Source organism: Acidovorax sp. GW835-FHT14B10 (assembly GCF_058793725.1).
Genome location: NZ_JBXAGC010000014.1, coordinates 1 through 52,299, shown reverse-complemented (window position 1 = coordinate 52,299; position 52,299 = coordinate 1). Strand labels below are relative to the sequence as shown.

65 protein-coding genes (1 of these 65 only partly in view) are annotated in these 52,299 nt (G+C 65.7%); 37 read left to right on the top strand and 28 right to left on the bottom strand.

Annotation, left to right across the window (positions count from 1 at the left end; all coding sequences use genetic code 11):
- The 4 genes in view from AC1Q5S_RS12490 to AC1Q5S_RS12475 are tightly spaced (at most 21 nt apart) and all read right to left on the bottom strand, a layout consistent with a single transcriptional unit that may run on beyond the window.
- A protein-coding gene (locus tag AC1Q5S_RS12490; RefSeq protein WP_422203605.1) for an enoyl-CoA hydratase/isomerase family protein crosses the window boundary here: on the bottom strand, positions 1-122 show its 5' portion. It extends 661 nt beyond the left edge of the window; the window shows 122 of its 783 coding nt (coding positions 1-122); it begins with the start codon at positions 120-122; the stop codon falls past the left edge of the window.
- 21 nt (positions 123-143) lie between these two features.
- Entirely contained in the window at positions 144-1,304 is a 1,161-nt protein-coding gene (locus AC1Q5S_RS12485; protein ID WP_422203661.1) for an acyl-CoA dehydrogenase family protein, read from the bottom strand.
- Positions 1,305-1,325: 21 nt separating this feature from the next.
- On the bottom strand, positions 1,326-2,522 hold the full coding sequence (locus AC1Q5S_RS12480) for a CaiB/BaiF CoA transferase family protein (RefSeq protein ID WP_422203607.1): 1,197 nt from the start codon (positions 2,520-2,522) through the stop codon (positions 1,326-1,328).
- Between the two features lie 7 nt (positions 2,523-2,529).
- Complete coding sequence (locus AC1Q5S_RS12475) at positions 2,530-3,309, bottom strand: GntR family transcriptional regulator (RefSeq protein WP_422203609.1); 780 nt, start codon at positions 3,307-3,309, stop codon at positions 2,530-2,532.
- 258 nt (positions 3,310-3,567) lie between these two features.
- Here AC1Q5S_RS12475 and AC1Q5S_RS12470 point away from each other — a divergent pair, with 258 nt between their 5' ends.
- Entirely contained in the window at positions 3,568-4,581 is a 1,014-nt protein-coding gene (locus AC1Q5S_RS12470; RefSeq protein ID WP_422203611.1) for a Bug family tripartite tricarboxylate transporter substrate binding protein, read from the top strand.
- A gap of 15 nt (positions 4,582-4,596) precedes the next feature.
- Here the strand turns inward: AC1Q5S_RS12470 and AC1Q5S_RS12465 are convergent, their stop codons facing one another.
- From AC1Q5S_RS12465 to AC1Q5S_RS12455, 3 genes are all read right to left on the bottom strand, one after another.
- Positions 4,597-5,196, bottom strand: a complete 600-nt coding sequence (locus AC1Q5S_RS12465; RefSeq protein ID WP_422203613.1) for a GNAT family N-acetyltransferase — start codon at positions 5,194-5,196, stop codon at positions 4,597-4,599.
- Positions 5,197-5,198: 2 nt separating this feature from the next.
- Positions 5,199-5,429, bottom strand: a complete 231-nt coding sequence (locus AC1Q5S_RS12460; protein WP_303837558.1) for a hypothetical protein — start codon at positions 5,427-5,429, stop codon at positions 5,199-5,201.
- A 103-nt stretch (positions 5,430-5,532) separates the two neighbouring features.
- Entirely contained in the window at positions 5,533-6,387 is an 855-nt protein-coding gene (locus AC1Q5S_RS12455; protein WP_303837556.1) for an AAA family ATPase, read from the bottom strand.
- A 105-nt stretch (positions 6,388-6,492) separates the two neighbouring features.
- Here AC1Q5S_RS12455 and AC1Q5S_RS12450 point away from each other — a divergent pair, with 105 nt between their 5' ends.
- Positions 6,493-7,155 carry a c-type cytochrome gene (locus tag AC1Q5S_RS12450; RefSeq protein WP_303837554.1) on the top strand — a complete coding sequence of 221 codons (663 nt, stop codon included), beginning with the start codon at positions 6,493-6,495 and terminating at the stop codon, positions 7,153-7,155.
- A 514-nt stretch (positions 7,156-7,669) separates the two neighbouring features.
- Entirely contained in the window at positions 7,670-8,563 is an 894-nt protein-coding gene (locus AC1Q5S_RS12445) for a universal stress protein (protein ID WP_422203616.1), read from the top strand.
- A 17-nt stretch (positions 8,564-8,580) separates the two neighbouring features.
- On the opposite strand, the gene AC1Q5S_RS12440 is transcribed toward AC1Q5S_RS12445, so the two are convergent.
- Complete coding sequence (locus AC1Q5S_RS12440) at positions 8,581-9,015, bottom strand: DUF1841 family protein (RefSeq protein WP_422203618.1); 435 nt, start codon at positions 9,013-9,015, stop codon at positions 8,581-8,583.
- A 175-nt stretch (positions 9,016-9,190) separates the two neighbouring features.
- Between AC1Q5S_RS12440 and AC1Q5S_RS12435 the strand changes: the two genes are divergently transcribed.
- Positions 9,191-9,412 carry a hypothetical protein gene (locus tag AC1Q5S_RS12435; protein WP_303837548.1) on the top strand — a complete coding sequence of 74 codons (222 nt, stop codon included), beginning with the start codon at positions 9,191-9,193 and terminating at the stop codon, positions 9,410-9,412.
- Between the two features lie 48 nt (positions 9,413-9,460).
- On the opposite strand, the gene AC1Q5S_RS12430 is transcribed toward AC1Q5S_RS12435, so the two are convergent.
- Positions 9,461-10,258, bottom strand: a complete 798-nt coding sequence (locus tag AC1Q5S_RS12430; RefSeq protein WP_422203620.1) for an IclR family transcriptional regulator domain-containing protein — start codon at positions 10,256-10,258, stop codon at positions 9,461-9,463.
- Between the two features lie 92 nt (positions 10,259-10,350).
- Here AC1Q5S_RS12430 and AC1Q5S_RS12425 point away from each other — a divergent pair, with 92 nt between their 5' ends.
- From AC1Q5S_RS12425 to AC1Q5S_RS12400, 6 genes are all read left to right on the top strand, one after another.
- Entirely contained in the window at positions 10,351-11,052 is a 702-nt protein-coding gene (locus AC1Q5S_RS12425; RefSeq protein ID WP_303837544.1) for a 3-oxoacid CoA-transferase subunit A, read from the top strand.
- A gap of 29 nt (positions 11,053-11,081) precedes the next feature.
- Positions 11,082-11,726, top strand: coding sequence for a 3-oxoacid CoA-transferase subunit B (locus AC1Q5S_RS12420; protein ID WP_303837542.1), 645 nt, complete (start codon positions 11,082-11,084; stop codon positions 11,724-11,726).
- 29 nt (positions 11,727-11,755) lie between these two features.
- Positions 11,756-12,958, top strand: a complete 1,203-nt coding sequence (gene pcaF / locus AC1Q5S_RS12415) for a 3-oxoadipyl-CoA thiolase (protein WP_303837540.1) — start codon at positions 11,756-11,758, stop codon at positions 12,956-12,958.
- Positions 12,959-12,975: 17 nt separating this feature from the next.
- The gene (pcaD, locus tag AC1Q5S_RS12410) at positions 12,976-13,776 is read left to right on the top strand and encodes a 3-oxoadipate enol-lactonase (RefSeq protein ID WP_422203623.1); all 801 of its coding nucleotides are present in this window, start codon (positions 12,976-12,978) and stop codon (positions 13,774-13,776) included.
- A 93-nt stretch (positions 13,777-13,869) separates the two neighbouring features.
- Positions 13,870-14,610 (top strand): SDR family oxidoreductase, encoded by a 741-nt coding sequence (locus tag AC1Q5S_RS12405; protein WP_492238945.1) that lies wholly within the window; start codon positions 13,870-13,872, stop codon positions 14,608-14,610.
- 196 nt (positions 14,611-14,806) lie between these two features.
- Positions 14,807-15,817, top strand: a complete 1,011-nt coding sequence (locus AC1Q5S_RS12400; RefSeq protein ID WP_422203627.1) for a Bug family tripartite tricarboxylate transporter substrate binding protein — start codon at positions 14,807-14,809, stop codon at positions 15,815-15,817.
- Between the two features lie 100 nt (positions 15,818-15,917).
- Here the strand turns inward: AC1Q5S_RS12400 and AC1Q5S_RS12395 are convergent, their stop codons facing one another.
- Entirely contained in the window at positions 15,918-16,559 is a 642-nt protein-coding gene (locus AC1Q5S_RS12395) for a trimeric intracellular cation channel family protein (protein ID WP_303837560.1), read from the bottom strand.
- 149 nt (positions 16,560-16,708) lie between these two features.
- Between AC1Q5S_RS12395 and AC1Q5S_RS12390 the strand changes: the two genes are divergently transcribed.
- From AC1Q5S_RS12390 to AC1Q5S_RS12380, 3 genes are all read left to right on the top strand, one after another.
- Positions 16,709-17,347: a LysE family transporter gene (locus tag AC1Q5S_RS12390; RefSeq protein WP_422203630.1), complete on the top strand. Its 639-nt coding sequence runs from the start codon at positions 16,709-16,711 to the stop codon at positions 17,345-17,347.
- Between the two features lie 103 nt (positions 17,348-17,450).
- Positions 17,451-18,068 carry a nucleotide-binding protein gene (locus AC1Q5S_RS12385; RefSeq protein ID WP_303835352.1) on the top strand — a complete coding sequence of 206 codons (618 nt, stop codon included), beginning with the start codon at positions 17,451-17,453 and terminating at the stop codon, positions 18,066-18,068.
- 78 nt (positions 18,069-18,146) lie between these two features.
- A complete protein-coding gene (locus tag AC1Q5S_RS12380) occupies positions 18,147-18,611 on the top strand; it encodes a MaoC family dehydratase (protein WP_303835354.1) in 465 nt (154 codons plus the stop codon).
- 121 nt (positions 18,612-18,732) lie between these two features.
- On the opposite strand, the gene AC1Q5S_RS12375 is transcribed toward AC1Q5S_RS12380, so the two are convergent.
- Positions 18,733-19,056: a DUF4148 domain-containing protein gene (locus AC1Q5S_RS12375; RefSeq protein WP_492238944.1), complete on the bottom strand. Its 324-nt coding sequence runs from the start codon at positions 19,054-19,056 to the stop codon at positions 18,733-18,735.
- A gap of 211 nt (positions 19,057-19,267) precedes the next feature.
- Between AC1Q5S_RS12375 and AC1Q5S_RS12370 the strand changes: the two genes are divergently transcribed.
- Positions 19,268-20,221 (top strand): LysR family transcriptional regulator, encoded by a 954-nt coding sequence (locus AC1Q5S_RS12370; protein WP_422203634.1) that lies wholly within the window; start codon positions 19,268-19,270, stop codon positions 20,219-20,221.
- Here the strand turns inward: AC1Q5S_RS12370 and AC1Q5S_RS12365 are convergent.
- Both AC1Q5S_RS12365 and AC1Q5S_RS12360 read right to left on the bottom strand, forming a co-directional pair.
- Entirely contained in the window at positions 20,210-20,713 is a 504-nt protein-coding gene (locus AC1Q5S_RS12365; protein ID WP_303835359.1) for a tRNA (cytidine(34)-2'-O)-methyltransferase, read from the bottom strand. The genes AC1Q5S_RS12370 and AC1Q5S_RS12365 overlap by 12 nt on opposite strands.
- 57 nt (positions 20,714-20,770) lie before the next feature.
- A complete protein-coding gene (locus tag AC1Q5S_RS12360) occupies positions 20,771-21,493 on the bottom strand; it encodes a ComF family protein (RefSeq protein ID WP_303835361.1) in 723 nt (240 codons plus the stop codon).
- A gap of 35 nt (positions 21,494-21,528) precedes the next feature.
- Between AC1Q5S_RS12360 and AC1Q5S_RS12355 the strand changes: the two genes are divergently transcribed.
- The 8 genes from AC1Q5S_RS12355 (at position 21,529) to AC1Q5S_RS12320 (ending at position 27,786) form a co-directional block, all read left to right on the top strand.
- Positions 21,529-22,431, top strand: coding sequence for a class I SAM-dependent methyltransferase (locus AC1Q5S_RS12355; RefSeq protein WP_422203637.1), 903 nt, complete (start codon positions 21,529-21,531; stop codon positions 22,429-22,431).
- Between the two features lie 69 nt (positions 22,432-22,500).
- Positions 22,501-23,007 (top strand): DUF2244 domain-containing protein, encoded by a 507-nt coding sequence (locus AC1Q5S_RS12350; protein ID WP_422203639.1) that lies wholly within the window; start codon positions 22,501-22,503, stop codon positions 23,005-23,007.
- A 58-nt stretch (positions 23,008-23,065) separates the two neighbouring features.
- Positions 23,066-24,235: a cytochrome c oxidase subunit II gene (coxB, locus tag AC1Q5S_RS12345; protein ID WP_303835365.1), complete on the top strand. Its 1,170-nt coding sequence runs from the start codon at positions 23,066-23,068 to the stop codon at positions 24,233-24,235.
- Between the two features lie 30 nt (positions 24,236-24,265).
- Complete coding sequence (gene ctaD / locus AC1Q5S_RS12340) at positions 24,266-25,885, top strand: cytochrome c oxidase subunit I (RefSeq protein WP_026434744.1); 1,620 nt, start codon at positions 24,266-24,268, stop codon at positions 25,883-25,885.
- 11 nt (positions 25,886-25,896) lie between these two features.
- Entirely contained in the window at positions 25,897-26,007 is a 111-nt protein-coding gene (locus tag AC1Q5S_RS12335) for a cytochrome oxidase small assembly protein (RefSeq protein ID WP_208859679.1), read from the top strand.
- Positions 26,008-26,017: 10 nt separating this feature from the next.
- Complete coding sequence (locus AC1Q5S_RS12330; protein WP_303835368.1) at positions 26,018-26,635, top strand: cytochrome c oxidase assembly protein; 618 nt, start codon at positions 26,018-26,020, stop codon at positions 26,633-26,635.
- Entirely contained in the window at positions 26,632-26,850 is a 219-nt protein-coding gene (locus tag AC1Q5S_RS12325) for a DUF2970 domain-containing protein (RefSeq protein ID WP_303835370.1), read from the top strand. Before AC1Q5S_RS12330 ends, AC1Q5S_RS12325 begins: the two co-directional genes overlap by 4 nt.
- Positions 26,851-26,904: 54 nt before the next feature.
- A complete protein-coding gene (locus AC1Q5S_RS12320) occupies positions 26,905-27,786 on the top strand; it encodes a cytochrome c oxidase subunit 3 (RefSeq protein ID WP_422203643.1) in 882 nt (293 codons plus the stop codon).
- Between the two features lie 62 nt (positions 27,787-27,848).
- Here the strand turns inward: AC1Q5S_RS12320 and AC1Q5S_RS12315 are convergent, their stop codons facing one another.
- Positions 27,849-28,070, bottom strand: coding sequence for a twin transmembrane helix small protein (locus AC1Q5S_RS12315; RefSeq protein ID WP_303835375.1), 222 nt, complete (start codon positions 28,068-28,070; stop codon positions 27,849-27,851).
- Positions 28,071-28,085: 15 nt separating this feature from the next.
- Here AC1Q5S_RS12315 and AC1Q5S_RS12310 point away from each other — a divergent pair, with 15 nt between their 5' ends.
- Genes AC1Q5S_RS12310 through AC1Q5S_RS12290 form a run of 5 tightly spaced genes read left to right on the top strand, consistent with a single transcriptional unit; the run spans position 28,086 to position 32,232 of the window.
- Positions 28,086-28,856 carry an SURF1 family protein gene (locus tag AC1Q5S_RS12310; protein WP_422203645.1) on the top strand — a complete coding sequence of 257 codons (771 nt, stop codon included), beginning with the start codon at positions 28,086-28,088 and terminating at the stop codon, positions 28,854-28,856.
- Positions 28,798-29,541, top strand: coding sequence for a redox-active disulfide-containing membrane protein (locus tag AC1Q5S_RS12305; protein WP_422203647.1), 744 nt, complete (start codon positions 28,798-28,800; stop codon positions 29,539-29,541). Before AC1Q5S_RS12310 ends, AC1Q5S_RS12305 begins: the two co-directional genes overlap by 59 nt.
- Entirely contained in the window at positions 29,541-30,722 is a 1,182-nt protein-coding gene (locus AC1Q5S_RS12300) for a COX15/CtaA family protein (RefSeq protein ID WP_422203649.1), read from the top strand. Before AC1Q5S_RS12305 ends, AC1Q5S_RS12300 begins: the two co-directional genes overlap by 1 nt.
- Positions 30,719-31,615 carry a heme o synthase gene (cyoE, locus tag AC1Q5S_RS12295; protein ID WP_422203651.1) on the top strand — a complete coding sequence of 299 codons (897 nt, stop codon included), beginning with the start codon at positions 30,719-30,721 and terminating at the stop codon, positions 31,613-31,615. The genes AC1Q5S_RS12300 and cyoE overlap by 4 nt, the downstream gene beginning before the upstream one ends.
- Positions 31,616-31,668: 53 nt before the next feature.
- Positions 31,669-32,232 (top strand): SCO family protein, encoded by a 564-nt coding sequence (locus tag AC1Q5S_RS12290; protein ID WP_422203653.1) that lies wholly within the window; start codon positions 31,669-31,671, stop codon positions 32,230-32,232.
- Between the two features lie 43 nt (positions 32,233-32,275).
- Here AC1Q5S_RS12290 and AC1Q5S_RS12285 read toward each other — a convergent pair whose 3' ends face one another.
- Entirely contained in the window at positions 32,276-33,271 is a 996-nt protein-coding gene (locus AC1Q5S_RS12285; RefSeq protein ID WP_303835383.1) for a Bug family tripartite tricarboxylate transporter substrate binding protein, read from the bottom strand.
- A 118-nt stretch (positions 33,272-33,389) separates the two neighbouring features.
- Positions 33,390-34,331 (bottom strand): RNA polymerase sigma factor RpoH, encoded by a 942-nt coding sequence (gene rpoH, locus AC1Q5S_RS12280; RefSeq protein WP_303835385.1) that lies wholly within the window; start codon positions 34,329-34,331, stop codon positions 33,390-33,392.
- 219 nt (positions 34,332-34,550) lie between these two features.
- Between rpoH and cutA the strand changes: the two genes are divergently transcribed.
- The gene (gene cutA / locus AC1Q5S_RS12275) at positions 34,551-34,889 is read left to right on the top strand and encodes a divalent-cation tolerance protein CutA (protein ID WP_303835386.1); all 339 of its coding nucleotides are present in this window, start codon (positions 34,551-34,553) and stop codon (positions 34,887-34,889) included.
- A gap of 3 nt (positions 34,890-34,892) precedes the next feature.
- Here cutA and ftsY read toward each other — a convergent pair whose 3' ends face one another.
- Positions 34,893-36,221, bottom strand: coding sequence for a signal recognition particle-docking protein FtsY (ftsY, locus tag AC1Q5S_RS12270; RefSeq protein ID WP_303835388.1), 1,329 nt, complete (start codon positions 36,219-36,221; stop codon positions 34,893-34,895).
- Between the two features lie 28 nt (positions 36,222-36,249).
- Between ftsY and AC1Q5S_RS12265 the strand changes: the two genes are divergently transcribed.
- From AC1Q5S_RS12265 to coaD, 4 genes are all read left to right on the top strand, one after another.
- Entirely contained in the window at positions 36,250-37,698 is a 1,449-nt protein-coding gene (locus tag AC1Q5S_RS12265) for a M16 family metallopeptidase (protein WP_303835390.1), read from the top strand.
- Between the two features lie 21 nt (positions 37,699-37,719).
- A complete protein-coding gene (locus tag AC1Q5S_RS12260) occupies positions 37,720-39,093 on the top strand; it encodes a M16 family metallopeptidase (RefSeq protein WP_303835392.1) in 1,374 nt (457 codons plus the stop codon).
- On the top strand, positions 39,090-39,800 hold the full coding sequence (rsmD, locus tag AC1Q5S_RS12255; RefSeq protein ID WP_303835394.1) for a 16S rRNA (guanine(966)-N(2))-methyltransferase RsmD: 711 nt from the start codon (positions 39,090-39,092) through the stop codon (positions 39,798-39,800). Before AC1Q5S_RS12260 ends, rsmD begins: the two co-directional genes overlap by 4 nt.
- A 202-nt stretch (positions 39,801-40,002) precedes the next feature.
- Complete coding sequence (gene coaD, locus AC1Q5S_RS12250; protein ID WP_303835395.1) at positions 40,003-40,503, top strand: pantetheine-phosphate adenylyltransferase; 501 nt, start codon at positions 40,003-40,005, stop codon at positions 40,501-40,503.
- Between the two features lie 21 nt (positions 40,504-40,524).
- Here the strand turns inward: coaD and AC1Q5S_RS12245 are convergent, their stop codons facing one another.
- The 6 genes from AC1Q5S_RS12245 to AC1Q5S_RS12220 form a co-directional block, all read right to left on the bottom strand.
- Complete coding sequence (locus tag AC1Q5S_RS12245) at positions 40,525-41,607, bottom strand: zinc-binding metallopeptidase family protein (protein ID WP_303835397.1); 1,083 nt, start codon at positions 41,605-41,607, stop codon at positions 40,525-40,527.
- Between the two features lie 173 nt (positions 41,608-41,780).
- A complete protein-coding gene (locus tag AC1Q5S_RS12240) occupies positions 41,781-42,098 on the bottom strand; it encodes a BON domain-containing protein (protein ID WP_303835399.1) in 318 nt (105 codons plus the stop codon).
- 105 nt (positions 42,099-42,203) lie between these two features.
- On the bottom strand, positions 42,204-42,758 hold the full coding sequence (locus AC1Q5S_RS12235) for a ferritin-like domain-containing protein (RefSeq protein ID WP_422202787.1): 555 nt from the start codon (positions 42,756-42,758) through the stop codon (positions 42,204-42,206).
- 38 nt (positions 42,759-42,796) lie between these two features.
- Complete coding sequence (locus AC1Q5S_RS12230; RefSeq protein WP_303835403.1) at positions 42,797-43,186, bottom strand: hypothetical protein; 390 nt, start codon at positions 43,184-43,186, stop codon at positions 42,797-42,799.
- A 68-nt stretch (positions 43,187-43,254) separates the two neighbouring features.
- Complete coding sequence (locus tag AC1Q5S_RS12225; RefSeq protein ID WP_092696998.1) at positions 43,255-43,419, bottom strand: DUF1328 domain-containing protein; 165 nt, start codon at positions 43,417-43,419, stop codon at positions 43,255-43,257.
- Between the two features lie 215 nt (positions 43,420-43,634).
- A complete protein-coding gene (locus AC1Q5S_RS12220; protein WP_303835406.1) occupies positions 43,635-44,999 on the bottom strand; it encodes a sensor histidine kinase in 1,365 nt (454 codons plus the stop codon).
- A gap of 120 nt (positions 45,000-45,119) precedes the next feature.
- Here AC1Q5S_RS12220 and AC1Q5S_RS12215 point away from each other — a divergent pair, with 120 nt between their 5' ends.
- The gene (locus AC1Q5S_RS12215) at positions 45,120-45,752 is read left to right on the top strand and encodes a response regulator (RefSeq protein ID WP_303835408.1); all 633 of its coding nucleotides are present in this window, start codon (positions 45,120-45,122) and stop codon (positions 45,750-45,752) included.
- 104 nt (positions 45,753-45,856) lie between these two features.
- On the opposite strand, the gene AC1Q5S_RS12210 is transcribed toward AC1Q5S_RS12215, so the two are convergent.
- The 4 genes from AC1Q5S_RS12210 to gpmA all read right to left on the bottom strand — a co-directional run bounded on the left by AC1Q5S_RS12210 (position 45,857) and on the right by gpmA (position 49,504).
- Positions 45,857-46,273, bottom strand: coding sequence for a response regulator (locus tag AC1Q5S_RS12210; protein WP_422202786.1), 417 nt, complete (start codon positions 46,271-46,273; stop codon positions 45,857-45,859).
- 113 nt (positions 46,274-46,386) lie between these two features.
- Positions 46,387-47,139 (bottom strand): HesA/MoeB/ThiF family protein, encoded by a 753-nt coding sequence (locus AC1Q5S_RS12205; protein ID WP_422202785.1) that lies wholly within the window; start codon positions 47,137-47,139, stop codon positions 46,387-46,389.
- Between the two features lie 76 nt (positions 47,140-47,215).
- Positions 47,216-48,652 carry a S41 family peptidase gene (locus tag AC1Q5S_RS12200; RefSeq protein WP_303835432.1) on the bottom strand — a complete coding sequence of 479 codons (1,437 nt, stop codon included), beginning with the start codon at positions 48,650-48,652 and terminating at the stop codon, positions 47,216-47,218.
- Between the two features lie 108 nt (positions 48,653-48,760).
- Positions 48,761-49,504 (bottom strand): 2,3-diphosphoglycerate-dependent phosphoglycerate mutase, encoded by a 744-nt coding sequence (gene gpmA, locus AC1Q5S_RS12195; RefSeq protein WP_303835434.1) that lies wholly within the window; start codon positions 49,502-49,504, stop codon positions 48,761-48,763.
- A gap of 72 nt (positions 49,505-49,576) precedes the next feature.
- On the opposite strand from gpmA, the gene AC1Q5S_RS12190 reads away from it, so the two are divergent.
- From AC1Q5S_RS12190 to AC1Q5S_RS12175, 4 genes are all read left to right on the top strand, one after another.
- A complete protein-coding gene (locus AC1Q5S_RS12190; RefSeq protein ID WP_303835436.1) occupies positions 49,577-49,984 on the top strand; it encodes a rhodanese-like domain-containing protein in 408 nt (135 codons plus the stop codon).
- Between the two features lie 79 nt (positions 49,985-50,063).
- Positions 50,064-50,324 carry a glutaredoxin 3 gene (grxC, locus tag AC1Q5S_RS12185; protein ID WP_092696856.1) on the top strand — a complete coding sequence of 87 codons (261 nt, stop codon included), beginning with the start codon at positions 50,064-50,066 and terminating at the stop codon, positions 50,322-50,324.
- A gap of 107 nt (positions 50,325-50,431) precedes the next feature.
- Positions 50,432-50,890 carry a protein-export chaperone SecB gene (gene secB, locus AC1Q5S_RS12180; protein WP_026434713.1) on the top strand — a complete coding sequence of 153 codons (459 nt, stop codon included), beginning with the start codon at positions 50,432-50,434 and terminating at the stop codon, positions 50,888-50,890.
- A gap of 55 nt (positions 50,891-50,945) precedes the next feature.
- Positions 50,946-51,959 carry an NAD(P)H-dependent glycerol-3-phosphate dehydrogenase gene (locus AC1Q5S_RS12175; protein ID WP_422202784.1) on the top strand — a complete coding sequence of 338 codons (1,014 nt, stop codon included), beginning with the start codon at positions 50,946-50,948 and terminating at the stop codon, positions 51,957-51,959.
- Positions 51,960-51,997: 38 nt separating this feature from the next.
- On the opposite strand, the gene AC1Q5S_RS12170 is transcribed toward AC1Q5S_RS12175, so the two are convergent.
- Positions 51,998-52,299, bottom strand: a 302-nt coding sequence (locus tag AC1Q5S_RS12170) for a hypothetical protein (RefSeq protein WP_492238943.1), incomplete at its 5' end; no start/stop codon positions are given.

Here is a 52,299-nt window from a genome sequence, read left to right as displayed (position 1 = left end):
CGCAACAGCGTCCACAGCTCGCGCCACATGGCGGTGTTGAAGGCGTTGAGCACTTCCGGTCGGTTGAGGGTCAGCACCGAGACACCGGGACTGACGTTTTTTTCGAACAGCAGGGTTTCCATGGCGGGTTGCTCCAGGAAGGTTTAGTACGACCGCGGCATGTCCAGCAGGTGCTGGGCGACATAGGCCAGAACGAGGTTGTTGGAGATGGGCGCGGTGCGGAACAAACGGGTTTCCTTCCATTTGCGTTCGATGTCGTATTCGGTGGCTACGCCGTAGCCGCCGTAAGTGGTCATGGCGGCCTCGGCTGCTTCCCACGAGGCCTCTGAGCACAGGTACTTGGCCATGTTGGCTTCACCGCCGCAGGGCAGGCCCTGGTCGAACAGTGACGCCGCTTGGTTGCGCATGAGTTCGGCGGCACTCAGGTTCATATGTGCTTTGGCAATCGGAAACGCCACCCCCTGGTTGGCGCCGATGGGTTTGTCGAACACCACGCGGCTGGTGGCATAGGTGCGAGCGCGATCAATTAACCATTTGCCGTCGCCGATGCATTCACTGGACACGAGCAGCCGCTCGGCGTTCAGCGAAGACAGAAGGTAGCGAAAACCCTGGCCCTCCTCGCCCACGCGCCATTCGTCGGCTACCTCCAGGTTGTCGATAAATACCTCGTTGGTGTGGTGGTTGAGCATGGTGTCTATGGTGCGCGGCTGCAGGGTCTTGCCCGCCTTGGCGATGTCCACCAGGAAAAGACTCAGCCCGTCGGTCTTGCGCGAGACCTCCTCATAGGGCGTGGTCCGGGCCAGCAGCAGGTACATGTCGGACTGGCGAAAGCGCGAGGTCCAGATCTTCTGGCCGTTGATGACGTAACCGCCATTCACCTTTTTGGCGAAGGTTTTGATGCGCAGTGTGTTGGATCCAGCGTCCGGCTCGGTCACGCCGAAGGCCTGTAGGCGCAGATCGCCCGTGGCGATGCGCGGCAGGATGGCCTGCTTTTGCGCATCGCTGCCGTGCTGCAGCACGCTGGCCATGGTGTACATCTGGGCGTGGCAGGTGGCTCCGTTGCCGCCTTGGCGGTTGATCTCTTCCAGGACCACGCAGGCATCCAGCAGGCCCAGGCCGGAGCCTCCATAGGGCTCCGGAATCAGGGCCGCGAGCCAGCCCGCCTCGGTCATGGCCGCCACGAATGCATCGGGGTAGGCCTCGCGCGCATCGCAGTCGCGCCAGTACGCATCGCCAAAGCGCTGTGCCAGTTCACCCACCGCGGCACGGATCTCCTGCTGGGTGCTCGAATACGCGAAATCCATCATGGTTCCTTGTCTTGTCGTTCAAATCTGTACGGTGCCGTTGCTCACCAGCTGCGCGATGCGTTCCTCGCTCACGCCGGCGGCGTGTAGCAGGGCCTGGGAGTCAGCACCCACGCGGGCGCTTAGGTGGCTGGCGAATTCACGTTGACCGTCGAAGCGGATGGGCGTACCGATGGCGCTCAGGGGGCGGTCCGGGCCGCCCTCCCAGGCCAAGGGGTGTGCGATGTTCACGGCCTGAACCTGCGCGTCTTGCATGACCTGCGACAAGTCATTCACCGGGCTGACCGGCACGCCTTGCGCCTCCAACCGTTCGATGACCTGGGCCGTCGGCAGCACCCCGGTGATGGCTTCGAGCGTATCGTGTACCAATTCGCGGTGCTTCACGCGTTCGGCGTTGGTGGCAAATCGTTCGTCCTCGGCCAGGGCCAGGTGGTCTAGCCCCTGCAGCAGTTTGCGAAACAGCCGGTCGTTGCCGCAGCCGATGAATACCTGGCCGTCACCGCACTGGAATACCTCGTAGGGCATGAGCATGGCAGTGGCCGAACCCATGCGGCGCGGCAGTTTGCCGCTGGCGCTGTAGTTGGCGATGGGGTTGGTCATCCAGGCCACGCCGCTCTCCAGCAGCGAGGTGTCGACGCGGCAGCCTCGGCCGCTGTCCTTGCGCTGTGACAAGGCCGCGACGATGCCCAGCGCCGACCACAGACCCGTGCCGATATCGACCATTGACACGCCCACCCGGGCAGGCGCGAGTCCCTCGTGGCCGTTGACCGACATGATGCCCGCGTAGGCCTGGATCAGTGGGTCATAGCCGGGAAAGGCGGCGCGCGGCCCGCTCGTGCCATAGGCGCTGATGGCGCAGTAGATCAGCCCGGGGCGGCTTTCGGCCAAGGCCTCGTAGCCTAGCCCGCGCTGCTCGGCGCTGCCGGGCTTGAGCGAGTGCACGAAGACGTCATCGGGCAGCAGCATGCTGACCAGCAGGGCCTGGCCCTCAGGGTCGTCCAGGTTGATCGCCAGGCTTTGCTTGCCGCGGTTGAAAGTGGCGTAGGTGGGTGACATGGCCGCGCCGATGTTGGGCGCCCAGTGGCGTGTGTCATCGCCGGCGCCAGGGCGCTCGATTTTGACCACCTCGGCGCCGAGGTCGGCCAGCACCTGGGTGCAGTAGGGCCCTGCAACGTTCTGCGTGAGGTCGATGACGCGTTGTCCTGCCAAGGGCTTCATGGGGCTTTCATTCCTGGTTTGATGGGGATTGCGTGATGCCTGCGCCCGACACATGGCGCAGCGTGACGGCGTACTGGAAGCGGTCCTGCGGATGCAGCGAATCGGTCACCTCCAGCAAGGTGCGCTGGCTGTCGTAGTACCAGCGTTGGATGCGCAGTAGGGGCTCGCGCGTTTTGCAGCGCAGCAGCGTGGCCTGCTCGCGTGTGGCGATGCTGATGCCGATGACCTGGAGCACTTCGCTGACCATGCGGCCCTGCAGGCGTTGCACCTCGATGAACACCGGCAGGCCAGACTGGCTCGACGCATCGATGGCGCCTTTGCTGACCAGGGGCACCCAGACCGAGGACAAAACGATGGGTGCCTCCTGCTCCGCCGCCGTGCGCAGCGTGCGTGCCAGGCACCAGGTCGCACCGGTGCCTGTGCCTATCCACTCCGCCGTGGGTTCGTCGAGCGAGATGTCTTTGACGTCCAGCACGCGCACCGTGGTGTTGCGCGCGTAAAGGGCCAGTTCCGAGATGGTCTGCAGCGAGTGCGAGGGCGTCGATTCGGGCCTGCGTCGCAGCACGCGCGTACCTACACCCTGGTGGCCGGCCACCAGTCCCATGGCCTGCATGTCTGCCAGCGCCGCACGCACCGTGTGGCGGCTCACGTGCAACTCGGCGCATAGCACCGCTTCTGTCGGTAGCAGCGCGCCGACGGGCCAGCGGCCACTCTCGATGCCGCGCACGAGATGTGCGCAGACGAGGCCGCGTTTGCCGGCGGGGGGGCTTGGGGGCGAAATGGGCATGCAAAAGGGGCGTACTTGTACGGACAAGTTTCGCGATCTGTGCGGTCCCATGGTGTGCGGGATAACCCGTGCTTGTCTGGTGAATGCCATACAAATCGGGGTTGTCCCGCACGGGATATGAAAGGCGGATTTTTATACTGACCTTACTGGCCTTGATGGCACCAGCTACAGGCCCGGGCACATTCGCCTACAGGGCACCTCACATCACGGAGACCACGATGATGGTCCCGGACCATCCGGTCTTTTCAGGAGCTTTCCATGTCCCTCGATCTTGAACAACCCCGACTGACCCTGGGTCGTCGCCACCTGCTTGCTCTTGGGGCTGCTTCACTGGCATCGCAGGCTTTGCCGGTGCACGCCAGCGATGCCTGGCCGGCCAAGACGATCCGCATCATCGCCGGGCAGGCCCCGGGCTCGTCGAATGACTCCACGGCACGGGCGCTGGCCGACTACCTTGCCCAGAAATTGGGCGTGTCCGTGGTGGTGGAAAACAAGCCCGGAGGCTCGGGCATGATCGCGGCCGAGAGCGTGGCGCGCTCCGCGCCCGACGGCTACACGCTGCTGATGTCTCTGCACAGCCAACTGGCGCAGGCGCCTGTCTTGCTCAAGAAGCCGCCGGTCAACACCGACAAGGATTTTTTGCCCATTGCGGCCATGGGTGTCGGTCCGGTGGTGGCCATGGTGAACAAGGACTTTCCTGCGCAGACGCTGGAGCAGGTGATTGCCTATTCCAAGAAAAAGCCGATCAACGTCGGCAACTATTCCATCGGCTCGGGCTGGCAGTTGATGTTGGCGCAATTGGCCAAAGACACTGGGGGTCAGTTCAACGTGGCCAATTACAAGGGCACTGGCGCCATGCTCATGGATCTGTACGCCGGCACCATCGACATGGGCGCGGGCTCGCTGGCGGGCATGGGCGCGGGTCTCGACAAGGGGGCGATTAGGCCCGTGGTGATTACCGTGGGCGAGCAGTCGCGCCGGCTGCCGGGCGTTCCGCGCTGGATCGATGTCGGTTTCAAGGGGTCTGCCTACGAAGATCTGGCCGAATGCAACATGCTGTTCGCGCCTGCGGGCACCTCGCCCGAGGTGACGCGGCGTCTGGCGGATTTGTTCACTGCGTCGGTGAATGATTCGCAGCGCATCAAGGCAGTGCGCGAAACACTGCACGAGGACGGCCCGGTACTGACGGGCGATGCGCTGCGCAAGTTCATCGATCGCACCTGGCCCAGTTATCGGCGCCTGACGCGCGAGCTGAATCTGGTGGTGGACTGACGGAGCGGTGGACCGTCAGGTGCCTTCGTGGCACCCCAGCAAATAGTGCAACTGTGCCCGGGCCTCGGGCCACTCACCGGCACGCATGCTGTACATCACTGTGTCGCGGATGGTGCCGTCGCGGCGCAGCGCGTGGCCGCGCAGCACGCCGTCCTTCCTGGCGCCCAGGCGCTCGATGGCGCGCTGCGAGGCGAAGTTGTAGTTGTCGGTGCGCCAGCCCACCACATGGCAGCCCAGCGTGTCGAAGGCGTGGCCCATCATGAGCAGTTTGCAGGTGGTGTTGACATGGGTGCGCTGCACGCTCCTGGCGTACCAGGTGTAGCCAATCTCCACGCGGCGCACCGCAGGCACGATGTCGTGGTAGCTGGTGGAGCCCAGGACCTTGCCCGTGGTTTCTTCGACCACGGCGAACGCAAAGCGCTGGCCCTGCTCGCGCATGGCCAGCGCGCTTTCGATGTAGGCGCGCGTGCCCTCGGGCTCGGGCACCGAGGTGATGCGCAGTTTCCACAGCTCGCCATCGGCCGCCGCAGCGGCCAGGCCTGCTGCGTGGGCGAGTGCCAGCGGTTCCAGGCGCACGCCACGGTCGCGCAGGATGACGGGTTCCACCAGCGCCATGGTCACGGTTCCGATTTCGCGCGGCGGCTGGCGCGCCAGCGCCGCGCCGCATGCAGGCCCAGGCCCCCACCCAGGCCCACCAGCACGATGCCCACCAGGCTGGCGGTACCGTAGCCCGCGGCAAAGATGTCGAAGCCCAGCAACTGGCCCAGCCAGAAGCCTGCCAGCGCGCCGCCGACAAAGCCCACGGCGTCGGATGCGCCTTCCATCAGGAGTCGTTGGGTATCGGTCATGCGAAAGATGGAGTGGGGGCGACCTGTGCTGCCAGCCGGCCCATCCGGCGCGGCGCAGCGCCCATCGGGGCGTTGCAGGCGGGATGACGGCGCTGCGCGGGGCTCATCGGTTCCTCTGGTTCATGAACACCAGCTTCTCGAACAGGCTCACATCCTGCTCGTTCTTGAGCAGCGCGCCCACCAGCGGGGGCACTGCCACCTTGTTGTCGGCGCTTTGCAGGGCCGACAGCGGAATGTCCTCGGCCACCAGCAGCTTGAGCCAGTCGAGCAGTTCGCTGGTCGAGGGTTTCTTTTTCAGGCCCGGCAGGTTGCGCACGTCGTAGAACGTCTTCATCGCCACCCCCAGCAGCTCGCTCTTGAGCGTGGGGAAGTGCACGTTGACGATCTGGCGCATCGTGTCGGCTTCGGGGAACTTGATGAAGTGGAAGAAGCAGCGGCGCAAAAACGCGTCGGGCAGCTCCTTCTCGTTGTTGGAGGTGATGAACACCAGCGGGCGGTGCTTGGCCTTGATGAGCTCGCGCGTCTCGTAGCAGTAGAACTCCATGCGGTCGATTTCGCGCAGCAGGTCGTTCGGAAACTCGATGTCGGCCTTGTCGATCTCGTCGATCAGCAGCGCCACGGGACGGTCGGCCGTGAAGGCCTGCCACAGCACGCCCTGCACGATGTAGTTGCGGATGTCCTTCACGCGCTCGGCGCTGTCCCCATCATTGAGCTGGCTGTCGCGCAGGCGGCTCACGGCGTCGTATTCATACAGGCCCTGCTGCGCCTTGGTGGTGGACTTGATGTGCCACTGCAGCAGCGGCATGTCGAGCGCCTGGGCCACCTCCTCGGCCAGCATGGTCTTGCCGGTGCCGGGCTCGCCCTTGATGAGCAGGGGGCGCTGCAGCATGATGGCGGCGTTCACCGCGAGCATCAGGTCCTGGGTGGCGACGTAGTTCTGGGAGCCTTGAAATTTCATGAACAAAACACCGAATCGTTGATGGATGGGCTTGACAAGCGCTGGCTATAATCGCCGACTGATCAGAGCCCCCGAGCTGAACCTTCACACGATTGTGCGCGCAAAATGAACAAGACGTTGACTACGATATTCGCCCTGGCTGTCGCTTCCGTGACGGCGATTGCCCAAGCCCAGGAAACCAAAGGCGACGTCGAAGCCGGCAAGCAGAAAATTGCGATGTGCATCGGGTGCCACGGCATTCCGGGTTACCAGTCCAGCTTTCCCGAAGTGCACAAGGTACCCATGATCTCGGGCCAGAGCGGCAAGTACATTGCTGCCGCGCTCACCGCCTACAAGAAGGGCGAGCGCAAGCACCCCACCATGCGCGGCATTGCCGATTCGCTGACCGAGCAGGACATTGCCGATGTGTCGGCCTACTATGAGCAGCACGGCAAGACCGGCGCCGAAGTGGCCGCCAAGCCAGGCCGCGAACCCAGCGTGCAAGTGGCCGAGTTGCTGAAAAAGGGCGCCTGCGTGTCCTGCCACGGCGACAACTTCTCCAAGCCCATCGACCCGTCCTATCCCAAGATCGCGGGCCAGCACGCCGACTATCTGTTTGTGGCGCTCAAGTCGTACAAGGTGGAAAAGAACGCCCATGTGGGCCGCGGCAACGCCATCATGGGCGGCATCGCCAAGCAGTTCACCAACGCCGAACTGAAGGCGCTGGCAAGCTATGTGGGTTCGCTGGATGGCGACCTGCACACCGTGCCGCAATCGCGCTTTCGTTGAGCTGACCACTGGCTGGGGTCTGGCCCCGCCGATCCACGCCATTCGCCAAGAGCCCGCAGCCCGCGGGCTCTTTTGTTTCTGCCGGCGGACGGGTGCTGGTTGCCGCAGCTGTCGGCTTATCTGGCACGCTGCGCAGGGGCTTGGTTGCCCTTTGGGGGGTGCGTTGGTAAAATACCCCTATGCAAATTCTGGTTTTTCCCTCCTGTGTCCGTGCCGCCGAGTCGTCCAAGACGGCTGCGCTGCCCGCACGCGTCGTGCAAAGGACGGGTGTTCAGAAACCAGCTTCGCCGGCCGCAGATTCCTAGGCCCGGCGGTTTCTTCTTCCCCAAGAGCGTCATCGAACCACCGCCGGGCAGTGCTGCCGGACCAGCGCGCGCGCATGTCGCGCTGCAGCGATGGAGCTTCCGGCTTCCCTTCGCTCACGTTCCGTGGTTTTCCGTGGCGTGGGCGCATGGATGGCGCAACCCAGCGCGGCGCCCTGCGCCGGCCGTTCGTACGCTCACCGGGAAGTTTCATGCATCTTCAAACGATTGTTGCCCTCACCGATTTTTCTGCCGCTGCCGAGCAGGCGCTGGACCGTGCCGCCATGGTCGCAGCCAGCCACCATGCGCGCTTGCGCATCTTCTACGGCACCGACAGGCCCGACCCCAAGTTCACCGACCCGCACGCGCGGCTGGAGCAGCGGGCGCGCCAACTGGCCCGGCGCCACGACATTGCCGCCGTTGCAGGAGGACGGGGCACCGGCGACGTGGTGGCCGATGCGCTGGCCGCAGCGGCGGGAGCTGACTTGCTGGTGATGGACCGGCGCACGCATTGCAGCTGGATGCACCTGCTGCGGAGCTCGCCATGGGCGCGGGTGCTGCGCGGCAGCCGCTGCCCGGTGCTGATCGTGCAGAACACGCCCGAGGGGGCCTATCAGCATGTGCTGATTGCGGTGGATTTCTCCGAGGCCGCAGGGGCGTTGGTGCGGTATGCCGGGGGGCTGCAAGCCGAGGCGCGGCTGGAGCTTTACCACGCCATTGACCGCCGCGACGAGGCCAGGCTGCGCAGCGCCGAGGCATCGATGCAGGCCATTCAGACCTATCGCGCAGAAGTGCGGGAGCACGCACGCCGCAAGATGCTGCCGCTGGCCACCGCTTTTGACACCCGCCGCAACCGGGTCGCCACGGTCATCGGGGCCGGCGATCCTGCGCGCCAGCTGGCGGTGCAGCACGAGGCCTCTGGCGCCGATCTGATTGCCGTCGGCCATACACGCCGCTGGACAGCCATGGGGTGGTTGATGGGCAGCGTTGCGGTGCGGCTGGTGGGCGGCGTGCAATGCGATGTCCTGGTGTTTCCCCGCGGCTATGCGCTGCAGCAAGGGCGCATGGCGGCGCCCAAGCGTACGGTTTCCGGTGTGTCTGCCTGACGCCTTGGCCGGCGCGCTCAGTCCCGCGTGGCGCGGCGCTGCACGCAGGCGATGTAGGCATCGCCGTCCGGCGGGCGGCCGGCGCGCTGGCTCTCCCACAGCATCTGGCCCAGGCAGTCCATGGTGGCGTGGTGGGCGTCGTGCAGCGAGTCCAGCCGTGCCGTGAGCAGTTCGACCGCCTGGCGAATGCCGCGCGGTTGGTCGATGCTGCACTGCTCGCTGATCGACAGGTGCATTGACAGGTGCAGGAACGGGTTGGTCTGCTCTGGTGTTTCGTCGTAGTTGCGCGCCACGGCGGCGTCGGTATCGGCCAGCTCGGCGTGGTATTCGGGGTGCTCGGCGATCCACAGGCTGGCCAGGGTTTCGATGGCCTCCATGGGCTGGCCGCTCAGGGTCTTGGCGTGCACCGCGCAGAGGAAGCGGCGCACATCGGCTTGGGACGGGTTGAACATGGCGCTGAGCGTAGCACGCAGATGCGCTGGCAGCAGCAGGGCGCTGGCGCGCGCCCTTGCGGTGGCGTCCTACACGCGCCGCTGCTGCGCGGACCTACAGTGGCCGGGCACGGGTGGGGAAACCGGGGTCAATGCCGTGCCTTTGTCCAACAACCCCGGATGTGGGAGAGATGCCATGAATGCACTGCGCCTGATCGGAGTGGTCCTGATCGTGCTGGGGCTGGCCGGTTTTTTTACTGGCGGTTTCAGCTTTACCAAAGAGACCACGCAGGCCAAGCTCGGCCCGCTGGAACTGACCGTGAAAGACCAGCAATCGGTGAACGTGCCCCAGTGGCTGAGTCTGGGCGCGATAGCGCTGGGGGCGGTGGTGCTGGTGCTGGGCTTTCGCAGGCATTGAGCGGGCGTCCCGCGCGGCCCTTGGGGGCGTCCGCCCACAGCGCGGGGATCAGCTGTGCTGGGTGCCCAGCATGCGCGAGATGGCCTGCGCGGCCCGCAGCAGGGCGGGCAGCATGGTGGCCTGCATGACCTCGGCACTGGAGCGGTTGGCCTGGCCGCTGATATTGAGGGCGGCCACGGTCTGGCCCGCGCGGTTGGTCAGTGGTGCGGCAATCGAGATCAACCCCTCTTCGAGTTCCTGATTGATCAGGCACCAGCCCTGTGTGCGTGCCTGGCGGATGCGCTCCAGCAGGGTGGGCATGTCCATCACGGTGTGCTGGGTGAAGCGCTGCGGGGTCAGCCCCTGCAGCCGCGCCTGCAGCGCGTCGTCGGGCAGGCTGGCCAGCAGCACCCGCCCCATCGATGTCCAGGCGGCAGGCAGGCGCGAACCCACGCCCAGGTTGGTGCGCATGATCTTGTGGGTGGGCAGCCGCAGCACGTAGACGATGTCGAGGCCGTCGAGCACGGCCGCCGAGCACGACTCGCGCACCTGCTCCACCAGCGCTTCCATCACCGGCTCGGCCAGATCCCAGATGGGCATGGACGACAGGTAGGCAAACCCGAGGTCCAGGATGCGCGGGGTGAGGCGAAACAGCCGGCCATCACTTTCCACATAACCCAGCGTCTGCAGCGTGAGCAGGATGCGCCGGGCGCCGGCGCGGGTCAGCCCGGTCTGCGCGGCCACCTCGCTCAGGGTCTGCTGCGGCGCGCTGGCGCTGAACGAGCGGATCACTTCCAGGCCGCGCGCGAAGGACTGCACGTAGCTGTCGCCTGGTCTGGGGCTGGCAGGAGGGGTATTGGTGTTCATGGAGTGCTCGGCTTATAATTCTTTATGCGAACATTTGTTCATTATAAGAACAAATGCAGGCGATTTTTTTGCTACTTCCCGGAAGACTTTCCATGATCAACAAGATAGCGGACTCGGTGGCGCAGGCCCTCTCGGGTGTGAAGGACGGGGCCACCGTGCTGATTGGCGGCTTTGGCACGGCGGGCATCCCGGACGAGCTGATCGACGGCCTGATCGCCCACGGCGCGCGCGATCTCACCATCGTCAACAACAACGCCGGCAACGCCGAGCAGGGCGTGGCGGCGCTGCTCAAGGCGGGCCAGGTGCGCAAGGTCATCTGCAGCTTTCCACGCCAGGCCGACAGCTATGTGTTCGATGGCCTCTACCGCAGCGGCAAGCTCGAACTGGAGCTGGTGCCGCAGGGCAACCTGGCTGAGCGCATCCGCGCCGCCGGTGCCGGCATTGGCGCTTTCTTCTGCCCCACGGCCTATGGCACGGAACTGGCCAAAGGCAAGGAAACCCGCGAAATCAACGGCAAGCACTACGTGCTGGAGTACCCCATTCATGGCGACGTGGCGCTGATCAAGGCCGACAAGGGAGACCGCTGGGGCAACCTCACCTACCGCATGTCGGCGCGCAACTTCGGCCCGGTGATGGCCACCGCCGCCAAGACCACGATCGCCACGGTGCACGAGGTGGTGGAACTGGGCGCGCTCGATCCCGAAGCCATCGTCACGCCGGGCATCTATGTGAGCCACGTCCTGAAGATCGCCCGCGTTGCCACGCAGGCCGGTGGTTTCAAGAAATCTGCATGAAATTGGCCTCTGGCGCAAAAGGAGCGAGCGTGAGCAGCTATCAAAAACGTAGTAAAGAAGAGTTGGCCAAGCGGGTGGCGCAAGACATCCACGACGGCGCCTATGTCAACCTGGGCATCGGCCAGCCGACCCTGGTGGCCAACCACATCCCGGCGGGCCGCGAGGTCATCCTGCAAAGCGAGAACGGCATCCTGGGCATGGGCCCGGCGCCGGCCGCGGGCAGCGAAGACTACGACCTCATCAACGCCGGCAAGCAGCCCGTCACCCTGCTGTCGGGTGGCGCGTTCTTCCACCATGCCGACAGCTTCGCCATGATGCGTGGCGGCCACCTCGACATCTGTGTGCTGGGCGCCTTCCAGGTGTCGGCCACGGGCGACCTGGCCAACTGGAGCACGGGCGAGCCCGGTGCCATCCCGGCCGTGGGCGGCGCCATGGACCTGGCCATCGGCGCCAAGCAGACCTGGGTCATGATGGACCTGCTCACCAAGCAGGGCGCCAGCAAGGTCGTGGCCCAGTGCACCTATCCGCTCACCGGCATCGGCTGCGTCAAGCGCATCTATTCCGACCTGGCCACGCTGGCCTGCACGCCGCAGGGGCTCCAGCTCATCGACAAGGTCGAGGGGCTGGAACACGCCGAACTCGAACGCCTGGTCGGCCTGCCCATCCAGGCCTGAATCTTCCCTCCACACCACCGAACACACCCATGACCCAAGCCTTCATCTGTGACGCCATCCGCACCCCCTTTGGCCGCTACGGCGGCGCGCTGTCGAACGTGCGCACCGACGACCTCGGCGCCATCCCGCTCAAGGCGCTGATGGAGCGCAACCCCGGCGTGGACTGGGCCGCCGTGACCGATGTGCTCTATGGCTGCGCCAATCAGGCCGGTGAAGACAACCGCAACGTGGCGCGCATGTCCAGCCTGCTGGCGGGCCTGCCGCTTGAGGTGCCGGGCGCCACCATCAACCGCCTGTGCGGTTCGGGCCTGGACGCCGTGGGCACGGCCGCGCGCGCCATCAAATCGGGCGAAGCCGGGCTCATGATCGCCGGCGGCGTGGAAAGCATGAGCCGCGCGCCCTTCGTGATGCCCAAGGCCGAGACCGCCTTCAGCCGCAACAACGCGGTGTATGACACCACGATCGGCTGGCGCTTCGTCAACAAGCTGATGAAGGCGCAGTACGGCGTGGATTCGATGCCCGAAACCGCAGAGAACGTGGCCACCGATTTCGGCATCGAACGCGAAGCGCAGGACCGCATGGCGCTGCGCAGCCAGCTCAACGCCGTGGCCGCGATCCAGGCCGGCCACCTGGCGCGCGAGATCGTGTCCGTGACCATTCCCCAGAAAAAGGGCGACGCCATCGTCGTCCGCCAGGACGAGCACCCGCGCGAAACCAGCCTGGAAGCGCTGGCCCGGCTCAAGGGCGTGGTGCGGCCTGATGGCACCGTCACCGCCGGCAACGCCTCGGGCGTGAACGACGGTGCCTGCGCCCTGCTGCTGGCCGATGAAGCCAGCGCCGCCAAGTACGGCCTCAAGCCCCGCGCCCGCGTGGTGGGCATGGCGACGGCCGGCGTGGCGCCGCGCATCATGGGCTTCGGCCCCACGCCCGCCACGCTGAAGGTGCTGGCCCAGACCGGCCTGACCATCGACCACATGGACGTGATCGAGCTCAACGAAGCCTTTGCCGCCCAGGGCCTGGCCGTGTTGCGCGCCCTGGGCCTGAAGGACGACGACGCCCGCGTGAACGCCTGGGGCGGCGCCATTGCGCTGGGCCACCCGCTGGGTGCCAGCGGCGCCCGCCTGGTGACCACCGCCGTGAACCGCCTGCACGCCACGGGGGGCAAATACGCGCTGTGCACCATGTGCATCGGCGTGGGGCAGGGCATTGCCGTGATCATCGAACGCGTCTGACCGGGCCAGCACACACCATGCAGACACAAACCATCGAAACCCCCGGCGGATCCTTCCGCGTGCGCCTGGACGGGCCCACCCATGCACCCGTGCTGGTGTTTGCCAACTCGCTGGGCACCACGCTGGAGATGTGGGATGCACAGGCACAGCGCTTTGCCCAGACGCACCGCGTGCTGCGCTACGACACGCGCGGCCACGGTGGCAGCGTGGTATCGCCCGGCCCCTACAGCTTTGACCAGCTCGGCGGCGATGTGGTGGCGCTGCTGGATGCGCTGGGCATTGCCAAGGCCAGCTTTTGCGGCATCTCCATGGGTGGCCTCACCGGCCTGTGGCTGGGCGTGCATGCCGGCGAGCGCCTGAACCACCTGGTGGTGTGCAACAGCGCCGCCAAGATTGGCACGGCCGAAGGCTGGCAAACCCGCGCCGCGCTGGTGCGCGACCAGGGTACGGCGGCCATGGCCGAGCTGGCCGCTTCGTCGCCCGGCCGCTGGTTCACCGAGCCCTTCATCGCGGCCGAACCCGCGCTGGTGGCCCGTGCACAAGGCTGGATTGCCGGCATCGCGCCCGAAGGCTACGCCGCCTGCTGCGACGCCCTGGCGCAGGCCGATCTGCGAAGCGCCATCAGCGCCATCCGCGTGCCCACCCTGCTGATTGCCGGCGCCAGCGACCCGGTCACCACCGTGGCCGACGCCCAGGCCATGCAGCGCGCCATCGCCGGCGCGCACCTGGCCGAGCTGCCTGCATCGCACCTGTCCAACCTGGAAGCTCCCGCCGCGTTCGACGATGCGCTGGCGGCCTTTCTTGCCACGGGGGCCTGAGAGCCTGAGAGTCTTTCGTCCATGCCCGCTCAACACGCCAAAAAACTCTCAGGCTCTGAGCCACCCGCGAACCCGCAACGTACCGGAACCCGCATGAGCTACCCCCACACCAGCCCCGCAGGCGCGCCCGAGCGCGTGCTGATCACCGGTGGCGCCGCCGGCATCGGCGCCGCCATTGCCGAGCGCTGCCGCGCCGAAGGCTACCTGCCGGTTGTCATCGACCGCATGGTGGATGGCGTGCACGGCGGCTTGCGCGCCGACCTGTCGGATGCGGCGGACACCGCGCGGGCCTTGCAGGAGGCGCTGGCCGGTGGCCCCATCACCCGCCTGGTCAACAACGTGGGCGTGGTGGTGCCAGCCGATGCCGAGCACCAGACCCTGGCCGAGTTCGACCTGGCCGTGTCGCTGAACCTGCGCTGCGCCTTCCAGTGCATGCAGGCGCTGCTGCCGGGCATGAAAGCGGCCGGCTTCGGGCGCATCGTCAACATGTCCTCGCGCGCTGCGCTGGGCAAGGAGTTGCGCACCGCCTACGCCGCCACCAAGGCCGGCCTGATCGGCATGACGCGGGTGTGGGCGCTGGAGCTGGGCCAGCATGGCATCACGGCCAACGCCATCGGTCCCGGCCCCATCCGCACTGAACTGTTCGACCGCGCCAATCCGCCCGATGCACCGCGCACCCGCGCCATCGTCGAGTCCGTGCCCGTCAGGCGCATCGGCACGCCCGAGGATGTGGCCCACGCCGCCAGCTACCTGCTGGACGCGCGCAGCGGCTTTGTCACGGGGCAGGTTCTGTACGTCTGCGGTGGCATGACCGTCGGCGTGGCCGGGGTCTGACCGCATGGCAGCGCCTGCTGTCGAAGAACACCATGGGCTGCACCCTGGTGAACCCTTTCCTGGTGGACGCGATCTGCATCGCGGCCATCCTGATCCGGCCCCATCTGTGAGGCCTTGACCCTGCCTGTTGCGCCGGGGCGCACACACGCCCCGTGCAGCAGGCCCCATTCTCCCGAGCAAGACAGAGGAACCCACCATGACCCATTCCACCCACCGCACCTTCCTGGCCGGCCGCCGCCAGGCCCTGGCTGTCCTGGCCAGCCTGGCCGCCGGCACGGCCGCCCTGCCGGGCGCCGCCCTGGCACAGGCCTACCCCGCCAAGCCCGTCACCATCATCGTGCCGTTTGCGGCCGGTGGCACTACCGACATCCTGGCGCGCATCATTGGCCAGGCATTGACCACCGAGCTGGGCCAGTCCGTGGTGGTGGACAACCGCGCGGGCGCCGGCGGCAACATCGGCGGCCAGGCCGCCGCCCGGGCGCAGGCCGATGGCTACACCCTGTTCATGGGCACGGTGGGCACGCACGCCATCAACGCCAGCCTGTACAAGAAGATGCCGTTCGACCCGGTCAAGGACTTTGCACCCCTGACCCGCGTGGCCAATGTGCCCAACCTGCTGGTGGCCAACCCGGCCCAGCCCTACAAGAACGTGAAGGAACTGATCGCCTACGCCAAGGCCAACCCGGGCAAGATCAACTTTGGCTCGTCGGGCAACGGCAGCTCCATCCACCTGTCGGGCGAGCTGTTCAAGAGCATGGCCAAGGTGGACATGGTGCATGTGCCCTACAAGGGTAGCGCCCCGGCCGTCACCGACCTGCTGGGCAACCAGATCGGCATCATGTTCGACAACATGCCCTCGGCCATCCAGCATGTGCGCAGCGGCAAGCTGGTGCCCCTGGCCGTGACCACCGCCAAGCGCTCGCCCGAGCTGCCCAACGTGCCGACCATCGCTGAAGCCGGTGTGCCCGGCTATGAGGCCACCTCGTGGTTCGGCATGTTCGCGCCCGCAGGCACGCCCGCACCGGTGCTGGCCAAGCTCAACGCCGCCCTGGTCAAGGTGCTGGCCCAGGCCGACGTGAAGAAGAAGATCAACGAGCAGGGCGCCGAAACCTACAGCGAAACCCCCGCGCAGTTTGCCGCCTTCATCCAGTCTGAGAGCGTGAAGTGGGGCAAGGTGGTCAAGGAGTCGGGCGCAAGTCTGGACTGACCGCACCCCGGTTGCATTGAAATGGATAGCTGCTGGCGCACATGCATGGTGCGCCAGCAGCTATTTTTGCGTCAAAACGCCTGGCGCCCGCGCCGCGCGCTCACCCCCGCCACGCCGGCAGCTGCCAGTTGCGCCACAGCGCCAGCCCGCGCAGCCCGGCCGTCACCAGCACGCAGGCCAAGAGCGCGGCCCATTCGGGCGCCTGGAACTGGCGCAGCGCCACATCGACCCAGCCGCCAGCAAAGGCGCACAGCGCATAGGGACGGTGGTCGCTGAAGGCCTGGGGCACCTTGTTGCACAGCACGTCACGCAGCACGCCGCCGAACACCCCGGTGATCAGGCCCATCATGACGGCAATGAGCGGCGGCATGCCCAACGCCATGGCCGCATCCACCCCGATGGCGGCAAACAGGCCCAGGCCAATCGCGTCGGGCAGCAGCATGGCGCGCTCGGTGGGCTGGAAGTGGCGCTGGCGCATGAACAGCATGCTGCCCACGCACAGCGCCAGGATGCCCCAGACATAGCCCGTGTGGCGCACCCAGAAGAAGGGCCGCTGGTCCAGCAGCAGGTCGCGCAGCGTGCCGCCGCCAAAGGCGGCCACGAAGGCCACCACGCACACCCCTACCGCATCCATGCGCTGGCGCGCGGCGGCGATCATGCCCGAAAGCGCAAAAGCGACGGTGGCCGCGACTTCCAGCACAAAGCGCAGGGTGTGTATCCACGGGGTTTCTGGCAGGTCCATGGGGGGCGATCGCGGTTCTGGATGAATTGGCTATTGAATATATAGCTGCTGGCGCTTGTTTTGAAAGCGCTGGCGCGTATTTCCTTTCGTATCCGTGGGGCCGTGCGGCCGGTTGCTAAGATGCTTGCCCTTCTCGTGTGGGGCTTTTCATGGACTTGCAGACCTGGTTGGCATTTTTTGCGGCATCGTGCCTGATTGCGGTGTCGCCGGGCTCGGGGGCTGTGCTGTCGATGAGCCACGGACTGTCGTATGGCGTGCGCAAGACGGGCGCCACCATCGCCGGGCTGCAGCTCGGGCTGCTGATGATCTTGCTGATTGCCGGTGCGGGCGTGGGCTCGCTGCTGCTGGCATCCGAGCTGGCCTTCAGCGTGGTGAAGGTGCTGGGCGCCTGCTATCTGATCTATGTGGGCTGGAGCCAGTGGTGCGCGGGCGAGGACTCGCCTCTGCACGGGGACGAGGCGGCACCGGCCGGCCCGTGGCAAAAGCGCTTTCTGACGGGTTTTCTGACCAACGCCACCAACCCCAAGGGCATCATCTTCATGGTGGCCGTGCTGCCCCAGTTCATGACCGATGGCCGCCCGCTGTGGATGCAGCTGCTGGTCATGGCCGCCACCACCGTGGCGGTGGACGTGACGGTGATGCACGGTTACGCTGCCGGGGCCAGCGCGCTGCGCCGCCTGATGCGCAGCGCCAGCGCGGTGCGCACGCAGAACCGCGTGTTTGGCGGGCTGCTGATGGCGGTGGGTGCGGGGCTGTTCTTCGTCAAGCGCGGCGGACAGCATGCCTGAGCGGAGCGGTTGCTTCTATTTGGATCGCTGTTCGCGCTGGATGCATGAGCGCCAGAGGCATTTTTCAGATGTTGTTCAACCTGTGAACTCGGGAGGATGAGCCATGCCAGTGGTTGTTGTCGCCAATCCCAAGGGCGGCGTGGGCAAGTCCACGCTGTCCACCAATGTGGCCGGCTATTACGCCCGGCAGGGGCATCCGGTGATTCTGGGCGACACCGATCGCCAACAGTCCGCCCGCCTGTGGCTGGGCCTGCGCCCGCCCGCCGCCCGTCCCATAGGCGCCTGGAGCGCCAGTGCCGACGAGATCACCAAGCCGCCCAAGGGCAGCACGCACGCGGTGCTCGACACCCCGGCGGGTCTGCATGGCCGGCGGCTGAGCGATGTGCTCAAGCTGGCCGACCGCATCATCGTGCCGCTGCAGCCCAGCGTGTTCGACATCTTCGCCACGCGCGCTTTTCTGGACCAGCTGGCCGAGCACCGCCATGGCGCGGGCGTGCAGGTGGGCATTGTCGGCATGCGGGTGGACGCCCGTACCAAGGCCGCGGAGCAGCTGCACCACTTTGTCGACAGCCTGGGCTTTCCCGTGCTGGGCTATCTGCGCGACACGCAGAACTATGTGCACCTGGCGGCGCACGGGCTCACGCTGTTCGATGTGGCGCCCGCACGCGTGGTGCGCGATCTGGAGCAGTGGCAAGGGATTTGTTCCTGGCTGGATGCCTGAAAGCCAGCCCGCAGCGGGGGGGCCTTGCTGTCGCTTTCCCGACACGCCCTGCGCGGGCCGCGGCGCTACATTGGTTCCATGAAAACCTTCCACTCTTACTCCGAAGTCAGCGCCTGCGTGGGCCAGGAGGTCGCCGTGACCGACTGGATCACCATCACGCAGGAACAGGTCAACCTGTTTGCCCAGGCCACGGGCGACCACCAATGGATCCATGTGGACCCCGAGCGTGCCCGGGCCGGGCCGTTTGGCGCTCCGATTGCGCATGGTTTTCTCACGCTGTCGCTGATTCCACGTTTTTTTGAGCAGGGGCTGCGCATCGAAGGCGCGCGCATGGGGGTCAACTACGGCCTCAACCGCGTGCGCTTCACGGCGCCCGTGCCGGTGGGCAGCCGCCTGCGCGCGCGCCTGGTGTTGCAGGCCACCGAACCCCAGGCGCCCGATGGGCTGCAGATGACCTGGCTGGTGACGGTGGAGCGCGAGGGCGGCGACAAGCCCGTGTGTGTGGCCGAATCGCTTTCGCGCAGTTACGGCGCGGCACCCTGAGCGCTGGCCGCCAGCGGGCGTCACCAGCGGCTGCCCGCACGGCCAGCGCACATGAAAAAGGCCTGCAAGCGTGTGCCTGCAGGCCTGGTGTGCCGAGGGCCGCCGAGGCGGTCTGTCGGGTTTATTGGTCGCCGTGCACGATGGCGCCGGCCTTGACGGCTTCCATGGCTTCGGCGCGCACTGCTTCGCGCGTGAGCACGGTGCCGGACTGTGTGCTGATCGGTGCGGGCACGTTGTCCCACTCGCCATCACGGGGCAGCGTGCCTGCCTTGCGTGCCGCCACCAGCTCGGCAATGACGGCTTCGCGGGTCAGGGTACTGGGGGCTTCGACGGTGGCGGGGTAGTTGGACCAGTCGCCTTCATGGGGTGCGGCGGACTGCGCCTGCGCGGCAAAGGCGCTCAGTGCAAGGGTGACGGCGACGGTCAGGGTGCGGTGCATGTTCATGGTGGCTCCTTCAAGAATGAGACAGTTCCTCCGGGCAAGACACGGTGTTTGGCGCCGGTCTCGTCCTGCCTCGGTGAGTGCCGTTCACGGTGTCGCTCATCGATGGAAGTGACTGTATCGAGGGTTAACCCCGGAAAAAACCGCTTGGGAGGCAATGAATAATTCTCAAAATTGAAATAATCACCGCTCCAGCAACTATTTCATTGCCCAAATGGACAGGCTTCTGACCATGCGCGTATTCCAGACCGTGGCGGAGGAGGGCAGCTTTGCCGCCGCCGCCCGCGCGCTCGATCTGTCACCCCCCGGTGTCACGCGGCTGGTGGCTGACTTGGAGCAGCATCTGGGCACCCGCCTGCTGCAGCGCACCACGCGCAAGCTCGCGCTGACGGATGCGGGCGAGGGCTATCTGCAGCGCGTGCGCGCCATCCTGCACGAAATCGAGGACGCCGAGGCCGCCGCCGCGTCGAGCACCCGCGACTTGCGCGGCACCATTCGCGTGCTGGCGGCTCCCTTGCTGGCCACGCACTTTCTTGCACCGCTGCTGGCGCCGTGGCATGTGCTGTATCCCATGCTCATGCTCGATATCCTGGTGGATGCGTTTCCTGCGTCGCGGGTGGACGAGTTTGATGTCACTTTCATGGTGGCAGGGGAGGACTACGATGGCAATATCGTGGCCCGGCCCATGGCCCATTGGGAGGCCATCGTCATTGCTGCACCCGCCTATCTGCAGCGCATGGGGGTGCCTGTCGAGCCCGACGATCTGCAGCACCACGAATACCTGCGTTATTCAGGCCAGCTGGTTCGCTCCCAGAGCGGTGCCGCGCAACGGTTGCGGCTGCGACCCGTGCAGGGCGCGGGCGTGGCGCAGGAGGTGAAGGTGCCGGTGGTGCTGCAGTCCGTCAGCGCGGGCGTGCTGCTGCGCGCCGCAGTGGACGGCATGGGCGTGGCCGTGATGTCGCGGTTGCTGGCGGGGCCCCATCTGGCCAGCGGTGCGCTCGTGCATGTGTTGCCCGACTGGATCTTTTCCCGCTACGCCGTGTATGCCGCGCTGCCGTCGCGTCGCATGGTGCCGGCCCGCACCAGGGTGTTCCTTGATTTTGTCAGCGAGCACGCACAGCATCTGGCTTCCTCGCGCCCTGGAGGCGGCAGGGTGTCAGCGCAATGATTCCAGCGCGGCTGCGGCCGTCACGCCGGGCATGCCGAAGCTGTTCTGGCGCCAGGCTTCGAACACGGTCACTGCGACGGCGTTGGAGAGGTTCAGGCTGCGTTGCCCGGCCACCATGGGCAGGCGCACGCGCTGCGCGGGCGGGAAGGTTTCGCGCAACTCGGGGGGCAGGCCCCGCGTTTCCGCGCCGAACACCAGCCAGTCGCCGGGGAGAAAGCAGGTGTCAAAAGCGCTCTGGCTGCCGTGCGTGGTCAGGGCGAACATGCGTGTGAAGTCGGGCTGGGCGCTGCGCAGGAAGGCGGTCCACCCCGGATGCCGTTGCACCTGGGTGTATTCGTGGTAATCCAGCCCGGCGCGGCGCATCAGCCGGTCTTCCATCGAAAAACCCAGGGGCTCGATCAGATGCAGCGTGCAACCCGTGTTGGCCGCCAGGCGAATCACATTGCCGGTGTTGGGCGGTATCTCGGGTTCGACCAGGACGATATGGAACATGGCCTGTATTGTCCTGCGGACACGCGGGTCTGCGCAGCGCCCTCGTAAACAAAGGTTTCAGGAGTGTTCGGTGCGCGCCACCACCAGGGCCGTGATGTGTGCCGTGCCCGCCTGGCGCAGTGCATGGGCGGCCGCATGCAGCGTGGCACCGGTCGTCATCACATCGTCGAGCAGAACAATGCGTTGCCCTTGCAGGGTGGCCGCGCGGGTGGGCTCGACGGCAAACGCGCCCTGCAGGTTGCGCAGGCGCTGGCTGCGCGGCAGGCCACTTTGCGCCTCGGTGGCGTGCAGCCGCAGCAGCAGCGTGGCGTCCACCTTGGGACCGGCGAGGGGACGGGCCAGCAGGGCGGCCTGGTTGAAGCCGCGTTCTTGCAGGCGCTCTCGCGACAGTGGCACCGGCAGTACCCGGTCGGCGGCTTCCAGCGCCGGCTCCACCCAGGGCGTGCTGCGCAGCAGCGTGGCCAGCGCCGCAGCCCAGCCGGGATCGCCGCGGAACTTGAATTCGGCGATGGCGCCGGCCCAGGGGTAGGCATAGTCCACTGCGGCCAAACAGGCATCCAGCGCGGGTGGTTCGCGCAGGCAGGCACCGCATTCCGGCACGCCTTCGGGAACCGGCAAGGCGCAGCGCGTGCAGCGCGCGCGGGGCTGCGCAAACCGGGCAGCACAGCCATCGCACACGCGCCGGGCCGGCCAGGCGCGGCACACGGCGCACTGGCTGGGCAGGTGCCCGACCAGCGCGCCGATGCGCCGGGATGTCCCTGTCAGCATCTTGTAAAGCATGGGGTCAATATACTCGTCTGCCCATCTTTGCCACCATGTCCACCGAGCATCCTCCCACCATCGACCCCGTTGCGGCAGCCCGCTGGCATGCCGCAGCGCCGGCCCAATCTCCCTGGCTGCATGAAGAGGTGGCCAAGCGCATGGACGACCGCTTGCAGTGGATTCGCCAGGCTCCCGCCGCCTGGTGCCATTGGGATGCGGTGCGCGGGGGGCTGCAAGGCCATGCCCTGGTCAGCGCCCGTTATCCCCAGGCGCTTTGCCAGGTGACGGAAACATCGCCGCACTGCGTTCCTGTCGCAATGCAGGCACTGGCCCGGCCCTGGTGGAGCCCGACACGATGGAGTGCGGGACGCCCGCGTTTCGGCTTGCCGCAGGAGGGGAGCGTGCAGATGCTCTGGGCCAACATGGCACTGCACATGGCGAGCGATCCGCAGGCCCTCATCGCCCAATGGCACCGCGCGCTGGCCGTGGACGGCTATCTGATGTTCTCGTGCCTGGGGCCGGACACGGCCCAGGAACTGCACGCGGTGTATGCCGCTCTCGGCTGGCCGCCCGCCGGCCATGCCTTCACCGACATGCACGACTGGGGCGACATGCTCGTGCAGGCCGGCTTTGCCGAGCCGGTGATGGACATGGAGCGCATCCGGCTGACCTTTGCGACGCCGCAGCGCCTGTTGCAGGAGCTGGCGGAGCTGGGGTGCAACCTGCATCCTCAGCGCTTCCCTGCGTTGCGCGGACGCCACTGGCGCAGCCGCCTGCACGAAGTCTTGCAGGACCAGCTGGGGGATGCGGAACAGGATGGGCAATTGGCGCTAACGTTCGAAATCATCTATGGCCATGCCTACAAACCCAGGCCCAGGGTGCGGGTGAGTGCCAGCAGCGCGGTCTCCCTGGAGGACATGCGTTCCATGCTGCGTGAAGGCGGCATGAGGAGTTGATTCGTCACGTCTTGTCAATGATCTGGCGCAAGGGGCGCTACAATTCTCGACGGTTGAGGATTGGTGTCCTTGGCGCGCCGTATCGGTGCAGGGGCCATTTGCGAGGCGGTTGCGTTGACAAGTCTGATTTTTCGTTTTGCTACGGTGTCTGGCCAGCGAATTGACTGGCAACTGGCCCGCAAGGGCTTGGCGGAACGTGAACGGATGTGGCAGGGCACCTTGTTGCTGGCAATGGTCCTGCTTTTCTGGATGCTTGGCAACCGGTGGCACATGCCTTTGGTTTGGTTGGCTGCTGTCGCGGCAGGAGCGGTGTTCGTCCGGTACGGCCGCCATGCAGCGGATGGCGACAGGATTTGGCTGCAAGGCTCGCGCCTGGTGGTGGAGAGGGAGACGGCAGGCTGGCTGGAGCGCGCCGAGTTTGACCGGAGCCGGGTTCGGGTCGAGCCCAAAACCGCAGACCGTTCGCTGATCAGGCTGTCTGCGCAGGGTCGGTCGGTCGATGTGGGGCGCTTCGTGCGCCCCGAGCTTCGCCAGGCCCTGGCATCGGAGATCCGCATGGCTTTGCGCGCTGCCTGACCTCAAGCAGGTGCGCCAAGTGATTGGTTAAATTGAGGCTTAGAAGTAAGTGAGAACTATGAAGAGCATTTCCAACAAGCTGGCTTCTCTGCTGCTGACTGCCGGTGCATGGATGGGCACCGCTGCCCATGCCGTTCAAGACCTGCCCGGCGGCCCTGCGGTCAATCAGCTGAACCTGCATCCCCCTGTCACCAAGATCGCCGAAGAGCAGCATTTCCTGCACTGGATGATGCTGATCATCTGCACGGTGATCTTCATTGCGGTGTTTGCCGTGATGTTCTATTCGATCTGGAAGCACCGCAAATCCCGGGGCGCCAAGTCGGCCAATTTCCACGAGTCCGTCACGGTGGAGGTGGTCTGGACCGTCATTCCTTTCATCATCGTGATCCTCATGGCCCTGCCGGCCACGAAGGTCCTGGTGGCGCAGAAGGACACCACCAACGCCGACCTGACCATCAAGGCCACCGGATACCAGTGGAAATGGGGCTACGACTACATCACGGGCGAAGGCGAGGGCCTGGCCTTCATCTCCACGCTGGACAGCAGCCACCGCGCCATGTCCGACAGCGGCAACGTGAGCGAAGCACCTGCCAACTACCTGTTCAAGGTGGATAACCCGATGGTGGTGCCGGTGGGCAAGAAGATCCGCATCATCACCACCGCCAACGATGTGATCCATGCCTTCATGGTCCCGGCTTTCGGTATCAAGCAGGATGCGATCCCCGGTTTCGTGCGCGACACCTGGTTCCGCGCCGAGAAGGTCGGTGACTACTACGGCCAGTGCGCCGAGCTGTGCGGCAAGGAACATGCCTACATGCCCATCCATGTGAAGGTGTTGTCCGTCGAGGATTACAGCCAGTGGGTGGCCGACCAGAAGAAGAAGGCGGCGTCCAAGCTGGACGACCCTGCCAAGGTGTGGGCGCTGGACGACATGCTCAAGCGTGGTGAAAAGGTCTATGCCGCCAACTGCGCAGCCTGCCACCAGGCCAACGGCAAGGGTGCTGGCGCCATCAAGCCTCTGGATGGTTCCGCCATCGTGCTGGATACCGACCCTGCCAAGCAGATCCAGGTGCTGCTCAAGGGGGCGAACAACGGCGCCATGCCCGCGTGGACGCAACTGAGCGACACCGATATCGCTGCAGTGGTCACCTACACCAAGAACAACTGGTCCAACAAGACCGGACAGCTGGTGCAGCCAGCGGAAATCGTGGCCCAGCGTGGCAAGTAATCACCGCCCCAGAGCATTGAGGAATTCAAAATGAGCGCAGTTCTCGACAACCACGGGCACGCACACGACAGCCACGACCACCATGCACCGTCCGGCTGGCGCCGGTGGGTGTATGCCACCAACCACAAGGACATCGGTACGCTGTACCTGCTGTTCTCGTTCACCATGCTGATGATCGGCGGCGTTCTTGCGCTGCTGATCCGTGCCGAGCTGTTCCAGCCCGGCCTGCAACTGGTCAATCCCGAGCTGTTCAATCAGCTCACCACCATGCATGGCCTGATCATGGTGTTCGGCGCCATCATGCCGGCCTTCGTGGGTTTTGCGAACTGGATGATTCCGCTGCAGATCGGTGCATCGGACATGGCCTTCGCGCGCATGAACAACTTCAGCTTCTGGCTGATGATTCCTGCCGCGCTGATGCTTGTCAGCTCGTTCTTCATGCCCGGTGGCGCACCCGCTGCCGGCTGGACGCTGTATGCGCCGCTGACGCTGCAGATGGGTCCCTCGATGGATGCCGGCATTTTCGCCATGCACATCCTGGGCGCCAGTTCCATCATGGGCTCGATCAACATCATCGTGACCATCCTCAACATGCGCGCCCCCGGCATGACGCTGATGAAGATGCCCATGTTTGCCTGGACCTGGCTCATCACCGCCTACCTGCTGATCGCCGTGATGCCCGTGCTGGCTGGCGCCATCACCATGACGCTGACCGACCGCCACTTCGGCACCAGCTTCTTCAACCCCGCCGGCGGCGGTGACCCGGTGATGTACCAGCACATCTTCTGGTTCTTCGGCCACCCCGAGGTGTACATCATGATCTTGCCGGCCTTCGGCATCATCAGCCAGATCGTGCCCGCCTTTGCGCGCAAGAAGCTGTTTGGATACGCCTCCATGGTGTATGCCACTTCGTCGATTGCCATCCTGTCGTTCATCGTGTGGGCGCACCACATGTTCACGACCGGCATGCCCGTGACCGGCCAGCTGTTCTTCATGTACGCCACCATGCTGATCTCCGTGCCCACGGCCGTGAAGATCTTCAACTGGGTGGCCACCATGTGGCGTGGTTCCATGACGTTTGAAACCCCCATGCTGTTTGCCGTGGGTTTCATCTTCGTGTTCACCATGGGCGGTTTCACCGGTCTCATTCTGGCCATGGCGCCTATCGACATCCAGCTGCAGGACACCTACTACGTGGTGGCCCACTTCCACTATGTGCTGGTGGCCGGTTCGCTGTTCTCCATGTTTGCTGGTGTGTACTACTGGTTGCCCAAGTGGACGGGCGTGATGTATTCCGAAACCCGTGGCCAGATCCATTTCTGGGCCTCGCTGATCTTCTTCAACATCACTTTCTTCCCGATGCACTTCCTGGGCCTGGCCGGCATGCCACGCCGTTACGCCGACTACCCCATGCAGTTTGCTGATTTCAACGCCATCGCTTCGGTCGGCGCCTTGGGTTTTGGTTTGGCGCAGGTGTATTTCTTCCTGGCCGTGATCGTTCCGGCCATGCGCGGCAAGGGTGCCAAGGCCCCCGCCAAGCCCTGGGACGGTGCGGAAGGCCTGGAGTGGGAAGTTCCTTCGCCGGCACCGTTCCACACCTTTGAAAATCCGCCCAAGCTGGACGCCACGGCAACCCGCGTGATCGGCTGAAAGGCATGTCCATGACCCCCGAGCAAAAAAAGAGCAATCTGCGCATGGCGCTGATCCTGGCGTCCGTGGTTGCCGTCTTCTTCGTCGGGTTCATGGTCAAAGTCGTTCTGCTGTCCCGCTGAGCACCGCGCCATGAGTATTCACCGCGAAAACGCCAAGATGGTGGGCAAGCTGGCCGTGGTGGCGGCGGGCATGTTCGCCTTCGGCTACGCGCTGATTCCGATTTACAAGCACATCTGCGAGTTAACCGGCATCAACATCCTGTCGCTGTCCGAGCGGCAGGTACCGGGCAACGGCGTGGCTGGCAAGGACGTGAAGGTGCCCGCCAACACGCAGGTGGACACGAGTCGCACCATCACCGTGGAGTTCGACGCCAATGCACGCGGGCCTTGGGATTTCAAGCCGGCCCAGCGTTCGGTGAAAGTGCATCCCGGCGAGCTGACGACGGTGATGTACGAGTTCCAGAACGTGCAGAACCGCCGCATGGCCGCGCAGGCGATTCCCAGCTATGCGCCCCGGCAGGCGGCGGCGCACTTCAACAAGCTCGAGTGCTTCTGCTTCAACCAGTACATCCTGGAGCCGGGCGAGAAGAAGCAATGGCCTGTGGCTTTCGTGATCGATCCGCGGTTGTCCAAGGATGTGACGACCATCACGCTGTCCTATACCTTCTTCGAGGTGGGCGGAAAAACCCCGCAGGCACCCGAGTCCACGGCTGCTGTCTCCCTTCAATCCGTGCAGGAGGGTTCATGAGTTCCGTCCATCCCTCGGATTCCGGCGTGCGGCGCAAGGGTTCCCTGCTGCGCACGGTGCGCGCCGTGGCCTGGTCACTGATCGGTCTGCGCAAAGGCAGCGAATACCAGCAGGACCTGGAAAAGATCAACCCCCTGCACATCATCGTGGTGGGGTTGCTGGCGATCTTCCTGCTGGTGCTGTCGCTGATCGCGGTGGTGAACTGGGTGGTCTGAGCCATCGCCTGCCTGCCAACCCCATAACAAAGATTTTGAGATTCAGGAGCTGAAATGAGTGCATCAACCCACGGCACAACACCGTACTACTATGTGCCCGCAGAGTCGCGCCATCCCGTGATGGCGGCCGCAGGCCTGTTTTTTGTGATCCTGGGCGCAGCCCAGTGGATCAACGGCCACAACTGGGGCAAGTATTCCCTGGCCGCTGGCCTGGTCTGGTGGCTCTTTGTGCTCTACCAATGGTTCCGCGATGCCGCCCGTGAAAGCGAAGGCGGGCTCTACGGCCACAAGATCGACCTGTCGTACCGCTGGAGCATGAGCTGGTTCATCTTTTCGGAGGTGATGTTCTTCGGCGCCTTCTTCACGGCCCTGTGGTGGGCGCGTTCGCACTCGGTGCCGGCGCTGGGTAGCCTGGACAATGCCATGCTGTGGCCCGACTTCAAGGCGGTGTGGCCCAGCATTGCGGCCGGTGCCACGGCATCCCCTGCCGGCATCGTGGAGCCCTTCCAGACCGTGGGCCCTTTCTGGCTGCCCACGATCAACACGGCATTGCTGCTGAGTTCGGGCGTGACACTGACGATTGCCCACCATGCACTGCGTGAAAACCACCGCGGCAAGACCATTGCGTTCATGTGGGCCACCGTGCTGCTGGGCTTTGTCTTCCTGTGCGTGCAGGGTTATGAGTATTTCCACCTCTACACCGACCTGAACCTCAAGCTCAGTTCGGGCGTGTTCGGCTCCACGTTCTTCATGCTGACGGGCTTCCATGGTTTCCACGTGTTCCTGGGCATGCTGATGCTGCTGGTCATTACCTTGCGCCTGCAAAAGGGGCATTTCACGGCCGACAAGCATTTCGGCTTTGAGGGCGCAGCCTGGTACTGGCACTTTGTCGATGTGGTGTGGCTGGGCCTGTACGTCCTGGTGTACTGGATGTAGAGCGGCCCTGCAGAACCAAAAAAAGCGCCGCAAGGCGCTTTTTTGTTGAACGCAATGGTGTCTTACCGCGTGGTGGGCAGGCCCGTTGGCTGGATGTAGCCCAGTTGCCATGCGAGCAGGATGCAGATGAACAGAACGATCGAGAGTCCCACCCGAAATGCGAGGGCCTTGGCCATGTGGCTGCCCTTGGTCTTGTCGTTGCGTCCGTTACGCATCATGAAAAAAAGGGCAGAGGCCAGACTGGCGAGAATGGCAAGAAACGCCACAGCAACAAGATATTTCATGGAGCACATTATCCCGTGACACCCGTTCAACGTGCCTGGGGCCTGCGTTTCTGGCTGATCACCGTGGCTGCCGTGGCCGCCATCCTGGTGACCGCCGCATTGGGGCACTGGCAGCTGTCGCGCGCCGCGCAAAAGCAGGACCTGCAGTCGCTGCTGGACCAGCGGGCCGCCTTGCCCCCCATCGACAACCAGCAGTTGCGTGGTCATGTGGGCGGGGCGGAGGGCGCGCAGGACCTGGTCCATCGGGCGGTGCTGCTGCAGGGGCGCTGGGTACCGGAGGACACGGTGTACCTCGACAACCGGCAGATGCAGGGCCGTCCCGGTTTTTTTGTGCTGACACCGCTGCGGCTGGAGGGCAGCGATGCGGTGGTGCTGGTCCAGCGCGGCTGGGTGCCTCGCAACTTCCAGGACCGCCAGCTGCTGCCACCGGTTCAGACGGCGCAGGGCGTGGTGCAGCTGGCCGGGCGCATCGCACCGCCGCCATCCCGTCTGTACGAGTTCCAGGGTCCCGACAGTTCGCAGGGGTCTTCCCGCATCCGGCAAAATCTCGACCTCACCGCCTTTCGCACCGAGACAGGCCTTGCGCTGATGAATCTGTCGGTGCTGCAGACTGGCCCCGCCAGCGAGGGCCTGCAGCGGGACTGGCCCGTGATCGGTGCCGGCGTCGATAAACACTACGGTTACGCATTCCAATGGTTCGGGCTCAGCGGCCTGATTGCACTTCTCTATGTCTGGTTCCAATTCGTCCGACGCTTCCTTCGCCCGCGCTCCCGGCCTCTCGCCTGAGGCAGGAGGGGACCATCCCCTGGGCCTCACGGTGCACACGCTTCCCGAGGCGGGCAGCGCCGTGGCCCACGCCCAGAACACCCGCCACGGGCGCTGGAAGATGCTGGCGGTGCTGCTGGTCTGCGCCGCCCCGGTGATCGCCTCGTATTTCACGTACTACGTGGTGCGCCCTGAGGGCCGCCGCAATTACGGAGAACTGGTGCAGCCGCAACGCCCCTTGCCCGATCTGGCCACGGCCACGCTCGATGGCGCGCCCGGCCAGCTGCCGGCGCTCAAGGGCCAGTGGCTGCTGGTGAGCGTGGCAGGCGGGGCCTGCGATGCCCAGTGCCAGCAGCACCTGTATCTGCAGCGGCAACTGCGCGAAAGCGTGGGCAAGGAGAAAGACCGTGTGGACTGGGTCTGGCTGGTGACCGATGCCGCCCCCCTGCCGGCGGACCTTGCTGCGGCCCTGCAAAAAGCCACGGTGCTGCGGGTCGATGGCGGGGCGCTCGCCCAGTGGCTCGAACCCGCGGCGGGGCACGCGCTGGCCGAACACCTCTACCTCGTGGACCCCATGGGCAACTGGATGATGCGTTTTCCGGCAGGCATGGATGCGGCCGGGGCCGCCAAGGCCAAGCGCGACCTGGAGCGCCTGCTGCGCGCATCGTCCTCCTGGGATGAGGCCGGACGGCCGGGGCAACCCTGATGGGTTCCCAACCGCTCTACGACCTGGCGCCGCTGGTGCAGGTGATGCTGCTGGGCATCGTGATCGCGCTCGGACCCCTGGCATGGGTGGCCTGGCGCAACCGTGGCGGCGATCGGGGGCGCCGTCTGCAGGCCTTGACGGTGCTGACGCTGTTCCTGACCTTTGATCTGGTGCTGTTTGGTGCCTTCACCCGGCTCACCGACTCTGGCCTGGGCTGCCCCGACTGGCCGGGATGCTATGGCAGTGCCAGCCCGGTCGGCGCGCGGGCCGATATTGCGGCGGCGCAGCAGGCCATGCCCACCGGACCGGTGACGCACGGCAAGGCCTGGGTGGAAATGATCCACCGCTACCTCGCTACGGGCGTCGGGGTTTTGATCATCGTGCTCACCGTATCTGCCTGGGTGCAGTGGCGGCGGGCCAGGGCCGGTGGCGGTGTGCCGCAGCCCGTGATGAGCCCTTGGTGGCCCACCTTCACCCTGGCCTGGGTGTGCCTGCAGGGCGCGTTTGGTGCGCTCACGGTCACCATGAAGCTGTTTCCAGCCATCGTCACGCTGCATCTGGTCGGCGGCCTCGTGCTGCTGGCACTGCTGTGCGTGCAGGCGGTGCGCCACACGCAGGCGGCCAGGGGCGTGCAGCCCGCCATGCTGGCCACACCGCTGCGCGGTGGCGTGCTCGTCACCGGCATCCTGGTGGCGTTGCAGATCGTGCTGGGGGGCTGGGTCAGCACCAACTATGCAGTGCTGGCCTGCACGGCCTTTCCCACCTGCCAGGGCAGCTGGTGGCCGGTGATGGATTTCGTGCAGGGGTTCCAGATCTGGCGGCCGCTGGGGCTGCTGCAGGACGGTAGCCACATCAGCTTTGCCGGCCTCACGGCCATCCACTATGCGCACCGCCTGATGGCCTATGGAGTGCTGCTGGCGCTGGCCTGGCTGGCCTGGCGCCTGCACCGGGCCGCTGCGCTGCGCATGCAGGCGCGGTGGCTGGCGGGCCTGGCCCTGCTGCAGTTGGCCACGGGCCTGAGCAATGTGGTGCTGGGATGGCCTCTGCTGGCCGCCGTGCTGCACACGGGGGGCGCCGCTGCCCTGGTGGTGGTACTGACCTGGACGGCCGCGTCCAGCCGGACGGTCCGCACACCCCTTGAGTCTTTGGCACCCTCGTGTGCATCGAGAGTTTCCGCATGAGTATTGCCTCTACCCTTTCAGCGCCCTCGCGCTTTTCGCAGTTCTACGCGCTGACCAAGCCGCGCGTGGTGCAACTCATCGTGTTCTGCGCGCTGATCGGCATGGTGCTGGCCGTTCCGGGCCTGCCCACGCTGCAGCAGCTGGGGCAGATGGCGCTGGCCTGTGCCGGCGTGTGGCTGGTGGCGGGTGCTGCCGCGGCCTTCAACTGCATCGTCGAGCAGGGCATTGATGCCCGGATGAAGCGCACCTCCTGGCGGCCCACGGCCAAGGGCGAGCTGTCCAACACGCAGACCCTGCTGTTCTCGGCCTTGCTGTGTGGGGCCGGCTCGGCCTTGCTGTATTTCTGGGTCAATCCGCTGACCATGTGGCTTACCTTCGCCACTTTCGTGGGCTATGCGGTGGTGTACACGGTGATCCTCAAGCCGCTGACGCCGCAGAACATCGTGATCGGCGGCGCCTCGGGCGCCATGCCTCCCGTGCTGGGCTGGGCGGCCATGACGGGCGATGTGGGCCCCGAGGCGTTGATCCTGTTCCTCATCATCTTCCTGTGGACGCCGCCGCATTTCTGGGCGCTGGCCCTGTACCGGGTGGAGGACTACCGCAAGTCGGGCCTGCCGATGCTGCCAGTGACGCACGGCAACGAGTTCACGCGCCTGCAGGTGTTTCTGTACACGCTGATCCTCTTTGCGGGCTGCCTGATGCCCTTTATCTACGGCATGAGTCGGTGGATCTACCTGGTTGCGGCGGTGGCGCTGAGCCTGGGTTTTTGTGGATATGCTTTTGCGCTGTGGCGCAATTACTCGGACGCCCTGGCGCGCAAGACCTTTCGTTTTTCCCTCATCCACCTGAGCGTGCTGTTTGCCGCGCTGCTGGTGGACCACTATGCGCTGTGAACACCATGCACAAAAGAAATGCCCTTCAATTCATAGCTATCAGCGCTTTGTCCATGAGCGCTGGTGCCCTGTTGACCGCCTGTTCTGAAAAGAAGACAGAGTTTCGTGGGGTGGACATCACCGGGGCCGACTACGCACGCGATATTCCGCTCACCGACCACAACGGCCAAAAGCGCAGCCTGCAGGACTTCCGGGGCAAGGTGGTGGTGGTGTTCTTTGGTTACACCCAATGCCCCGACGTGTGCCCCACCTCCATGCAGGAGCTGGCCGAGGTCAAGCAGATGCTGGGCAAGGACGGCGACCGCCTGCAGGGCATCTTTGTCACCGTGGACCCCGCGCGCGACACACCCGAGGTGCTGAAGGCCTACATGGCCAACTTTGATCCCGGCTTCCTGGCATTGTCTGGCACGCCCGAGCAGACCGCCGCCGTGGCCAAGGACTTCAAGATCTACTTCAAGCAGGTCGATGGCAAGACCCCCACCAGCTACACCATGGACCATTCGGCTGGCAGCTACGTGTACGACACGGCAGGCCGCCTGCGCGTTTACAACCGCTACGGCAGCGGCGCGCAGGCGCTGGGTGCCGATGTGCGTGCCCTGCTGCAGGAAGCCGGGTAACGGGGGCCGGCGGGCCGTCCGCGCCAACCCCTTGTTCGGCGCCTTATTCGGCCTTGATGCCTTGGGATCTGATCACCGCGCCCAGCACGCGCGCATCGGTCTGGATGCGTTGGGCCAGACCTTCGGCGGTGGTGCCGGTCACCTGCCAGCCTTGCTGGAACAGCTTGGCACGCACGTCCGGGCTGCGGGCGATTTCGCTGAACAGCGCCGACAGGCGCGCCACCACCGGCCGGGGCAGAGACCGGGGGGCGGCCACCGCGTTCCAGATTTCGAGGTTGAAGTCCTTCACGCCTGCTTCGGCCAGGCTGGGATATTCAGGCACCAGCGTGCTGCGCCCGCTGGAGGTGATGCCAATCACGCGCAGCTTGCCCGCGCGGGCCTGCGCGGCCGCCATGGCCGGGGGCAGCAGGGCCAGCTGGATCTGGCCGCCGATAATGGCGTTGATGACCTGCGGGTTGCCCGGGTAGGGCACATGCACCGGCTGGACGCCGGCCTTGCCTTTGAGCAGTTCCATGCCGATGTGGGCCACCGTGCCCACGCCCGGAGTGCCATAGCTCCAGCGGTCGCCGCTGGCGCGTGCGGCCGCGAAAAACTCCTGCGCGGTGGCGCCCGGTGCGTTGGCCGGGGCGGCCAGGGCCAGCGGGGCCGTGGCAATCAGGCTGATCGGGACCAGGTCCTTGAGCGGGTCGTAGTGGATTTTGGGGTTGATCAGCTTGGCAATCGTCAGGTTGCCGTTGATCATGATGCCCAGGGTGTGATCATCCGTGGCCTTGGCCACGGCATCGGCGGCGATGTTGCCGCCAGCGCCCACCTTGTTTTCCACAATCACCGGCTGCCCCAGGGCCTTGGCCAGCGGCTCGGCCAGGGTACGCGCCACCAGATCGGGGGATGACCCGCCCGGAAAACCCACCACCAGCTTGACGGGTTTGCTGGGCCAGCCCGGTGTTGCCGGGGCCGCGGTGGATTGTGCAAAAGCGGGGCTGCAGGCCGCAGCAAGGGCCAGCGCCAGAGCAGCACGGCGCAGGTGGGATGGGGTCATCAAAAGATCCTCCGGTCATGGACAGGCGCACAGGCATTTGCTGGCACCCAAAAAAAAGCGCGCAACCGCAGTCGCGCGCTGAATTATCTCTGCGGTCCGGTCGGCGGACAGCCACCGTTCAGGCGTAATCGGCCAGCGCGGCTTTCATCTTCTTCATGGCGGCCACTTCGATCTGGCGGATGCGCTCGGCGCTCACGCCATACACGGCGGCCAGCTCGTGCAGCGTCATGCCACCCGAACCATCGTCGTTGACCTTGAGCCAGCGCTCTTCCACGATGCGGCGGCTGCGCTCGTCCAGGCCGGCCAAGGCGGCAGCAATGCCATCGGTGGCCAGCGCATCGCGCTGGCGCGACTCGATCATGGCCGTGGGCTCATGCGCGGCATCGGCCAGGTAGGCAATGGGGCCAAAGGCCTGCTCGCCATCGTCCGACGGTGCGGGGTCCAGCAGCACATCGCCACCCGACAGGCGGGTTTCCATCTCGATGACTTCTTCGCGCTTGACATTGAGCTGCGCCGCCACCGAGTCGATTTCGCGGTCCGACAGGGTATCGCGGTGCGTGCTGGCATCGGCTGCCGCCGCGTCGGCCTTGAAACCCTGCTTCATGGACCGCAGATTGAAGAACAGCTTGCGCTGCGCCTTGGTGGTGGCCACCTTCACCATGCGCCAGTTCTTCAGGATGTATTCGTGGATCTCGGCCTTGATCCAGTGCATGGCGTAGCTCACCAGGCGAACGCCCTGGTCGGGGTCGAAGCGCTTGACGGCCTTCATCAGGCCCACGTTGCCTTCCTGGATCAGATCGCCATGGGGCAGGCCGTAGCCGAGGTACTGGCGTGCAATCGACACCACCAGGCGCAGGTGCGACATCACCAGCCGACCAGCGGCGTCCACATCGTTGTGGTCGCGCAGCTGGCGGGCGTAAGCCTGCTCTTCTTCATGGGTGAGCAGGGGCAGGCGGTTGACGGCCGAGATGTAGGCATCCAGGTTGCCCAAGGGCGGCACCAGCGCCCATGGATTGGTGGGTGCCAAGGTCGTCGTTGCGGTTCCAGATGGCAGTGTCATTCCGGGAATCCTTTCCTCTAAGCCTTCATGTTAGCACTCTGTTGGAGGGAGTGCTAAGCCCGGAGTTCCCGTCCGGTTGTTCCAAAGTGCCTGGTTTTTGATATGTCCAATCAATTGACATTGAGCGCAATACCATAAAGCGTTGGTAGCTATGAATAGATGAGCATTTGAAGACCTGTTTACACTGCCCTTTGTTCCTTTTGCAGGCAGGAGAGTTCCATGGCGACAGGCGTTGATCCGGCGGATATCAGCATGGTCACCACCACGGTGGCCAGCGCGGCAGATGCGCGCCGGCTGGCGCAGGCCGTCATGCAGGCGCGGCTGGCGGCCTGTGTGCAGGTGCAGGCCATCACCTCGCACTACCACTGGCAGGGTGCCCTGCAGGAAGCATCGGAGTGGCGGCTGGACTGCAAGACCATGCCGCGCGCCACCGCCGCATTGCTGGCGCTGCTGCAGGCGCTGCACCCCTATTCGCTGCCGCAGTTGGTGGTGCAGGCGCTGCAGGCCACGCCGGCCTATGTGCGCTGGGTGGATGGCGAGGTGGCCACCGGGGCGTAACGTTCAGGTCAACAGGGCCTGTGCGAATTCGCGCGCGTCGAAGGTTTCCAGGTCTTCGAGCTTTTCCCCCACGCCGATGAAGTACACGGGAATGGGGCGCTCCTGCGCGATGGCCGCCAGCACGCCGCCCTTGGCCGTGCCGTCGAGCTTGGTCACGACGAGGCCGGTGAGCTGCAGCGCATCGTCGAACGAGCGCACCTGGGCCAGCGCGTTCTGGCCGGTGTTGCCGTCAATCACCAGCAGCACCTCGTGGGGCGCCGTGGCGTCGGCCTTGGTGACCACGCGGCGGATCTTCTTCAGCTCTTCCATCAGGTGCAGTTGCGTGGGCAGGCGACCGGCCGTATCCACCAACACCACGTCCTTGCCGCGCGCCTTGCCGGCAGTGACGGCATCAAAGCTCACGGCAGCCGGGTCGCCGCCTTCCTGGCTCACGATCTCGACGGTGTTGCGGTCGGCCCATACACCGAGCTGTTCGCGCGCGGCGGCGCGGAAGGTGTCGGCCGCCGCCAGCAGCACGCTGGCCCCTTCGTTGGCCAGGTGCTTGGTGAGCTTGCCGATCGAGGTGGTCTTGCCCGCGCCGTTGACGCCCGCCACCATGATCACGGTGGGCTGGTGCTCGCCAATCACCAGGGCTTTTTCGAGCGGGCGCAGCAGATCGGCCAGCGCATCGGCCAGCAGGCCCTTGACGGCGGCGGGGTCGGTGGTCTTGCTGTCTTTCACGCGGCGCTTGAGGTCATCCAGCAGGTGCTGCGTGGCCTTGACGCCGGTGTCTGCCATCAGCAGGGCTTCTTCCAGTTCTTCATACAGGGCATCGTCGATCTGGGTGCCGGTGAACACGGTGGCGATGCTGGAGCCCGTCTTGCGCAGACCGGCCTTGAGGCGATCGAGCCAGCCCTTGCGTTCGGGGGGCATGGACGGCTGCTCGGCGGCAATGGGGGGCAAAGGCAAGGGCGGGGCGGCGACGGCGATGGGTGCGGTTGCCACCATGGGCGAAACGGGGGGGGGCACGGGCGCTGGCGCCGGCAGCTCGGCCGGCGGCGGAGATGCCACCGGGGCTGCTTCAGCTGCGGGAGCAGGCGGTTTGGCGGCGAACGGGTTGCGCAGCCAGCCAAGGCCACCGCTGGCCGCCGGCGGGGCCGTTGGGGGCAGGGTGGCTGCGGAGGGCGCTGGCAATGGCGCGGGCTGCGTGACCGGGGCGGCGGGTGCCTGCCCGGCGGGCGGAACCACCGGCAGTGGCGCGGGTGCGGCCTCCGGTGCAGCAGGGGTGGCAGGCGCAGCCGCAGCGGGCTGCGCGGGCGTGGGGGTGGGTTTTTTCTTGAAAAAACTGAACATTGGCGGGTACTTAGAATCACTCCATTCTATGAAACGTGCTTTCACCCTTCTGGGCCTGTTGGCCTGCCTGAGTGCCGGGGCGCAATCCCCGGTGTCCACCACCCTTTCCGCCACCCCTGCCGCGAACCCGCCAGCGGCCCCCACGGCCACGGCTTCCGGGGCACAGCAATTCACGCTGGCCAACGGCATGCAGCTCATCGTGCAGCCCGACCGGCGTGCGCCCACGGCGATGCACATGGTGTGGCTGCGCGTGGGTTCCATGGACGAGGTCGATGGCACCTCGGGCGTGGCCCATGTGCTCGAACACATGATGTTCAAGGGCAGCAAGACCGTGCCGCCGGGCGAGTTCTCGCGCCGCGTGGCGGCCCTGGGCGGACAGGAAAATGCCTTCACCAGCCGCGACTACACGGGCTACTACCAGCAGATTCCCTCCAGCCGGCTCGAGGACGTGATGCGCCTGGAGGCCGACCGCTTCGCCCACAACCAGTGGCCCGATGCCGAGTTCAAGAAAGAGATCGAGGTGGTCAAGGAAGAGCGCCGCATGCGCACCGAAGACCAGCCCCGCGCCGTGTTGGCCGAGCAGCTTTTTGCGACCACTTTCATCGCCTCGCCCTACCGCCGCCCGGTGGTGGGCTGGATGAGCGACCTCGATGCCCTGACGCCCGATGACGTGCGCCATTTCCACCGCCAGTGGTATGTGCCCGGCAACGCGGCGGTGGTGGTGGCCGGCGATGTGGACGTGGCCCGGGTGCGTGCCCTGGCCGAAAAATACTACGGTCGCCTGCCCGCCCGCGCCGTGCCGGCGCGCAAGCCGCGCGCCGAGCCCGTGCAGCAGGGCCTGCGCCGCATTGCCGTCAAGGCCCCGGCCGAGCAGGCCTATGTGGCCCTGGCGTTTCGGGTGCCTGGCATGGAGCGCGTCGAGGCGCTCACCGACGGCGACCGCGATGCCCTGGCGCTGATGGTGTTGTCGGCCGTGCTCAGCGGCTACGACGGCGCCCGCCTGGAGCGCGCCCTCAGCCAGGGCCCACAGCGCGTGGCCGACAGCGCCGGCAGCTCGGCCATGGTGACCGGGCGCGGCCCCAGCCTGTTCCTGCTCAGCGGCGTGCCCGCCGAGGGCAAGACGGCGCAGCAGGTCGAAGACGCCCTGCGCGCCGAAGTGGCCCGCGTGGCCCGCGAGGGCGTGAGCGAGGCCGAGCTGTCACGCGTCAAGACCCAGTGGATTGCCTCGACCGTGTACCAGCGTGACTCGGTGCATGGGCAGGCCCAGGACCTGGGCAGCAATTGGGTGCAGGGGTTGCCGCTCGATGCGGAAGAGCGCCTGCTGACCCTGCTGCGCACCGTGACGCCCGAGCAGGTGCAGCAGGTGGCGGCCCGGTATTTTGGTGACGACCAGCTCACGGTGGCCACGCTGCTGCCGCAGCCGCTGGACACCAAGCCCCGGCGCGCCGCACCGGCCGCTGGTGCCCCGCGCCACTGAATCCGCACCCCGAGGCATTGCATGATGACTATGAAAAAAATAGCTGCTCGCGCTTTACTCATAAGCGCTGGAGCACTTCTTGTGGCCAATTCAGCCTGGGCGCTGCTGCCCATCCAGCACTGGACCGAAGCCAACGGTGCGCAGGTCTGGCTGGTGGAAAGCACCGTCATCCCCATGGTGGATGTGCAGCTCGACTTTGATGGCGGCAGCCGCCGCGACCCGGCCGATCAGGCGGGCCTGGCCGGTGCCGTGGCCTCCATGGCCTCGAAAGGCGTTCTGGGCATGATCGGCGGGTCGGGTGTTGCCGGTGAGGGCGCACCACTGGATGAAAACGCGCTGGGCGAGGCCTGGGCCGACCTGGGCGCCAGCTTCGAGGCCAGCGCCGGCAGCGATGGCCTGCATTATTCACTGCGCTCGCTGACCGACCCCGCGCTACTGCAGCGCGCCGCTTTGCTGGCCGCCCGCCAGATGGGCGAACCCAGCTGGCCGACCGATATCTGGCAGCGCGAGCGCGCCCGCTGGAGCGCCAGCATCAAGGAGTCCCGCACCCGCCCCGCCACCCTGGCGGGCGAAGCCTTTGCCGCTGCGGTGTACGGCAACCACCCCTATGGCTACCGTGCCACCGAAGACACGCTGGCGCGCATCGAGGTGGCCGACATGCAGGCCTTCCATGCGCGCGCCGTGGCCGCCTGCAGCGCACGCGTGAGCATCGTGGGCGCCGTCAACCGCGCGCAGGCACAGACCCTGGTGACCACGCTGCTATCGCGCCTGCCGGCGCGCACGGCGGCCGAATGCGCACCGCTGCCGGCCGTGCCCGAAGTGGCCGCGCTCACCGCGCCGGCCGAGCAGCGCATCCCCTTTGCCTCGGCCCAGGCCCATGTGCTGATCGGCCAGCCCGGCTTTGCGCGCCGCGATCCCGACTTTCTGGCGCTGCTGGTGGGCAACCACATCCTGGGCGGCGGGGGCTTCACCTCGCGCCTGACCAACGAGGTGCGCGAAAAGCGCGGCCTGAGCTACAGCGTCTACAGCAGCTTTGCGCCCGGCCTGCATGCGGGCGCGTTCAGCATCGGCCTGCAGACCCGGCCCGACCAGGCAGCGCAGGCCGTGCAGGTTGCGCGCGATGTGCTGGCGCGCTTCGTGCGCGAAGGCCCCACCGAGACCGAGCTGCGCGCCGCCAAGGACAACCTGATCGGCGGCTTTGCACTGCGCATCGACAGCAACCGCAAACTGCTGGGCAACGTGGCCAACATCGCCTGGAACGGGCTGCCACTCGACTACCTGGAGCGCTGGACGGCACGCGTCGAGGCACTCACCGTGGCCGACATCCGCGCCGCCATGGCGCGCAAGCTGCAGCCCGAGCGCATGGTCACCGTGGTCGTGGGAGGCCAGCCATGAGCCGCTCCAGCCTGCGCCTGGAATCCCTGCCCGGCGGCCGCCTGGCCCGTCCCGCCAGGAACGTCCCCGCGGCCGAGCCCGATACCAAGGCGTCCAAGGACGCCAAGGCAGCCAAGAGCAGCGCCAGGAAAGACGCCGCCCCGCAGGCTGCGGGCGAAATCCGCATCATCGGCGGCCAGTGGAAGCGCACCCGCCTGCCCGTGGCCCAGCGCCCGGGCCTGCGCCCCACGCCCGACCGCGTGCGCGAAACCCTGTTCAACTGGCTGGGCCAGGACCTGACCGGCTGGCATTGCCTGGATGCATTTGCCGGCACCGGCGCACTGGGGCTGGAGGCGGCTTCGCGCGGCGCTGCCGCCGTGCAGCTGGTGGAAAACGACGCCGCCCTGGTGGCCCAGCTGCACAAACTGCAGGCGCGGCTGGCGGCCACGGCCGTGCGCGTGCAGCGCGGCGACGGCATTGCCGCGCTGCGGCAGGCGGCACCGGCCAGCCTGCACCTGGTGCTGCTCGACCCGCCGTTTGACAGCGCCTGGTTCGAGCCCTCCCTGCAGGCCGCCGCCAAGGCCGTGGCGGCAGACGGCTTCGTGTACCTGGAGGCGCCGCTGGCCTGGACCGATGAGGCACTGGCTCCGTTCGGGCTGGTGGTGCAGCGCCACCTGAAGGCGGGCGCGGTGCATGCGCACCTGCTTCAGCGGCGCGTGGTGGGTTGACGGCATCGCACTTGATGGCTATAAAAATAATAGCTTATTGTGCTTTCTGTATAAGCGTTAGAGCCTTTTTTCTTTGAAAAAAGAGGGGCATGCGCTGCGGCGCCTGCGCGTTGCAGTGCGCTGCATAATCCGCCCACGCGGCCCGGCCGGCCCCTGTGGGGCCGGGCCCCAAGTCCATCTGCCCACCAGGAGACCCCAGCCCATGGCCCACAACGTGCTCGCCATCTACCCCGGAACCTTCGATCCCCTCACGCTGGGCCATGAAGACCTGGTGCGCCGCGCGGCGCAGCTGTTCGACCGGGTGATCGTGGCCGTGGCCATTGCCCACCACAAAAAGACCCTGTTCAGCCTGGACGAGCGCATGGACATGGCGCGCGAGGCGCTGCGCGACTGCCCGCAGGTGAGCGTCGAGCCCTTTGATGGCCTGGTGACTGAGTTCACCGCTGCGCGCGGCGGCACGGCCATGCTGCGCGGCCTGCGCTCGGGCACCGATTTCGACTATGAATTCCAGCTGGCTGGCATGAACCGCGCACTGGTGCCGCGCATCGAGACGGTGTTCCTCACCCCCAGCAGCCAGCACCAGTTCATCAGCAGCACGCTGGTGCGCGAAATTGCCACGCTGGGCGGCGACGTGGCGCAGTTCGTCTCGCCCGGTGTGCACGGGCAACTGATGCGCAAGCTCCAACGTTCAGCGTCGGCCTGAGAGGCTGAGAGGCTGAGAGTTTCAGCCTGCGGTGGTTCGCACCAGCATGTCGTGCACAAAGCGCAGCTTGCGCAGCGCGCCGGGGGACAGGGCAAAGGGGTAGGCGTCGCTCTGCCCCAGGCTGCGGTTCAGGCTGTTGAGCAGCAGGGTCAAGGGCACCCACTGGCGCACCATGTCGTCAAACGCGGGTCGCGGGTCGGCAAAGGGGTCGGTCACCTGGTGGCGCTGGGTTGCGTGCGGGTCGGGCACGGACAGGCTGGTCTGGTAACTGGCCGCCGTTTCGAGCAGGTCCACCATGTGCAGGTAATGCGCCCAGGTTTCGGCCCAGTCTTCCCAGGGGTGCGAGGCCGCGTAGCTGCTGACATGGTGCGGACGCCAGTCGCCCGCGTCGTTGTCTTTGGCATAGTGGGCACCCAGGGCGGCGGCGTAATCGAGGCGCTCATCGCCAAACAGGCTGCGAAAAGCCTCCAGGCAATGGCCGTCGCGCACCAGCTGGTCCCAGTAGAAATGGCCCGATTCATGGCGCAGGTGGCCAATCAGGGTGCGGTAGGGCTCGCCCAGCGCCACGCGCCGCTGCGCGCGCTCGCCGTCGTCGGCTTCGGCTACGTTGAGGGTGATGGTGCCGCCGTGGTGGCCGGTGAGGACGGGCGGACCGCCGGGCCAGTCCGCCAGAAACTCGAACACCGGCCCGGATCGGCCCGGTGCGGGTTCCAGCCCCAGGCGGGCCAGCGTGTAGAAAAGCTGGCGCTTGGCCGCTTCGATCTGCTTCCATCGGCCCAGGTTGGCGGGTTCGGAGAGATCAGGCAGCACGCGCGTCTGGCGGCACGACACACACAGCGGGGAGAAATCATGGGCTGGCAGGGCGAAATTGCAGGCGTTGTAGGCGGTGTGGTTGCCGCACAGGCGATAGAGCCGCCCGCTGCAGTCCGCACTGCCGCGCAGCCCCATGCGGCGCCACAGGTCCGGCCCGTCCTGCGGGGCCGGGGCCAACGCCGCCATGCAGAGCAGCTCGGGCACAAAGGCGAGCGTGCTGCCGCAATGCATGCACTGCACGCTGTCAAAAAAAACCAGATGACCGCAATGGTCGCAATTGAATACCCGCATGGTGTTGCAGCTTAACCCCCTGCGGCCCGGCGCACCGCGGGCAAAAGAGAAAGCGTGGCGGCCAGTCAAAAAGGGCACAAGCGCCAAACCATCTGGTTCGGCGCTTGTGCCCTTTTCCTGCCACGCCCCGCCGCACGGCTTGCGCCGCTACCGACAGGATCGTGCGCGAACGCTCAGGGGCGCACAACAATGCTGTTGCGCACTTCCTTGACGTTCTTGGTGTTGCGGGCAATGGCTTCTGCCTGGTTCTTCTCGGCCTGCGATTTGGCAAAACCCGACAGCTGAACCGTGCCGTTGAGCGTTTCGACGCTGATGGCGGTGGCGGACACCGTTTTGTCTTCCGCCATCTTGGCCTTGACGGCTGTGGTGATGCCCGCATCGTCGATGTAAGCGCCAGCGGTTTGCTGGTTGCGCGCCACTGCGCAGCCCGTGGCGGTGACGACGGTGATGGCTGTGGCTGCGGCAAGGGCAAGGGCACGTGCGTATTTCATGGTGTATTCCTTCAAAGAGTGGAGACGCGGGTGCGAGGGAAAATCACAGCTTGCCGGCTTGTTGCACCCTCCGTGACCGGCTGGCTGTCGTGGCGCTGAAACGGGCTAGGTTTCCAGCAAATCCTTGAGTTCATCGGCATGCTCTTCTTCGTCGGCCAGTATGCCTTCGAGCATGCGCTTGGTGGTGGGGTCTTTGTCACCAATCAATGCAATCATCTGGCGGTAGGCCTCCACGGCAATGCGTTCAGCCACCAGGTTGGCCTTCACCATGGCCTTGAGGTCCGACGAGGTGTCGTAGTCGGCATGGCTGCGGGCGAGCAGGGTGTCGGGCGCAAAGTCGGGCTCGCCCCCCAGCTGCACGATGCGCCGGGCGATCAGATCGGCGTGGGTTGCTTCTTCGGTGGCGTGCACCATGAACTCCGCCGCAATGGCGGGCGAGGCCATGCCGTGGGCGGTGAAGTGGTGGCGCTTGTAGCGCAGCACGCAGACCAGCTCGGTTGCCAGCGCGTCGTTGAGCAGGCGCACGATGTCGTCGCGATGCTGGCTGAACGCGGGTGTGACCGCCCCGTCATCCAGGTGGCTGGTGGCCGCGGCTTTCAGGGCTGCTTCGTCCAGTTCCATGCCGGTCGCATGGGAGGGTAGAGGGCTGAGTTTTTTCATGGAGACACTTTCCATGGGGCGAAAAGCTCCGTGGTCGTTCAGGGGTTGCGGCGGCGTGACATCAGCAGCACAGCGGCTGTCACGGCAGCGCCAGCAGCGGCGGCAATGGCCACGGACTTGCCCGGCTGCTGCGTGACATAGCGTGTGGTGGCGTCAGCGGCCTGCCGAACCTGGTGGCGGGCGCGGGCACTGCTCTCGGCGCAGAAATCGATGCTGCGCGTGGCCAGGTCGTGGGCGCGGGCGGCCAGATCATCGATGACCGGGCTGGCTTCACGGCGCAGTTCGCGCACACCGGATTCGGCCTTGTCCAGGGATTCCCTGGCTTTGTCGCGTGTCGTCTGTACGGCGTCCTGGGCGCTTTGCAGCACGTTATCGGCGAGACTGCGCGCCCCGTCTGCAACTTTGGTCGTGGTGGATTCGGTATTCATGGGTTCTCTCCGAAGATGTAAAGGGTTGGGGAACACAATGGCTGTCGCAGGGCGGTGGGGCGCGGGGATCAGCCCTTTTTCAGCAGGCCCAGCACGAACGTCACGATGGCCATGATCACGAACACAAAGAACAGGATCTTGGCGATGCCTACGGCGCCTGCCGCAATGCCGCCAAAGCCGAACACAGCGGCGATGAGCGCGATAACCAGAAAGACAACGGCGTAGTGCAGCATTTCCATCTCCTTGAAGGTCGGTGTTGCCGTAGGTGAGGTGGCGCCAGGAATTGAGCGCCTGGGATGTACTGTAGGCAGAGCGGGCCGCTGCGCATGCCGGTGGCTGGCGCTCCCCCTTGTCGGCGCCAGGAGGGCCGCCTTGTAGGACACAGCCGACGGTGCCACCCTGCCTGAACGCCCCGCGCAGGCCGCAGCATGCCGGGGTGCGGGTGGAGTCAGCGGGACTTGGGCAGAACGGCCGACACCAGGGTGCCGTTGCCCGGGCGGGAGGTGAGGGTCAGCCGCCCGCCTGCGGCCTCCACCCGATGGCGCATGCCGGTCAGTCCATGCGACGCAATGCCCACGCTGGCGGGGTCGAAGCCTGCGCCATCGTCGCGCACCTGCACCGTCACATGGGTGGGGTGGTTGTGCACGGTCACCAGCACCTTGGTGGCCTTGGCGTACTTGCTGATGTTGGTGAGGGCTTCCTGCACCAGCCGGTAGACCGTCAGCTGGGTGGCCTCGGTCAGCTGCACGGACTCCAGGTTGGTCTCGATCTCGATCCCGGCGGTCTCGGCATGTTCGCGGGTCAGGATTTCAAGGGCCGTCGCCAGCCCCAGGTTGGACAGCGAGGAGGGGCGCAGGTCCTCGATGATGCGGCGCTTGAGGGCAATGCCGCTGTTGAGCGTTTCGGTCAGGTGCCGGAGGCGCTCGGCAACTTCGGGGGCCTGGTGGTCGATCTTCGACTTGAGCCGGGCGACGTCGAGCTTGGCGGCGGTCAGCAAGGCGCCCAGTTCGTCGTGCAGCTCGCGCGCCAGGTAGCCACGTTCGTCTTCGCGCACCTGCTGCAGGTGGCTGGCCAGCTCGGACAGCGAGGCGGTGCGCGCGCGGACCAGGCCTTCGAGCCGCTCCCGCTCACGCTCCAGCACTTCCTGTTCGCGCTGGTTCACCTGTTGCAGGGTGCGGGCCTGGCGCAGGTACATGTAGAACGCCAGCAGGCCGATGGATGTCACGGTCGCAATGCCGATGCGCGACAGCATCAGCGATTGCACAATCTGGCGGCGGCTCTCTTGCACCCTCTGGGCACTGCGATCGATCAACGCATGGGCCTGTTTGCGGATCGACTCCATGTGCTCCTTGCCCACGTCGGTGAACAGGATGAATTTCCAGGCATCCTCGTTGCCCTGCCGGCGCAGGCGCACGCTCAGCTCCATCTCGGCCAGCTTGCGTGAAACCTCGCGCGACAGGTGGGCAAACTGCTGCAGTTCATTGGGTGACTTCAGATACCGGTTGCGCAACTCGTCCAGATTGGTCTGCACCGTGACAACTGCCTTGTCATAGGGTTCGAGGTAGGTTTCGTTGCCGGTCAGCAGGTAGCCGCGCTGACCGGTTTCGGCGTCCAGCATGCTTTGCAGCAGGCGGTTGACCGCATTGCGGGTCTGCTGCCCTTCGTTCATGGCTTCCACGGCTTCCTGCGAGCGCATGTGCCCGGCTTCGTTGATGCCGATCAGCACCAGCGCAGCCAGCAAGGCAAAAGGCAGGCTGATGGCCATCGTGCGGCTTTTTCTGAGCCAGTGCCGGGAGTTTTCTTTGAACGTCATGCGGGGTGCTCGGATAATCGCGGGGAACTGCTACGCTGTCGCCTGCGGTGCAGATGGCGGCGCAAGCCTGTGCAACAACAACGACCTGGAGATGGCATGGCCACTTCCTGAAAGAAGCTCATGATCAAGATCGGCATTGTGGATGACCATGCGATTGTTCGGACCGGGCTGCGGCAGTTTTTGTCGGAGCATGTCGACTTTCGCGTGGAGGGCGAGGCGGGCAACGGCCGCGAGGCCATCGATCTCGTGCGCAACCATGAAATAGACGTGTTGCTGATGGACCTGTCCATGCCGGGTCAGAGCGGACTGGATGCGCTGGCCATGCTGCGGGCGAAGGCGCCCGACATGGGCATTCTCATCCTGAGTGGCTATCCCGAAGAGCATTACGCCATCAACCTGATCCGCCAGGGTGCCAGTGGTTACCTCAACAAGGAGTGCGAGCCTTCCGAGATCGTCGAGGCCATTCGCACCATTGCGCTGGGGCGGCGCTATCTCACGCCCGCCGTTGCCGAGTTGCTGGCGCAGCAACTGAACCGCAAGGACGATGTGCCGCCGCATGAGCAGTTGTCGGAGCGGGAATTCCAGGTGTTCCTGAAACTGGCCAAGGGCGAGACCGCCGGAGACATCGCCAAGGACTTGTCGCTGAGCGTGAAGACCGTGAGCACCTACCGCACGCGGCTCATGGAAAAGATGGTGCTGTCGTCCAACAGCGACCTGACCTATTACGCGCTGAAAAACCGGCTGATCGACTGAAGGGCGGGTCCCCCGGCCCCGTTGGCTGCGTGGGCAGCACTGGTCCTGCGGTGGCTGTGCCTTGTCAACGTCGCCCCGGCACGGTTTGCGCAGGGCAAGGGGTTTCACGGCATGTCCGGCCGGGGCGGCTGGTCCGCTGCGCTTTGTGCCTTGCTGCTGTGCTCGATGCAGTAGTCCACCAGGGCGTCGATTTCGTTGGACTTGTCGAACACCGCATCCACGCCAAGCTGCGCGCAGCGCATGCGCACATCGGGGGTGGCGTAGTTGCTCAGGACCACCATTTTCTGGCCCGGCTGGCGGGCCCGGCATGCCGCCAGCACGCCGAGGCCACTGCCCTGGCGCAGGAATAGATCCACGATCGCCAGATCCCACTGAGCGCTGTGGGCGGTCAGCCACTCCTTGCCTTCGTCTTCGGTGGCGCTGGCGCCGACCGCCTCCACGCAGGCGAGTTCCTCCAGCGTTCCGATCAGATTCTCCCGAATCGTGGCGTTGTCTTCAACAATGTAGGTACGCAGTTTCACAGCCTGATCCATGGGGTGCGACCGGTGCGGATGTGCCGGCGTCGTGCCTTAATTTAACGGGGGCGGTGCGGCAATTCTGCCAGCGGCCACAGGCTGAGGGCGTAGGACGTTTCTTACTTCAACGCTGCACACACCGGGCAGTGGGGGTGCCGGTTCAGGTGCATGGTGCTCCACTCCATGGCGCGACCATCGAGCATGAGCAGGCGCCCCGCCAGCGAGGGTCCCGCGCCGGACAGCAGTTTCAGCGCCTCGGCGGCCTGCATGGCCCCCACCACGCCAACCAGCGGTGCAAACACCCCCATGGTCGAGCATTGCACCTCTTCGAAAGCGGCTTCGGGCGGGAACACGCAGGCATAGCATGGCGAGTGCGCATCGCGCGGGTCCACCACGGTGATCTGGCCATCAAAGCGAATCACCGCACCGGCCACCAGGGGCTTGCCATGCCGCACGCAGGCGGCGTTGACCGCGTGGCGCGTGGCGTAGTTGTCGCTGCAGTCCAGCACCACGGTGGCCTGCGGCACCAGCGTGTCGAGCAGGGCGGCATCCGCGCGTGCCTGCAGCGCCGTGACCCGAACCTCCGGGTTGATGGCCGTGACGGCCTGTGCCGCCGACGCCACCTTGGGCTGTCCCACGCGGGCGGTGGTGTGGGCAATCTGGCGCTGCAGGTTGGTCAGGTCCACCACATCGTTATCGACCAGCGTGATGTGCCCGACACCGGCCGATCCGAGGAACAGCGCTGCCGGCGAGCCCAGGCCACCCGCGCCGATGATCAGGGCATGGCTGGCCAGGATGCGCTCCTGTCCTTCGATGCCCACCTCGTCGAGCAGGATGTGGCGGGAGTAGCGCAGGAGCTGTTCATCGGTCATGGTGTGGGCAGGAGCGTGGCGCGTGAAAAAGGCCGGGCTCCGTGGGCAACCCGGCCTCGGTGGCAGCAGAACTGTCTCAGTTCTCTTTCTTTTCTTCCTTGCGCTCGGTCAGTGTCTTGCTGACCAGCACGGGGCGGCCCTTGAACTGGTTCAGGGCCTGCGTCAGCTGGAAGTCCTTGTCGGTGCCGAACTCGGGGATCTTGCGTTCCGCCACCGGTTTCTTCGCTTCTTCCTCCAGGCGCTTGCGGGCTTCTTCGCGGGCCTTTTCGCGGGCCTCATCCTTTTGTTCCTCGCCCTGGCCGCTGCCCAGGTGCTTGTCGAGATCGGCCTCGCGCATGCGCAGCGCCGCAAACACATTGCCTTCTTCCGACTCATCGATCATCACGTCGGGCACGATGCCCTTGGCCTGGATCGACTTGCCGCTCGGTGTGTAGTAGCGGGCCGTGGTGAGCTTGAGGCCGGTGTCCGGACCCAGGGGGCGTACGGTCTGTACCGAGCCCTTGCCGAAGGTCTGGCTGCCCATGATGGTGGCACGCTTGTGGTCCTGCAGCGCGCCGGCCACGATCTCGCTGGCCGAGGCGGAGCCCTCGTTCACCAGCACGATCAGCGGCACCGTCTTGAGCGCTGCGGGCAACCGCTTGAGCGGATCGCTGCTGCCGCGGCGCTGGTAGAACTCGGGCGTGGCCTTGTAGGTGGCCTTGCTCTCGGCCAGCTGGCCGTCGGTGCTGACCACGGTGACGTTGGCCGGCAGGAACGCTGCCGAGATGGCGACGGCCGCATCGAGCAGGCCCCCGGGGTCGTTGCGCAGGTCCAGCACCAGGCCCTTGAGCTGCGGGTCCTGCTTGTAGATTTCCTCGACCTTGCGCACGAAGTCATCCACCGTGCGTTCCTGGAACTGCGACAGCCGCACCCAGCCGTAGCCCGGCTCGATGAGCTTGCCCTTGACCGACTGGGTCTTGATTTCTTCGCGCGTGATGGTCACGGGGAAGGTGCGGCTTTCGTCCTTGCGGAAGATGGTGAGCGTGACCTTGGTGGCGGGCTCGCCGCGCATCTTCTTGACGGCGTCGTTGAGCGACAGGCCCTTGACGGCGGTTTCGTCGATCTTGGTGATCAGGTCGTTGGTCTTGAGCCCGGCGCGAAAGGCAGGAGAGCCCTCGATGGGCGAGACGATCTTGATCAGGCCATCTTCCTGTGTGATCTCTATGCCCACGCCCACAAAACGGCCCGAGGTGCCTTCGCGGAATTCCTTGAAGGACTTCTTGTCGAAATACTGCGAGTGCGGGTCCAGGCTGGCGACCATGCCCGAGATGGCGTCGGTGATGAGCTTTTTGTCATCCACCGGTTCGACGTAATCGGTCTTGACCAGGCCGAACACGGCGGACAGCTGCTGGATTTCTTCCAGCGGCAGAGGCGCCATGGCGCCGCGCGCCACCGTCTGCAGGGACACCGTGGTCAGCGCTCCAGCCACCACGCCGATTGACACCCACCCTGCAATTTTGAGTTTGTGGCCCATAGAACACCTTTACCGCTTCGTTTCAATATACAACTTGGAAGGGCCGCGCCCGCTGCAGTTCCGTGCGGGCACTTGCTTTCGCAGGATTTTGCAGGTTTTGGCCCGGCTTTACGCTTTGCCCTGTGAAGCCACGGCGGCCGCGGCCCTGGCAGCGGCCTCGGCATCGCCCAGATAGTAGTGGCGGATGGGCTGGAGGTCGGCGTCCAGCTCATATACCAGCGGAATCCCGTTGGGAATGTTCAGGCCCACGATGTCGGTCTCGGAGATGTTGTCCAGGTACTTCACCAGCGCACGGATGGAGTTGCCGTGCGCCGCCACCACCACCCGTTTGCCCGAGCGGATGGCGGGCGCCATGGCCTCGTTCCAGAACGGCAGCACGCGGGCCACGGTGTCTTTCAGGCACTCGGTCAGGGGCACGTTGTCGGCCGCCACACCGGCGTAGCGGCGGTCGCCGCGCTCGCTGCGGGGGTCGGTGGCTTCCAGCGCTGGCGGGGGCGTGTCATAGCTGCGGCGCCACACCAGCACCTGCTCGTCGCCGTACTGCTTGGCCATGTCGGCCTTGTTCAGGCCCTGCAGGGCGCCGTAGTGGCGCTCGTTCAGGCGCCAGTCCTTGACCACGGGCAGCCAGGTGCAGTCCATTTCGTCCAGCGTGTACCACAGGGTGTGGATGGCGCGCTTGAGCACGCTGGTGAACGCCAGGTCGAATTCGTAGCCTTCGGCCTTGAGCAGTTTGCCGGCGGACATGGCCTGCGACACCCCGGTGGGCGTGAGGTCAACGTCTGTCCAGCCGGTGAAGCGGTTTTCAAGGTTCCAGGTGGATTCGCCGTGTCGGATCAGAACGAGTTTGTGCATGGTGTCCCTAGGGAAAGCGGGTCAAAACCATACATTTTAGAATTACGCGGTTTGCCAACCCAAGGAATCTTCGTGAAATTCGTTATCGATAACTGGTATCTGGTCCTCGTGGCACTCGCTTCGGGCAGCATGCTGCTGTGGCCGCTGCTCAAGAGCGCCAGTGGTGGATCGCTCACGCCCGCACGGGCCGTGCAGCTCATCAACCGGGAGAAAGCCGTGGTCATCGACGTGTGCGAGGCCGAAGAGTTCGCTGCCGGCCATGTGGGCGGTGCCAAGAATGCGCCGCTGGGCCAGCTCGAAGAGCGCCTGCCCACGCTGGTGAAGAACAAGGCCCTGCCGCTGGTGCTGGTGTGTGCCAGTGGCGCCCGCGCCCACCGTGCCGTGGCCATGGCCAAGAAGCTCGGCTACGACAATGCCCAGGCCATGGCCGGCGGCCTCAAGGCCTGGCGCGAGGCCAGTCTGCCGGTAGAAAAATCCTGAATTGCCCCCAGCTATGCGATGGCCGACAGGCTTTCGACTGGTTTTGTTGCCCTACAGGAAAAAAACAGGAAGGACCGCCATGCAACCCGTAAAGATGTACACCACCGCCGTCTGCCCCTATTGCGTCCGCGCCAAGCAGATACTCAAGGCCAAGGGCGTCGAGCAGATCGAAGAGGTCCGCATCGACACCGACCCCGCAGCACGCAGCCACATGATGGAGATCACCGGCCGCCGCACGGTGCCGCAGATCTTCATCGGTGACACCCATGTGGGTGGGCACGACGATCTGGTGGCGCTCGACGGCCGCGGCGGGCTGATGCCCCTGCTGGGCGCTGCCTGATCGGCTGCCCGGGCGCTGCATAATGCAACCCCATGTGCCCGCTGCGGGAGCTGCTCCCCGGCGGGTTTTGTTTTGCTGAAATTTTGTTAGAGCAGAGAGACTTCACCATGGCCGATCAAGAAAACCCCGTGTTCCAGATCCAGCGCGTCTACCTCAAGGACATGTCCCTGGAGCAGCCCAATTCGCCTGGCATCCTGCTTGAACAGGAGCAGCCCAGCGTGGACATCCAGCTCGGCGTGGAAGCCACCCCCGTGGCCGAAGGCATCTTTGAAGTGGCCGTCACCGCCACGGTGCAGACCAAGGTCAAGGACAAAACCGTGTTCCTGGTCGAGGCCAAGCAGGCCGGCATTTTCGAGATCCGCAACATCCCCGAAGACCAGATGGGCCCCATCATGGGCATCGCCTGCCCGCAGATCGTGTACCCCTACCTGCGCGGCAACGTGGCCGACATCGTGAACCGCGCGGGCTTCCCGCCCGTGCACCTGGCAGAAATCAACTTCCAGGCCATGTACGAGCAGCAGCAGGCCCAGGCCGCCGGCGAACCTTCGCCCATCATCACCCAGTGATGCGGTTCAGAGGCCATTGTGGTCTCTGGCGCTTGATGCATAAGCGCAAGCAGCTATGAAAATAGTCGTACTTGGTGCCGGTGCCTGGGGCACGGCACTGGCCATGGGGGCTGCCCAGCAACCGGGCGGTCACGCCGTCACCTTGTGGGCGCGCGATGGCCGGCAGGTGGCCGACATGCAGGTGCAGCGCCAGAATGCGCGCTACCTGCCGGGCATTGCTTTTCCCCCGGCGCTCGCGGTATCGGGTGCCGACCCGCTGGCGCTGGCGCGGGCGGCCGATCTGGTCATCGTGGCCACGCCCATGGCGGCGTTGCGCGCCATGCTGCGGGCCCTGCGCGGCTGCCAGGCCCCCGTGGCCTGGCTGTGCAAGGGCTTTGAAGCGGTGGCATCCGCTGATGCCGGGGCATTTGGGCTGCTGGCGCACGAGGTGTGCGTGCAGGAAGCTCCTGATTTAATAGCGGGCGTGCTCAGCGGCCCCAGCTTTGCACAAGAGGTGGCGCGTGGCCAGCCCACGGCGCTGGTGGCGGCCAGCCGGCACGCCGTGGTGCGTGATGCGCTGGTGACCGCCTTTCACAGCCCCAGCCTGCGGGTGTATGCCAACGACGATATCGTGGGCGTGGAAGTGGGCGGTGCGGTGAAAAACGTGCTGGCCATTGCCACCGGCCTGTGCGATGGGCTGAACCTGGGGCTGAATGCGCGCGCGGCCCTCATCACGCGCGGCCTGGCCGAAATGACGCGCCTGGGCGTGGCGCTGGGCGCACGGCCCGACACCTTCATGGGGCTGTCGGGCATGGGCGACCTGGTGCTCACGGCCACGGGCGACCTGTCACGCAATCGCCGGGTGGGCTTGCTGCTGGCGCAGGGGCAGAGCCTGCAGCAGGCGGTGGATTCCCTGGGCCATGTGGCCGAGGGCGTGTACTGCGCCCGCACCGTGGCCCAGCGCGCGGCCGGGCTCGGTGTGGACATGCCCATCACCCAGGCGGTGGTGGCGCTGCTCGATGGCCGCCTGGCCCCGGCCGATGCCGTAGGCCTGCTGATGGGGCGCGATCCGGGCTCCGAACTGCGCTGATCGGGCGGGGCGCTGCCGACCGGCGCCCCGGTGCGTGTTCAGAACACGCCAAACAGCATCAGCAACAGCACGATCGACAGCGGCACACCAAGCAACCACAGAATGACAGGCATCGCAATCTCCTTGAAAAAGTGATGCCTTGACCTTGGAGCCTTATATGGACGCCCCGAATAAGCCAAGCCCTCACTCACTGAAGTCAAGACGGTAGAGATTGCACCCGTATATCCGGACTTGCTGTGGCCGGGGCCACGGTCCCTGATGGGATTCGCTGGTGAATGTCCTATCGGTTTAGCGCACTCGAAGTGCCACGCTCTTATCGGATTGCATCCACCACGGTCTG

Bases quoted from the DNA above. Each gene is read 5' to 3' on its own strand.
- AC1Q5S_RS12485 (WP_422203661.1), bottom strand. From the start codon at position 1,304: ATGGATTTCGCGTATTCGAGCACCCAGCAGGAGATCCGTGCCGCGGTG.
- AC1Q5S_RS12480 (WP_422203607.1), bottom strand. From the start codon at position 2,522: ATGAAGCCCTTGGCAGGACAACGCGTCATCGACCTCACGCAGAACGTT.
- AC1Q5S_RS12475 (WP_422203609.1), bottom strand. From the start codon at position 3,309: ATGCCCATTTCGCCCCCAAGCCCCCCCGCCGGCAAACGCGGCCTCGTC.
- AC1Q5S_RS12470 (WP_422203611.1), top strand. From the start codon at position 3,568: ATGTCCCTCGATCTTGAACAACCCCGACTGACCCTGGGTCGTCGCCAC.
- AC1Q5S_RS12465 (WP_422203613.1), bottom strand. From the start codon at position 5,196: ATGGCGCTGGTGGAACCCGTCATCCTGCGCGACCGTGGCGTGCGCCTG.
- AC1Q5S_RS12460 (WP_303837558.1), bottom strand. From the start codon at position 5,429: ATGACCGATACCCAACGACTCCTGATGGAAGGCGCATCCGACGCCGTG.
- AC1Q5S_RS12455 (WP_303837556.1), bottom strand. From the start codon at position 6,387: ATGAAATTTCAAGGCTCCCAGAACTACGTCGCCACCCAGGACCTGATG.
- AC1Q5S_RS12450 (WP_303837554.1), top strand. From the start codon at position 6,493: ATGAACAAGACGTTGACTACGATATTCGCCCTGGCTGTCGCTTCCGTG.
- AC1Q5S_RS12445 (WP_422203616.1), top strand. From the start codon at position 7,670: ATGCATCTTCAAACGATTGTTGCCCTCACCGATTTTTCTGCCGCTGCC.
- AC1Q5S_RS12440 (WP_422203618.1), bottom strand. From the start codon at position 9,015: ATGTTCAACCCGTCCCAAGCCGATGTGCGCCGCTTCCTCTGCGCGGTG.
- AC1Q5S_RS12435 (WP_303837548.1), top strand. From the start codon at position 9,191: ATGAATGCACTGCGCCTGATCGGAGTGGTCCTGATCGTGCTGGGGCTG.
- AC1Q5S_RS12430 (WP_422203620.1), bottom strand. From the start codon at position 10,258: ATGAACACCAATACCCCTCCTGCCAGCCCCAGACCAGGCGACAGCTAC.
- AC1Q5S_RS12425 (WP_303837544.1), top strand. From the start codon at position 10,351: ATGATCAACAAGATAGCGGACTCGGTGGCGCAGGCCCTCTCGGGTGTG.
- pcaF (WP_303837540.1), top strand. From the start codon at position 11,756: ATGACCCAAGCCTTCATCTGTGACGCCATCCGCACCCCCTTTGGCCGC.
- pcaD (WP_422203623.1), top strand. From the start codon at position 12,976: ATGCAGACACAAACCATCGAAACCCCCGGCGGATCCTTCCGCGTGCGC.
- AC1Q5S_RS12405 (WP_492238945.1), top strand. From the start codon at position 13,870: ATGAGCTACCCCCACACCAGCCCCGCAGGCGCGCCCGAGCGCGTGCTG.
- AC1Q5S_RS12400 (WP_422203627.1), top strand. From the start codon at position 14,807: ATGACCCATTCCACCCACCGCACCTTCCTGGCCGGCCGCCGCCAGGCC.
- AC1Q5S_RS12395 (WP_303837560.1), bottom strand. From the start codon at position 16,559: ATGGACCTGCCAGAAACCCCGTGGATACACACCCTGCGCTTTGTGCTG.
- AC1Q5S_RS12390 (WP_422203630.1), top strand. From the start codon at position 16,709: ATGGACTTGCAGACCTGGTTGGCATTTTTTGCGGCATCGTGCCTGATT.
- AC1Q5S_RS12385 (WP_303835352.1), top strand. From the start codon at position 17,451: ATGCCAGTGGTTGTTGTCGCCAATCCCAAGGGCGGCGTGGGCAAGTCC.
- AC1Q5S_RS12380 (WP_303835354.1), top strand. From the start codon at position 18,147: ATGAAAACCTTCCACTCTTACTCCGAAGTCAGCGCCTGCGTGGGCCAG.
- AC1Q5S_RS12375 (WP_492238944.1), bottom strand. From the start codon at position 19,056: ATGAACATGCACCGCACCCTGACCGTCGCCGTCACCCTTGCACTGAGC.
- AC1Q5S_RS12370 (WP_422203634.1), top strand. From the start codon at position 19,268: ATGGACAGGCTTCTGACCATGCGCGTATTCCAGACCGTGGCGGAGGAG.
- AC1Q5S_RS12365 (WP_303835359.1), bottom strand. From the start codon at position 20,713: ATGTTCCATATCGTCCTGGTCGAACCCGAGATACCGCCCAACACCGGC.
- AC1Q5S_RS12360 (WP_303835361.1), bottom strand. From the start codon at position 21,493: ATGCTTTACAAGATGCTGACAGGGACATCCCGGCGCATCGGCGCGCTG.
- AC1Q5S_RS12355 (WP_422203637.1), top strand. From the start codon at position 21,529: ATGTCCACCGAGCATCCTCCCACCATCGACCCCGTTGCGGCAGCCCGC.
- coxB (WP_303835365.1), top strand. From the start codon at position 23,066: ATGAAGAGCATTTCCAACAAGCTGGCTTCTCTGCTGCTGACTGCCGGT.
- ctaD (WP_026434744.1), top strand. From the start codon at position 24,266: ATGAGCGCAGTTCTCGACAACCACGGGCACGCACACGACAGCCACGAC.
- AC1Q5S_RS12335 (WP_208859679.1), top strand. From the start codon at position 25,897: ATGACCCCCGAGCAAAAAAAGAGCAATCTGCGCATGGCGCTGATCCTG.
- AC1Q5S_RS12330 (WP_303835368.1), top strand. From the start codon at position 26,018: ATGAGTATTCACCGCGAAAACGCCAAGATGGTGGGCAAGCTGGCCGTG.
- AC1Q5S_RS12325 (WP_303835370.1), top strand. From the start codon at position 26,632: ATGAGTTCCGTCCATCCCTCGGATTCCGGCGTGCGGCGCAAGGGTTCC.
- AC1Q5S_RS12320 (WP_422203643.1), top strand. From the start codon at position 26,905: ATGAGTGCATCAACCCACGGCACAACACCGTACTACTATGTGCCCGCA.
- AC1Q5S_RS12315 (WP_303835375.1), bottom strand. From the start codon at position 28,070: ATGAAATATCTTGTTGCTGTGGCGTTTCTTGCCATTCTCGCCAGTCTG.
- AC1Q5S_RS12305 (WP_422203647.1), top strand. From the start codon at position 28,798: ATGTCTGGTTCCAATTCGTCCGACGCTTCCTTCGCCCGCGCTCCCGGC.
- AC1Q5S_RS12300 (WP_422203649.1), top strand. From the start codon at position 29,541: ATGGGTTCCCAACCGCTCTACGACCTGGCGCCGCTGGTGCAGGTGATG.
- cyoE (WP_422203651.1), top strand. From the start codon at position 30,719: ATGAGTATTGCCTCTACCCTTTCAGCGCCCTCGCGCTTTTCGCAGTTC.
- AC1Q5S_RS12290 (WP_422203653.1), top strand. From the start codon at position 31,669: ATGAGCGCTGGTGCCCTGTTGACCGCCTGTTCTGAAAAGAAGACAGAG.
- AC1Q5S_RS12285 (WP_303835383.1), bottom strand. From the start codon at position 33,271: ATGACCCCATCCCACCTGCGCCGTGCTGCTCTGGCGCTGGCCCTTGCT.
- rpoH (WP_303835385.1), bottom strand. From the start codon at position 34,331: ATGACACTGCCATCTGGAACCGCAACGACGACCTTGGCACCCACCAAT.
- cutA (WP_303835386.1), top strand. From the start codon at position 34,551: ATGGCGACAGGCGTTGATCCGGCGGATATCAGCATGGTCACCACCACG.
- ftsY (WP_303835388.1), bottom strand. From the start codon at position 36,221: ATGTTCAGTTTTTTCAAGAAAAAACCCACCCCCACGCCCGCGCAGCCC.
- AC1Q5S_RS12265 (WP_303835390.1), top strand. From the start codon at position 36,250: ATGAAACGTGCTTTCACCCTTCTGGGCCTGTTGGCCTGCCTGAGTGCC.
- AC1Q5S_RS12260 (WP_303835392.1), top strand. From the start codon at position 37,720: ATGATGACTATGAAAAAAATAGCTGCTCGCGCTTTACTCATAAGCGCT.
- rsmD (WP_303835394.1), top strand. From the start codon at position 39,090: ATGAGCCGCTCCAGCCTGCGCCTGGAATCCCTGCCCGGCGGCCGCCTG.
- coaD (WP_303835395.1), top strand. From the start codon at position 40,003: ATGGCCCACAACGTGCTCGCCATCTACCCCGGAACCTTCGATCCCCTC.
- AC1Q5S_RS12245 (WP_303835397.1), bottom strand. From the start codon at position 41,607: ATGCGGGTATTCAATTGCGACCATTGCGGTCATCTGGTTTTTTTTGAC.
- AC1Q5S_RS12240 (WP_303835399.1), bottom strand. From the start codon at position 42,098: ATGAAATACGCACGTGCCCTTGCCCTTGCCGCAGCCACAGCCATCACC.
- AC1Q5S_RS12235 (WP_422202787.1), bottom strand. From the start codon at position 42,758: ATGAAAAAACTCAGCCCTCTACCCTCCCATGCGACCGGCATGGAACTG.
- AC1Q5S_RS12230 (WP_303835403.1), bottom strand. From the start codon at position 43,186: ATGAATACCGAATCCACCACGACCAAAGTTGCAGACGGGGCGCGCAGT.
- AC1Q5S_RS12225 (WP_092696998.1), bottom strand. From the start codon at position 43,419: ATGCTGCACTACGCCGTTGTCTTTCTGGTTATCGCGCTCATCGCCGCT.
- AC1Q5S_RS12220 (WP_303835406.1), bottom strand. From the start codon at position 44,999: ATGACGTTCAAAGAAAACTCCCGGCACTGGCTCAGAAAAAGCCGCACG.
- AC1Q5S_RS12215 (WP_303835408.1), top strand. From the start codon at position 45,120: ATGATCAAGATCGGCATTGTGGATGACCATGCGATTGTTCGGACCGGG.
- AC1Q5S_RS12205 (WP_422202785.1), bottom strand. From the start codon at position 47,139: ATGACCGATGAACAGCTCCTGCGCTACTCCCGCCACATCCTGCTCGAC.
- AC1Q5S_RS12200 (WP_303835432.1), bottom strand. From the start codon at position 48,652: ATGGGCCACAAACTCAAAATTGCAGGGTGGGTGTCAATCGGCGTGGTG.
- gpmA (WP_303835434.1), bottom strand. From the start codon at position 49,504: ATGCACAAACTCGTTCTGATCCGACACGGCGAATCCACCTGGAACCTT.
- grxC (WP_092696856.1), top strand. From the start codon at position 50,064: ATGCAACCCGTAAAGATGTACACCACCGCCGTCTGCCCCTATTGCGTC.
- secB (WP_026434713.1), top strand. From the start codon at position 50,432: ATGGCCGATCAAGAAAACCCCGTGTTCCAGATCCAGCGCGTCTACCTC.
- AC1Q5S_RS12175 (WP_422202784.1), top strand. From the start codon at position 50,946: ATGAAAATAGTCGTACTTGGTGCCGGTGCCTGGGGCACGGCACTGGCC.